The organism is Cognatishimia sp. WU-CL00825, assembly GCF_040364665.1.
GTDB lineage: Bacteria > Pseudomonadota > Alphaproteobacteria > Rhodobacterales > Rhodobacteraceae > Cognatishimia.
The window spans coordinates 1-41,979 of sequence record NZ_BAABWX010000011.1 but is presented as its reverse complement, the minus strand read 5'-3'; the positions used below and the strand labels follow the sequence as shown (position 1 = coordinate 41,979).

Sequence of the window (41,979 nt, the reverse complement as noted above, 5' to 3'; positions counted from 1 at the left end):
GGGCACGCATAATTCCAATGACAGGATTGGCGAATCGGTTGAACGTCTGATGCGGGCGATCGTGAAAGTGTCGGTGTTGCAGGATGGTGAACCTGCCATAGAACGGGTTCAGTTGCTGGGCAGTAATATTGAACTCGAGCAACCAGATGGGCTGCTGTATTATGAAATTCCGCGCGCGCTGCGCAAGATCATCAAGAATTCGACGGTGTTTGCCCGATTGCAAAAAGAAGTGATGTTTGCGCTGTCGTCCAAATACGCGCTGACCCTGTATGAAATGGTGCAAAAACGCGGCAACCTGAAGTTCAAATCGACAGAGAAGTTCAAACTCGAGGAATTGCGTGGGATTTTGGGCGTGCCCAAGGGCAAGTTGACAACTTGGTCGAATCTGCAGCTGCGCGCCTTGGCGCCTGCGGTGGAAGAGGTGAATGCGCTGTCCGATTACAACGTGCGCATGACGCCTTATAAGGAGGGGCGTCGGGTTGCTGGTGTGGTGCTGGAGTGGACGCGCAAATCTGCCGAAGGCCAGTCTGCGGCAGATCGCGAGCTTGAGTTTTCAAAGGTTGGTCGCAAGGCGCGATTGGGAGGTCGGGTCGAAGCTGTGGTCGAGCCGGTTCAGATCAAACCCAGACCAGCCTGGCTGGATAGGGCAGGGGAGGCGTTGAGGGTGGAAACCTATGAAACCGCCAAGCTGCGCTATCCGGGCTATGATATTTATCATGTGGAGTCAGAATGGCGGTCTTGGGCGGCGGGCAAAGATGCGCCGCGTGACCCTGATATGGCGTTCCTTGCGTTTTTTCGCAAGTTTGCTGAACGCAATCCAATCTAAGCCGTGATCAGTCTCCCAAAGTTGCCGCCACATCTTTCATGCTGAGGTAAACGCGATCTGGGTTTTCCGGGTCGCGCATTGGGCGAAACCCAAGCGCTTGATAAAATTCGGCACGCCGCACGAAATTTGCGTCGCGCAGCACATCCAAAACAATCGCCATCGTGCCAATTTGTCCTGATATTTCAAGCGCCTTGCGCAACGCATGCACCATCAATGCAGTGCCAATACCTTTGGCTTGCCAATCCTTGTGCACGGCCACAACTTTGATGTAGGTCGCGGGAATCGAGGGGGGAGGCCTGGGTCGTTTGGGCGGTGTGATGTGGTCTGGGCTGACGGCAAAAGCGCTGAGCGTATAAAATCCGATCACATCGTTTTGCCCGTCTCGGGCAGCCATATAGGCCGTGAGATATCCGCTTTTGAGATGGTCGCTCAGTGCCTCTTTGAGAAATTTGTCGATTGGATCAAAGCCACATGAAAAAGCGCTGCGATCATGCAGCGCCTTGTCAAATTGTGAAATCGTCAGCGTGGCAAGCCCGGCCTGCGCCTTAGCCATCTTTTAGAATGCCCTGTGAGCGTGCTGCTGCGTCTGCCAAACCTGGAAGGACCCGGCCCGGTGCGGACACCGCCTGTTTAAAGGCCTGAAACACATCTTCTGGCAAAACCGACATTGACGTGCGCCGTTCAACTTCATTGACCTGATGCAGCGCGGCTTGGCGAATGAAATCCGCTTCGTTCAGGCCAACAGCTGCGGCGGCTGCCTTTATGCGCTGTTCGTCGCTGGGACGCATGCGCACTTCTTTGCGGGCGGTCATGCGCTCGCCGGTAGCAGAGGTATCAATCATCGCAAACATTGGCGCAGTCCTTTGTACGTTGAAGCTATATGTACGGCTTCTCGCCGTACAAGTCAAGGTTGCTGGTCGCGCCGGTTTTCCGGTGGCTCTTGGTAAGCAATGTAAAGTTCCAGCGCCGTTATTGCGACTGCAACTGGCTCTCCAGCAACGCGCCGGCGGCCAGAACAAAGCGATCTGACCCTGGCAGCGCCTCGATCATGATACCAACGGGCAAGCCATGCGCGTCGGTGCCCGCAGGCAGTGACAGCGAAGGCGAGCCGACCAGACTGGCCAAGGAGGTATTTTTGACGATGGTAGGGAAGGTCGGCTGGTCGCCACGGTCTGTGGGCATCATTTCTTCGTCGCCAATATGGGGCGGCGGCACGGACACCGTTGGCATGGCGATCAGGTCAAGGCGATTGTCGGCAAAAACGGCGGCATAGGTTTGGCGCAGCCGCGCCAATTGGGCGTGGATTTCTGCCGGGTAGGCCGCTGAACTTGCGGCCAGTCGGCTGGGCAAAGCCGTAAAGATCTGTTGCACGGTCGGGGTGCCCAGGGCTTGGGCAAACTCGGCATAGGATATGCCAAGGGTCTCATCGCAAAATCGGGTCCAAAACGCATGGGCTTCGTGGCCAACGATGGCCTGACCCATACGTGGTTCAAGTTCATCAAATTCTGAGGTTGTGATTGGGACGCATTCGATCAGGCCCGCCATTTCTAACCCGTTGATGGCTTGGGTGAAATGTTGGTCTAATGCAGCAGACAGACCCGCATTTTGATAAATCAGGCCAACGCGTAGGGGCCGGTGAATTGCGGGCGTCGCACCGTCGTGGGGGGCTATGATCGCGTCGATTTCCAGCAAGTCCGCAACGCAGTAGGCCATTGGGCCAATGGTGTCACGCGTCGGACTAAGTGACAGCACACCGGCGGCGGGATATCTGCCTGTTGTTGGGCGAAACCCCGCGATGCCACAGAAGGCCGCAGGGATGCGCGTCGAACCACCCGTGTCGGACCCCAATGCAAAGGGAACAAGGCCCTGTGCCACCGCAGCTGCACTGCCACCGGACGAGCCACCAGCAACCCGGCGCGCATCAAAGGGAGTGGAGACGGCCCCGAAAAACCCGTTGTTATTGGTGACGCCAAACGCCAGTTCATGCAGGTTGAGTTTGCCAATTGGATTTGCCCCGGCGGTTTTTAGCAGGGCCACCACGGATGCGTCTTTGGTCGGTTTGTTGTCACGCAGCGCTGGCGATCCGCCAGTTGTCGCAAAGGGCAGGCAATCGATGTTGTCTTTGATGCCAAAAGGGATGCCAGCTAGTGGCCCGTCCAGAGTTGGGGCAGGGCTGTCGCTGTGGGCGATCACCACATGGTTTTTGTCTGTTTTCAGGCGCATTAGGCTCAAGTCCTGCAGCGCTTGTGCGCCTTGGGTGTCGCGTATTTGGCGCGCTTGGGCGAGCGTCATCGGACGAAAGTTGGGGGCAGGGCGATCATCAGAGGTTGGCATGGCAGTCCTTTGTGAACAAATGCCGGTGCGTTTAGCGATAAAACGCAGCTGAATTTTGGGCATTATGTGGAGGGATAAGCTTTGACCCGTGGGGTCAGACATCATCCAGTTGGGTGGATTCACCTTGCAAGAGGGCATTCAGAGCCGCATCCAGTGCGGCCAATTCCTGTGGCGAGATTTTGGACGCAAAATGCGTTTGGTTTTCTTCGACCACGGGGCGGCAGATTTCTAGAGTTTCATAGCCCTGTTTTGTCAATGTCAGGCGGCGCGACCGTCCGTCGCTTTGATCAAAGCTTTGTTCGATCCAGCCGTCTTTGCGCATTTGTAACAGCAACCGCGAGATCGCCTGGCGTGTGATACCGATGTGATCGGCTAGGCCACTTGGGGTTGTGATGTCTTGCAATCCGATGCCCGAAAGGGCGCACCAGGACAGTCGAGACAGTCCGTGCGCCTCTAATCTTTTATCAAGACGCGCTTTCATCAGGTTGGAAATGCGACTCAGGCGAAAGCCCAGCCGGCTGTGAAGATCATATTCTTCCTGGATGTCGGTATGTGTCATGGCTGTGTTCCACGCTCTGCAAGGCTTTCATTTCAATCAAAATTTCCTTGGCCCAAAGGTGATTTTGGGGCCACGGGTTTGATTTTAAACGAGTTTAGACTGATTTAGTTTCATTTGTAAATAATTTCTTGACGCAACTAATAATAAAAGTGATAGTTGCGTTTGTTAACTAAATGAGCCGAGAAAACCCGGTCACTCTCCCCAAGACACCAACAGTTGGAGTATGCAGATGAAAAATTTAGTGAAATACGCAGCCATTGCCGCTGCCGTCGTTACAGCGCCAATTGCGCAGGCTGAAACCCTGTCACTGGCCTATTTCATGGGCCCAAATCACCCGATGAACAAAGCCTTTCTGACGCCCTTGGGCGAAATGATAGAGGCGGAAACCGGGGGCGAGGTTAAGGTACAGCATTTTCCGGGTGGCGCGCTGAATGCCAGCCCTCCGAACCAATATTCTATCATGCTGGATGGCGTGGCTGATATTGTCTTTATGCTGCCCAGCTTTTCGCATCGCTTGTTCCCAAAAACCTCGGTGATTGGGCTGCCAAACCTTTGCGAGACAGCGGTTGATTGCACCGAAGCATTGCGGTCAGCTCGGAGCGAGCTGGAGGCGGAGTTTCGTGGAAAAGTCGTGGGGTTTTGGACCAACTCTCCGCCGGTTTTGATCACCAAGGGCAAGCCGGTGCGCAGTATGGATGACGTGAAAGGTATGAAAATTCGCGTGTCTGATCCGACCGCCATTCCATTTCTAGAGGCCCTAGGGGCCTCGACTGTGGCCATTCCAGTTACCGAGATTAACCAAAGCCTGGCAAATGGCATTGTCGATGGGGTGATGATTGACCCATCGGGCATTCTGTCGTTCAAGCTTGATGAGCCTGGTGAATATGTCACCACATGGTTCCCCGGCGGCCCAGCGACGTTTGCGGTTGTGATGAACCAAGATGTTTATGACGGGCTGAACGATGCGGGACGGGCGGCGATTGATCGCGTGGCCGAGTCTGGCTTGTCGGAACAGGCAGCAAAAACCTATGCAGCGATTGGTGGCAAGGCGCTTGCCCACGCCAAAGCACAGGGCCTAGAAGTCATCACCCTGTCTGACGCGGAACGCAGCCGAATTGATACTGTGGTTGATCAGGTCATGGCCGACATTGCGTCAGACAAATCCGGCGACTCCACGGTTGGCGATGTTATCTCGCTTTTGACTGGGAACTGATCCGATGGCAGGCCACACATTGGAAAAGCTGCCGCTGTCAGCGTTGATGCGCACCCTTGGGACAATCGCATGTGTCATCGGCAGCCTGGGCATCTTCTTTATGATGATCCTGACCGTTGTCAGCGTGTTCTGGCGCTATGTGCTGAATGATGCGCTGTTTGGCGTCGAGGATTTGCAAGTTCTTGCTGCTGCGGTGGTTGTGGCCTGCGCCATTTTCTATGGGGGGCTTTACGGAGCCCACGTCACCATCGAATTGATCGAACGCCATCTGCCTCAGCGTTTTTTGCGCGCCACCGATGTTGTCGTGCACGCCCTCTGTGCGGGCATCTTGGCACTGGCGGTGCGCGCGTTGATCAAAAAGGGCGGTTGTGGATTTGACTGCGGTGCCATCACGGTGAACCTAGGGATCGTGCACACCCCATTTTATTACATTCTTGCTGTGGCCTGCGGGTTGATGGCGATTTTTTATGTCCTTCGGCTGATCGAAGGATTGCAGACCAAGGGGACGGGCTAATGGACCTTACGACGCTGGCGATCATTGGGTTCGCATCGCTTTTGATCTTGCTGTATCTGCGCATGCCTGTGGGTCTGGCCATGATGCTGGTGGGCACTGTGGGCATCTATTTGATCCGTGCAAATGCTGCCTTGCCAAAATTGGCCGGAGAGATTTTTTCCGAGGCAACGTCTTATCCGCTGACGATCATTCCGCTTTTTGTGCTGATGGGCAATCTGGCTGGGGTGTCGGGTATGAGCCGCGAAATCTATGGCGCCGCCTATGCCTGGCTTGGGCGGTTTCGCGGCGGTCTTGCCTCTGCTGCGGTCGTGGGCTGTGCAGGCTTTTCCGCCTTATCAGGGTCTTCTTTGGCCTCTGCCATGACCATGGGCCGCGTGTCCTTGCCAGAAATGAAACGCTTTCAATACCACGACGGTTTGGCAACCGGGGCCATCGCGGCGGGCGGCACTTTGGGTATTTTGATCCCGCCATCTGCTGGCTTTGTGGTCTATGCGATTTTGACCGAAGAAAGCATTGGCCGCCTGTTTTTGGCAGGTGTTTTGCCGGGGCTTTTGCTGACCTTGCTGTTTATCGCTGCAATCTGGATCACGGTGACATTGGATCGTTCAAAGGCGCCGATGGCCGGCGCGGAGGTGTCATTGGCTGAAAAATGGAAAGCGCTGTGGAAATCCAGCACCATTTTGGGCATCATTTTTCTGACCATTGGCGGTATTTATGCCGGTGTTTTTTCGGCCACCGAGGCAGCTGGATTTGGGGCGTTTCTGGCATTTCTTGTGACTCTATACCGCCGGAAAATGACCCGCGCGAACATTGCGAATGTTTTTGGTCAAACGCTGCGGGCCACGGGCACGGTCTATTTGATCCTGTTCGGAGCCTTTGTGTTTAAAACCTTTGTGGGCTTTACCGGCGTGACCTATGCGCTGTCCTCCTGGGTCGCTGAATTGGGTTTAAACGGCACCCAAGTGGTGATCGCATTTCTTTTGCTGTTCATCGTTTTGGGCATGTTTCTGGATGGGTTTGCCATGCTGGTGCTGACCATTCCCTTGGTGCAGCCGATCCTGGAACCCTTGGGGGTGGATATGGTCTTGTTTGGGGTTCTTGCAGTGATAGCGTTGGAAATGGGATTGATCTCGCCGCCGGTGGGCATGAATGTTTTCATTGTCAAAGGTATTGCCCCAGAAGTGCCCATCAACACGATCTTTCGTGGGATTTGGCCGTTCTGGATTGCCATGTTCCTGACTTTGATCATACTGCTGATCTTCCCGTCAGTGGCGCTCTATCTGCCAAACTCGATGTTTGGAAATTAAAGGAAAGACCTATGGGTATTGCATTACGATCTGCCAAGAACCGGCCTGTGCATTTGGGGCGTTTGAAACTTGAAACTTTAAAGCGCACCAGCAAGATCGATTTTGCCGAAGTGCCAGCGTTTGAGCCGCTGACATTCAGTCGACCCAATCAACCAGAATCGATTGTGAACGCCATGGGTGATCATCAGGCGATGTTGGATGCCATACGCGACGGGTTGATCAACAATGCTGTGGCGGATGCGCCAGCCGACCTGACGGAAAGGGCAGAGCACCTAAAGGCCTTTGGCTATTTTGCAGATGCCACGATCGTTGGTGCCTGTCAGCTGCCTGAACCTGCGGTGCTGGCGCGACCTGTGCGCAATCCGGATATCGACCGGCTGGCGGAAAGTCTGCGCACCAAACAAACCAAGACCTTTGCGTCGGGCATTGATTTGATCATGGCTGATTTGAAGGAATCGATGGAAGCCACGCCGACCTCGATCAACGGGCACACCCATGCTTTGGTGTTCCTCTATGCACATCCACGCGCGCCTAAGACCAACGAGGCAGGGACGGCATGGATCAAAGATGCCGATGCGCATCGGTCAGCGATTTTGGCGGCAGAAACTGCGGTTGTGATTGCCAATTATCTGCGCTTGCTGGGGCATGAGGCCCGGGCACATACCATGTCATCAACCGATGTGGATCTGGGTCGTTTGGCGGTGGCTTCTGGCGTGGCCAAGGTGCAAGGTGGCCAACTTGTGGCGCCTTTTGTTGGCGACGGGTTCAGCCTGGCAGTGGTGACCACAAATTTCGCCTGCGCGACTGACCTGCCGCTTGCCGAGATTGCGGCACGGCAAGATCCGGTGTTTGCAAAACGCGATTTCAAAGATGGGGCACATCCGTTTGAGAATTTGAAGCGGGTAAATAATCCCACCACCTATATCGACGAAGCGCGCGTGCCTCGGGTGCCAAAGCGCACGGACATGTTCAGCCGCGCCCTGTTTGGTGACATGGGCAAACATGTGCAAGACGGGGCAAAGGGCGGGCATTATGTGCGCAAATCGGCCCCATCAATGGCGCAGCGTCGAGCGCTTGGTGCGTTTACGCTTTTGCAAGACGGCGATCCCGCGCAGGACCCGCGCAAGCTTGACCCGCAAGAGGCGCATGATCTGGTCAAAGCCACCAGCTATTATCTTGGGATTGATGCGGTGGGCATATCCCGTTGTCCGGATTGGACTTGGTATTCCCATGACGCCGCAGGCCAACCAATTGAGCCGCCACATGATCAGGCCATCAGCATGATTGTTGATCAGGGCTATGACACGATGGAAGGCTCGTCGGGGGATGACTGGATTGCAGTCGCCATGTCGATGCGGGCCTATTTGCGGTTTTCATTGTTGGGCGGTGTGATTGCCCGCCAGCTGCGCAATTTGGGGTATAAAGCCAAGGCGCACACGGTGATGGACGGCGAAGTCTTGCAACCGCCGCTGTTGTTGCTGTCGGGATTGGGAGAGGTCAGCCGGATCGGGGAGGTCATATTGAACCCCTATTTGGGGCCGCGATTGAAATCGGGCGTTGTGACCACTGACTTGCCGATGACCCATGACAAGCCGATTGACTTTGGTTTGCAAAAGTTCTGCGAGGCTTGCAAGAAATGTGCGCGGGAATGTCCGTCTGGGGCAATCACTGCGGGCCCCAAGCTGATGTTCAATGGCTATGAGATTTGGAAATCTGACAGCCAGAAATGCACCACCTATCGCATCACTACGCCGGGTGGGGCGATGTGTGGGCGCTGTATGAAAACCTGTCCGTGGAATCTCGAGGGTATTTTGGCTGACAGCGCGTTTCGTTGGGCCGCCATGAAACTGCCGGCCGCGGCACCGGCCTTGGCAAAACTCGATGACATGCTGGATCGCGGTTCGCTGAACACCACCAAAAAATGGTGGTGGGATTTAGAGATTCAGGAAGACGGCGGCTATCGCCCCACGGAACATCCGGTCAATGCGCGCACATTGCAAAAAGATCTGGATTTGCAATACGAGGATCAGACCCTGGCGGTCTATCCGGCCAATTTGGCCCCGCATCCCTATGCATACCCTCATCCGATGGATCGGGAAGCGGGGATCGAAGCCTATCAGGCCATGATCACTGCGGGTGAATATAAACAACGCCTCGCCAATGGCGACGACAGTGGGGCGCATAAACGGCCTGACTTTACGGACAGCCCAGTGCTGCAGGTCAAAATCACCAAAGCCGAAAAAATGGCCGATGGTGTCACTAAATATGTGATGCAAAGTCAGGATGGGGCTGCGTTGCCGGAATGGACCGCTGGCGCGCATTTGGACATTGTTGTGGCCCCGGAATTTTTGCGGCAATATTCGATGTGCGGCGATCCGGCAGACCGGACCCGATATGAAATTGGCGTGTTGCGCGAAGAAGCAGGCAGGGGGGGATCAGCCCTGTTGCACCGGATCTTTAGCGAGGGGCGCAAGATTTTTGTGTCCAAACCCATCAACCATTTTCCTTTGCATGAAGACGGGTCCAAATCCTATCTGATGGGCGGCGGTATTGGCATCACCCCGATGATTGCGATGGCGCATCGGTTGCACGCCATCGGCGGTGACTTTGAGCTGCACTATTCGGGCCGTGCCCGCGCCACGATGGGGTTCTTGGAGGATCTGGCAAGCGTTGCTTGGGCTGATAAAGTTAAACTGCATATTTCGTCGGAAGGCACGCGGGCTGATCTGGCGGATATTCTGAAATATTCAGACGGCGCGCATGTCTACACCTGCGGTGCAGAGCCTTATATGCAAGCCATCATGGACACGGCAGAGCAGGGCGGTTTTCCCGAAGACAACCGCCACCTAGAGTATTTTTCAGTGCCGGAAGCCCCAGACTATGAAAACCATGCCTTTCAAATCAAACTGGTGAGATCTGGCAAGGTGCTGGATGTTCCTGCGGATAAATCGGCGGCGGACATTTTGGTGGAAAACGGCGTGCCGGTTGATATCAAATGTTCAGACGGTATTTGCGGTGTCTGCAAATGCGGTTTGCTGTCCGGAGATGTCGAGCACCGCGACTATGTGCTGTCAAAAAGCCAGCAGGAAACGGCAATTATCACCTGCCAATCCAGAGCGGCTGACGCGAACGGGATGATCGAGTTGGATCTCTGACACCGAGCGGCTGACATTAGGCCCAAAGCAGCAGCTATGGGTCGCTAGTTTTGCGCGCGAAAGGCCGTGGGTGTCACGCCAAACCGTGCTTTAAAGCACCGGGTGAAATGTGGGAAATTATCCATGCCCCATTTCACAGCAATTTCGCTGATCGACAGGTTGACGCAAAGCGGGCTGCGCAAATCTTCTGCGGCCCGGTCAAGTCGTGCGTCGCGAATATAGGTGCTTAGGCTGGTGCCACTTTCGGCAAACAGACGCCGCAGACTGCGACGCGATACGCCGGTGGCAGTTGCCACGCGCGTCGGGTCCAGATCGTAGTCCCCCAAGTTGGTACGAATGAATTGTTTGGCGCGCATCAAAGACATGGCTTGTGGGCGGCTTAATTCATGCTGGGCAGGGTGGATGGTTGCCAGCGAGGCGGCAATAAGATCAAGCACCGTATCTTGCAACAGGTGCTGCACTTGGGTGGTTTGGCCTTCAAGCACGGCAGCATATTGGCGCAGATGCGCATAGGCCATGCGGTTCAAGGGATTCTGACCATCCACACGGCGGGCCGTCAGGGCTTCGGCATTTGGAAGGCGCGCCAAAAGATCATCATAGGGCAATTGGAAAACCAATTGATTGACGCCCTCGGGGCAATCAAGCTGATAAGGCTCTGTGGTGGAATAAATCGCGAAATCACCGGGTGACAACAAGGCTTCACGGCCTTGCTGGCTAAGTTTGCAGGAAAGTCCAATTGGCACGCTGACCATGAAAAACGGATCTGCGTTGCGCGCAATTAAAGAGCGGTCGCGGGACACGGTTTGCTGACTGGCATTGATGACAGATAAATTCAGACGGCTTAGGCGCGTCAGGGCAATGCGCCCGTGAAATGCGGTTCCGGCCTTGGATTTGCAGGCGATTGGCAAATAGGCATCACAGGCTGCGTCTTGCCAATAAGCAAGGCGTTCAGAATGCGCCACCTGCGCTGTGTCAAACTTGGTCTGCATGACGGTCTCCTTGGGTTGGTGGCTACGTTTGTCCGCGAAGCGCAAGATTTCTGTCCGGCAAGGACAAGCAATACCTAGGAATGCCCAGTATAATTACAAATGAAACTAAATCCAATAAGGGAATTTGTAAATGCATATGGAACCAGAACTGGTCAAAGTGGCGGTGGTACAAGCCGCGCCGGTGTGGATTGACCTTCAAGGTGGGGTTGAGAAAACCGTCAAATTGATCGACGAAGCAGGCGCCCAAGGCGTGCAGTTGATCAACTTTCCCGAAACTTGGCTACCGGGCTATCCTTGGCAAATCTGGATGGGCCCGCCGGCTTTTGCGATCAAGTATTTTGGCCGCTATGTGAAAAACTCTATTGTGGCCGGCAGCGATGAAGAAAAGGCGCTTTGCGCGGCGGCGCGGCGCAACAATATTCATGTTGTTGTCGGTGTGTCCGAACGGGTTGGCGGCAGCCTTTATATGGCGCAATGGCATATTGGGCCTGATGGCAAAATGCTTTCGCGCCGTAAAAAGCTGAAGCCAACACATGTTGAACGTTCCGTCTTTGGCGAAGGGGACGGCAGCGATATGATCGTGAACGACACAGAGATCGGCAAGATTGGGGCGCTCTGCTGTTGGGAACATTTCCAACCGTTGAGCAAATACAGCCTGTTTGCCCAGGGCGAGCAGATCCATTGCGCGGCTTGGCCAGCCTTTAGTCTATACGACAAGTTGACCCACGGTTTCTCGGCCGAGGTGAACACCAATGCCAACCAGACTTATGCGATGGAAGGGCAATGCTTTGTGCTGCAATCCTGCGCGATGATCTCGCAAGAGATCTATGATGAGCTGGTCACCAGCGAGCAATTGCAGATGTTTATGGATGTTGGCGGTGGGTATTCGCGTATCTTTGGTCCAGACGGCGCGACAAATGGCGAAAACCTTGCCCCGACCGAGGAAGGTTTGGTCATCGCTGATATCGACATGAATAAAATTATCATGGCGAAAGTAGCCGCGGATCCCGCAGGGCACTATTCGCGCCCAGACGTTTTTGCGCTGGTTCATAATAAGATCAAGCAAAAGCGCGTTTTGACCCCTGGAGAGGCGGACGAGCAAATGCTGGCGGCGGAAGTGGCTGAAGCAGAAGCGGAAGATATTGCTGCACAATAGCATTTTCTGGGCCGGCAAATGTCGGCCCTTTTTGTGTCTGATGAAAGGAGTTCAACATGGAAATGTTTGGCGAAGGCAGCCGCAAACTGCAGGATCGATACAAGGCCCGTAAAGTGGCTGATCTGATCAACAAAGCCACAAAAGTCACCAACTTTGACGATGACCAATTTGGCTATCGCGACTTTATTGCGGATTCGAGTTATTTCTTTCTTGCGACCTCGGCGGGCGAAAACACGGACTGTTCCTTTAAGGGGGGGCCAAAAGGATTTGTGAAAATCACCGGGTCTAATACCATTGCCTTTCCGGATTTGGATGGCAATCGCATGTATAAATCCCTGGGCAATATCGAAGATAATCCAAACGTCGGCCTGTTGTTCATGCGGTTTGAGTCCGAGGTCGGCAAACGATATTTGCGCGTGCGCATCAACGGGACTGCAAAGGTTTTTGATGACCATCCCATGATGTCTGACTTTCCGGGTGCCAAACGGCTTGTCGAGGTGACAACCCATCACATTTATCTCAATTGTCCGCGCTATATTCCAGAAATGACGCTGGTAGAGCAATCTGCTCACATCCCGCAAGAGGGCAAAGAGCAACCGGTGCCCGCTTGGAAAAACAAGCCAGGCATCAAGGAAGCACTGGAAGGCTCTTCCTAATTAGCGCCCCCCCCCTTACTTCAAATACATAATGAAAGACCCCTATGTCCTTTGACTTTCAAATGATCGTTGACGGTAAATCTGTGCCTTCGGGTTCAGAGTTTGTCGTGCATAATCCCGCAACAGGCCAAGTCGTTGGCCATGCCCCAGAGGCAAGCCTGCAAAACCTGAATGATGCGGTGGCTGCGGCCAACAAGGCTTTTTTGACCTGGCGCGCCTTGCCAGATGTTGACCGCCAAGGCGCGCTTGTGGCCATTGCTGACAAGCTGGATGCGCATGCCGAAGAACTGGCACAGCTTTTGACGCAAGAACAAGGCAAACCCCTGGGGGGTATGGGCTCGCGCTGGGAGGTCGAGAAAATGGCCACCTGGGCGCGCTTTACCGCTAAAATGTCTCTGCCAGTCGAGGTTATCCAAGATAATGAGGCCGGGCGCGTAGAACTGCATCGCAAGCCTTTGGGGGTTGTTGGGTCTATCACGCCTTGGAATTTCCCGCTGCTGATCAGCATGTGGCACGTGGCCCCGGCCCTTTTGTCGGGCAATACAGTTGTGATCAAACCCTCACCTTATACGCCCTTGGCCACTTTGCGGGCAGTCGAACTGATGAATGAAGTTCTGCCGGCAGGTGTGCTAAATGTGGTGACCGGTTCAGATGCCGGGGCGGTGAATGTCGGGGCCGCGATGTCATCGCATGCGGATATTCGCAAAATGATGTTCACAGGCTCTTGTGCCACCGGTGAAAAGGTCATGCAGGCAGCGGCCTCAACAATGAAGCGGCTGACCTTGGAAATGGGTGGCAACGATGCGGCGATTGTGCTGCCAGATGTTGACGCCAAAGCGATTGCACCGGCTCTGTTCTGGGGGGCGTTCATCAACAATGGCCAGACCTGTGGCTGCATGAAACGGCTGTATATCCATGCGGATGTCTGTGACGACGTGATTGCTGCGCTGGTGGAATTTGCGGCAAAAGTGCCGGTTGGTGATGGGCTGCTCGAGGGCAGTCAATTGGGCCCTATTCAGAACCAAATGCAATTTGACAAGGTTGCGCGTTTGGTTGCGCAGGCCAAAGAGTCGGGAAAAGTAGAGCTTGGCGGCGTGCCGGGTGAGGGGTTGTTTTTCCCGCCAACGATCATTTCGGGCCTGAGCAATGCAAACCCATTGGTGTCCGAAGAACAATTTGGCCCGGCGCTGCCGATCATCAAATACAGCAGCATTGAACAGGCCATTGCCATGGCAAATGACAGCGACAACGGGCTGTGCGGTTCTGTGTGGTCAAGTGACGTCGCGACAGCACGCAACGTTGCAGGTCAGCTGGAATGCGGCACGGTTTGGGTCAACAAACACGGCGCGCTGCAGCCCAATGCGCCGTTTGGCGGCATGAAAAAATCGGGGCTTGGGGTTGAGTTCGGCGAAGAAGGCTTAAAGGCCTATACCGATATTCAAGTGATCATGAGTTGATCTTGGACCACCCTGCACGCATGGTGCCACCCTATGTCTGTGGGGTGGCCTATTCGCCAGATCTATAAGATTTCGGTGACTGGCCCCGAGTGGTGCGAAACAGCGTCGAAAAATGCTGCAGGTTAGAAAACCCATTGCGCATTGCAATTTCGCTGATCGTCAAATGCCCATAGCGGTCATCGCGCAACTCGATGGCCACGCGTTTGATCCGTTCTGACCGAATATACTCGGCGATCGAATAGCCTTCTTTGGCAAAAACCGCATTCAGTCGACGCACAGACATGCCAATTTCATCAGCGACTAGATTGCGGTCCAATTCGGGGTGGCCAAGGCTCGCGCGGATAAAGTTTTTGGCCCGCATCAGCACATGTTGTTCCGGCGATGACAGTTCTGCCTTTTGGCCGATCTCATTGGCAAGCCCTGTGGCAATCAGGTCAATCAGGGTGGCCTGAACCATGCTTTGCAAGGTCGGATTGTCGTCCCCGGCAAATTTCGCGAACTCCTGGATATTCTCTCTGACCAACTTGCCGATGCCCGTCTGGCCGCCGATGCGATGCGCCATAAGCATCTGCGCATTTGGCAGTCGAGCCAGAAGTTTCTCGCGCGGGAGTTGCACAACTGTTTTCTCGAAATTATCGCTGAGATCCAACTTATAGGGGTCGGAACTGGAATAAAGCGCCATGTCACCCGGCTGTAAAACGGCGGTCTTGCCAAATTGGGTGATTCGAGAGGTTGCGCGACGTTGCAGGCTTAGAAGGTAAAACTCATCCGTGGCTGCATTGATGTCTTGTTTGCGCCGCTCTGCGGTATGGGCCATGGCCGAGACTTCGGAAATCGACAGGACCGAGTGGCGCTTGATCGTGATCGACCCCTTGAATTCGCTCACATTTTTTGCATCGCAGCCCAATTGAACGTAGCTGTTGCAGATGGCTTCGCTCCAATATGAAAAGCGATTGGCCTGAGCAATTTGCGATGTGTCGTATTGGCTGAGCGCCGTCATTCTAATCTAGTCCTATTTTCAACTATTTTGATCAAAATGCACAAAAACGCAAGTTTTACGGCTCATCCGCAAAAGCAGACCCCCTGTGAATGATGCAGAATTTTCTCATCCAACTGGGAGAAAAAGAATGTCTCAACAATTCAAAGTTGCTGCTGTGCAGGCGGCTCCGGTCTTTTTAGACCTGCAAGCTAGTGTCACCAAAGCGATCAGCTATATTGAAGAAGCCGCGGCCAATGGTGCGAAACTCGTGGCCTTTAGTGAAACCTGGCTGCCGGGCTATCCAAACCATATTTGGCTGGGGCCCGTGGCTTGGCAGATGCAATTTGTCGGCCGCTATTTTGATAATTCCATCCAAGCAGGCTCGCCGGAAGAAGCCCGCCTTTCCGAAGCCTGCCGCAAAAACAATATTCAATTGTCCATCGGTGTGTCCGAGCGCGACGGTGGCTCGCTGTATATTGGTCAGTGGCATTTTGATGAAAATGGCGAAGTCATCAACCGCCGTCGTAAGCTCAAGCCAACGCATGTTGAGCGCACGGTCTATGGCGAAGGCGATGGCTCTGATCTGAATGTGGTCGATACGTCAATTGGCCGAGTCGGTCAGCTGGCGTGCTGGGAGCACCTGCAACCGCTGTCCAAATACGCGATGTATTCCCAAAACGAACAGGTGCACGTGGCGGCCTGGCCAAACCTGGCCCTCTACGAGGGCACGGCGCACGCGCTGGGTCATCAGGTGAACAATGGGGCCAGCATGATTTATGCGGTTGAAGGCAGCTGTTTTGTTGTTGCGCCCTGTTCATTGGTCACCAAAGAAAACCAGGATCTTGTTTGCCAAGGCGACCCAGAAAAAGAAAAGCTCTGCCCGGTTGGCGGTGGCTATACCCGGATTTACGGGCCAGATGGATCAGACATCGGATCAAACCTTGCCCATGACGAAGAAGGCATTGTTTACGCCGATATCGATTTGCATATGATTGGTTATGCAAAAGCCGCCGCTGATCCGGCAGGCCATTATTCCAAAGCAGACAGCACGCGCCTGTTGCTGAATCGCAAAAAACAACGTGCGGTGATGTATTTCGAAGAGACTAATGGTTTGGAAATCAGTGCGGAGTCTAACGCCGATGTCGGCGAGACGGAACTTGTCACCGAATAGTCGGGCCAATTTATGGGTCTGGTCCCAGATCGTAAGGTTTGGGGCCGGCCCGCTCTGTTCATCAGATACCGGAGGAACAAATGCCAACACCAGAGGACTTTTATACCGACGCACAACGGGCGCTTCAGGTCGACGGGAAACAAGACAAACTGGCGCAGGTTGTGGTGCATGCCATCGTGCGCGACGAACTAGAAGAGATTCACACCGATTACATCGCCAGCCGGGATTACTTTTTCCTGTCCAGCGTCAATGCAAAAGGCGAGCCAACCGTTTCCTATAAAGGTGGCGACGTGGGCTTTGTGAAAGTGCTGTCAAATAATCGACTGATCTTTCCGAATTATGATGGCAATGGCATGTGGTATTCGCTGGGCAACATCGACGAGACCGCGAAGGTTGGCATGTTGTTTATGGACATGGAAACCCCATGGCGCATTCGGGTGCAGGGCACTGCAAAACTGAACCGCGATGCCGATTTGATTGGGCAATTCCCTGGGGCCAATATGGTTGTGGATGTTCAGGTTGATACCGTTTTTCAGAACTGTGCCCGCTATATTCACAAACACACTCGCGTGGAAAAATCACCCTATGTTCCAGATGCCAATGGCAAAGCGCCCTTTCCGGCCTGGAAGCGCATCGATCCTTTGCAGCCTTTCTTGCACCCGGATGATCAGGGGCGTGCGGAACACGAAGGCGGGACGCTTTCGGAAGAGGAATATCTGGAAAAAGTTTGGAAGGGCACGTCCTAAACTCACTTTAATGACCCGGCAAAAATAACAGGGTCACCACTCTCAACAGGAGATAAACATGAAACTTCAAATCACCCTGGTGACAGGGATGGCAGCGCTTTGCCTGTCTGTCCTGTCCTCCACCGCGGCCCAGGCCGACGACGGTGCCCCCATCTGCGGCCTTAACACGGGTCAAGCCGCCTCTGGCACGCCGATCAAAGTCGGCGGCATCAATGGCAATGCGCCTCCTGGCGATTTCTCTGGCGGCACCGACGGGGCTGCGGCGTATTTTGACTGTGTGAATGCCAATGGCGGCATCCACGGCCGCCCGATTGAATACATTGTTGAAAATGACCAATGGAACCCGGAACTCGCCGGACAAGTCGCCACCAAACTGGTGAAAGACGAAAATGTTGTTGCGTTGGTTGGCAACGGCTCTGTGGTCGAGATGGCGGTTAATGCATCGCTCTATGCGTCCGAAGATGTCATGGTCATGGCCTCTGGTTGTGCGATTTCAGAATGCTATGAAAGCAGCCATATCGTTTCCACCAACCAAGGTCCTTTGCCGTCTGGCATTGGCGCGCTCAAATTTGCGATCGAAGAATTGGGCACCACCCATGCGGCTTGCATCGGTTTCAACATTCCAAACAATGGCGGTTGGGCTTGCGACTGGATGAACGAATATATGGCCAGCAAGGGCCTGCAAGGCACGTCGATCTTGATGGACCCTACGGCGGTTGATCTGAATTCAGTCTATTTGCAAGCCTTGGCAGAGCGCGTTGACACCATCTTGTTGATGTTGCCAGCCGGCCCGGCGATTGGCTTGCTGAAAGTTGCCGAAGAGCAGGGCGGGCGCGAGCTGTTCAAATGGGTGTCCCCGACACCATTGTATGAACCCGGCGTTGGCGAAGTCTTGGGCGATTACTGGTCTGACAATCTGTATATCAACATCGAGCTGAACGAGTTTAGCAGCGATGGGGCCGACAATCAGAACTGGATCAAGGTTATGGACCGCTTTGGCAAAGACGGCGACCGCCGCGATACCTTTAGCCAATCTGGCTATGTCTCGGCCAAGTTCTTTGTGGATGCGCTGTTGAAGCTGGATGCGGAAAACATTGACCGTCCGCAGGTCACCCAAGCGATCCAAAACATTGTTGGTGTTGAATCTGACCTGCTGTGTGACCCGTATTATGTCGGCGAAGCGGATCGTCACATGCCCAACCACGCGGGTCGTATGGTTGTGTTTAAGAACGGCGACTTTGAGCTGGTGCGCGATTGCTATGACATCGACACCAATTACCTCGAGCCCATTCTGGCCCAAGAAACGGCCCTGGGCCTCAACTAACCTCCCCTGAGGGGCGGCGCGGTGTTCAACCAGCCGCCCCAAAATTCGAAAGGCCCGAAAGGAACGTCTTATGTTGAAGGTCTATGGTCTCTTTCTTGTTTCAGGCCTTGCGGTTGGATCGCTTTATGCACTGGCCGGCATTGGCTTGGTGATCCTGCGGCGGTCCACTGGGTTTCTGAATTTCGCATATGGCGCCTTGGCGGCGGCGGCGGCAATGGTGGCTTGGCAAGTGGCGGATTGGGGCGCATGGCCACCCATTTCTTGGCTGTCGGCCTTGGCCACCGGAATTGTTCTGAGCGTCGCTTATGGGCGCATCCTTGCCCCTGCTTTGGCGTGGCGTGAACCGGCTGTAAAAGCTGTGGCCACACTGGGTTATATGTTGGTTCTGCTGGGCCTTATGGGGCTGCTGTGGGATGACGCGCTGCGCAAGCTCAGCCTTCCACCCGACAAGATTGCTGTGACATTGCTGGGGGTCCGAGTGACGGTCACCCGCATGATTGCGCTCGGCGTGGCAATAGCGGCAGTTATTGCAATGATCCTTTATCTTGACCGCTCGCGCATGGGACTGAACATGCGCGCTTTGGCTGACGATCGCGACCATGCCGCGCTGCTTGGCATCCCAATTGTGCGGGTGGAAACGCTGGCCTGGGGCATCTCTGGCGCGTTGGCTGGCGGCACCGGTTTGTTGTTTGGGTCGCTGGTGCGGCTGGAACCCACGGTGATCACCTTTATGGTCATTCCAGCCACCGCAGCTGCGATTGTTGGACGGCTGACTTCGCTGCCGATGACCTTGCTGGGCGGGCTGTTGATCGGTGTCATCGAAGCCATGCTGACGCTTTACAAACCCTTGGCACCGCTGCGTGCCATGACCCCCTTTGTGATTGCCGGGCTGATGATTTTATGGATGCAGCGCGGCACCAGCCTGACCTTTGCGAGCAAGGATTGATCTGATGAAAACCATACTGACCCCTTCGACCTATCTGGGCATCATCCTGCTGCTCTTCACCGCCCTTTTGTTGCCAATGTTGGTCGGCGCGCTTTGGATCAAGGTTTTGACCTCGGCGGCCATCTTTGCGCTGGCGGCCTCTGGCGTGTCGCTGGTCTATGCCCAGCTTGGTCTGATCAACCTGGCGCAAATCGCCCTGATCGGTGTGGGTGGTTGGATCGCGTTGCGGCTGAATTATGCAACGGATCTGCCGATCACGGTTTTGGTGGTGATTGCCGGGGCTTTGACCGGGGTGATTGGGGCCTTTTTTGCGTTGCCTGCATTACGCATGCGCGGATTGTATCTGGCGCTGGTCACTTTGATGGTGGCGGCCTTGTTTCAGATTTTCTTTAATGCCTTTCAGTTTCCCAATGGGGGGGACGGCTTTTGGGGCGTGGCGCAGAAATCAGCAGGTGCTGTGCGCCGGCCGGGCATCGCGGAAAGCGATATCGGTTATTTCCGCTATGTTTTGGTCGCGCTTGCTGCGTCATTTGTTTTGATCGGACTGCACAAGACCAGCGCCCCCGGACGGGCCTGGGCGATGACCCGCCAATCCGAGGCCAATGCCATGGCCGCAGGCATCAATGTGACGTTTTACAAGCTGTGGGCCTTTGCTTTGTCGGGCTTCTTGGCGGGCGTTTCCGGCGCTTTGCTGTCTGGTGCCTTGGGTCAATTGGATGCGCGCAGTTTTCTTGCGGGTGAAGGCATCCTGTTGTTTGCCCTTGCGGTGGTGGGCGGTGTGTTCAGCTGGCTTGGGGCCATTCTGGCGGGCCTGCTTTATAAATTACTGCCCGCGGTGTTCAACGATCTGGGCCTAAGTGCCGACATTGCGATGATCATATTTGGCGCAGCCCTGATGCACGCCATCATGACCGCCCCTCAGGGTATCGCAGGGCAGATTTTGGACGCATTCAAAAAAGGAGGCTCTGATGATTGAGATCTCGGATGTTACCGTCAAATATGGGGGCGTCGTGGCATTGGATCACGTGTCCCTGAAAATAACAGATGATGTTGTTGGCTTGATCGGCCCAAATGGTGCCGGCAAAACAACCCTGACAAATGCCTTTTCCGGCTTTGCCCCGGTTACCAGTGGCGCGATTGTTGTCAATGACACAAACTTGTTTGACCTGCCAGCACATGAACGCGCCCGCTGGGGTCTGGCGCGCAGCTTTCAAAAGGTGCAGATTGTGCCGGACCTGACCGTGCAAGACCATTTGAAAGCAGTCATGGACAGCAAGGGCATCAGCAAATCGCAGCGCCCTGACGTGATTTCCAAAGTGTTGGACTTTGTTGGCATCAGCGACATTCGTCTGAAATTGGGCGCAGAATTGAACCCCTATCAGCGGCGCATGACCGAAATCGCGAAATGCTTGATCGGCAGCCCGCGGATTGTTTTGCTGGATGAGCCGGGCGGGGGCTTGTCAGAGGCCGAAATGCAGCATCTGCGGAAAGTCATTCGGGGCATACATCCGGAATTTGGCGCGCAAATCTTGATGGTGGATCACGATGTGGATCTGATCCGCGATGTCTGTGCATCAACAGCGGTTTTGGATTTCGGCAAATTGATTGCCTTTGGTCCAACCGAAGACGTCTTGGCTGATGAAATTGTAAAAACCGCTTATCTGGGCCGGTGAGGAGAGAACATGCTGGAAATCAAGGATGTCACTGTGCAAGGCAGCACCCGTCGCGTGGTCGACGGCGTGTCGCTGAATGTTGCAGAGGGCGAGATCGTCGCGCTTCTGGGGCCAAACGGGGCCGGAAAATCAGAGCTGGTTCTGGGCATTGCCGGGGTGATGCCTCTGACGGGCAACGTGCTGATTGATGGCACCGAAGTCGCCACAAGTAGCCCACAGAATGTCCGGGCGCATGGCATTGCCGCAATTCCCGAAGGGCACCATACGTTGGGTGGGCTGTCGGTGCTGGATAATCTACGCGCCGCTGGCCCGACATTAGCGGATGACGCGCTGGAACACTCTGTGCAGGCGGCCTTTGAGATCTTTCCGGAATTGCGTGAAAAAGCCCATCTGGCCGCTGGTTCGTTATCAGGCGGGCAACAACAAATGGTGGCGATTGCCCAGGCTCTGGTATCGCGCCCAAAGGTGATGCTGCTAGATGAAATGTCTTTGGGTCTGGCACCGGTCATTATCGAAAGACTGGTGGGCGTCGTGCGCAGCCTGCGCGACAAAGGCATGGGGATTTTACTGATCGAGCAATTCACCCATCTGGCTCTGGATGTAGCGGATCGAGCGCATGTGATCACGCAGGGCAAGCTGACCTATTCGGGCACGCCCACGGACCTAAAGCAGGATCGCGGCATTCTGGAAAGGGCCTATCTGGGCTAAGGCCAAATGCCAAACCCAAGTCCGGCCCCAGATTCTATGGCCGGACCTGTCTGACGTTGCGGGTCAGTGCGGTGTCTGATCGGGATGAGCCTTGGCAAAGGCGGGGAGGCTTTCGAGCCGCGCCGCAATCGCGCTCATTTTTGGCATTTGGCTCAGATCAACGTCCCATCGCTTGGCGTTATACATCTGGGGCATCAAGCAAACATCAGCCAGGCTCACGCAGTCGCCATATGAATAAACCCCATCAGACAGCATGTTTTCATAGGCCATAAGCCCCTTGGTGATGAAATGCTGCATCCACTGCTTGTTTTCGATGGCCTGTTGCGACTGTTGCACGGCGTATTTGGCGACGCTCAGATTGCAGATCGGGTGGATTTCCATCGCGATGGCAAAAGCCAGCGCCCGCACCTGTGCCCTTGCTTTTGGATCCTCTGGCAACAATCCCAAGTTCCGGGTTTCATCCAGATATTCGATGATCGCAACAGATTGCGTCAGCAGGATGCCATCAATTTCCAGGGCAGGTACCAGACCCTGTGGATTACGTTTCATATGGGCCGCGCCTTGGTGTTCCGCCGCCAAAAGATCCACGATCTGTGTCTGCCATTCCATATCTGCAAGCCCCAGCGCAATTCTGACGCGGTAGCTCGCTGAGGACCGCCAGTAGTCATATAAAATCGTCATTTTGGTGTGTCCTTTTGCAGAATGGTCAAAGCAAAATTGGCGCGCGCAGTTTCAAATTTCGGGCGCCAATCAGGTTTTGCAGCCGCATTGCAGAGGAATGGGCCGCGTGGAGTTGGTAATTCAATATTTTGCCGCAAATACGGTTTCATCTGCAACAAATAACTTGACTAAGTTTCATTTGCAACTAATTTCAGAGGCAAGATAATGGCCGAGTCGTTTGGACAACGCCTGCGATGGTACAAGAGGAAAATCATGACTGACACTGGATTGACCAGCTCTGAGAACACCATGGGTATTACCCCAGGATATATGCCGGGTTTTGGCAATGACTTTGAAACCGAGGCTCTGCCGGGGGCACTGCCCAAGGGCATGAACAGCCCGCAAAAATGTGCCTATGGTCTGTATGGTGAACAGCTCACAGGCACCGCGTTTACAGCGCCAAGCCATCAAAATGAGCGCACCTGGTGCTATCGCATTCGTCCTTCAGTGAAACATGTCGGGCGCTTTAACAAGATTGAAAATCCATATTGGAAATCTGCGCCGCATGTGCTGGAAGATGTGGTGTCACTGGGCCAATATCGCTGGGATCCCATTCCCCATAGCGGTGAAAAACTGACCTGGATCACCGGGATGAAAACGGTGACTACCGCAGGTGATGTCTACACACAGGTTGGTATGGCAACGCATGTCTATCTTGTGACCGAAAACATGCAGGATGAATATTTCTTTTCCGCAGATTCCGAGCTGCTGGTGGTGCCGCAAGAAGGCCATCTGCGCTTTTGTACCGAATTGGGTGTGATTGACATTGCCCCCAAAGAGATAGCCATTCTTCCCCGTGGATTGGTGTATCGGGTTGAACTGCCAGACGGCAAACCAGCGCGCGGTTTTGTGTGTGAAAACTATGGTCAGAAGCTAGAGCTTCCAGGGCGCGGACCCATCGGGGCCAATTGCATGGCCAACCGCCGGGATTTTAAAACCCCAGTGGCCGCTTTTGAAGACCGTGACGCGCACTCGCGCGTGGTGATCAAATGGCAGGGTCAGTTCCATGAGACCTTCATTGACCATTCGCCTCTGGATGTTGTCGCCTGGCATGGCAATTATGCGCCCTGCAAATACGACCTGAGCGATTATTGCCCAGTTGGCGCGATCCTGTTTGACCACCCTGATCCCTCGATCTTTACTGTGCTGACCGCCCCATCTGGTGTGCCGGGCACCGCGAATATTGACTTTGTGCTGTTCCGCGAACGCTGGATGACCATGGAAGACACCTTCCGTCCGCCTTGGTACCACAAAAACGTCATGTCCGAACTGATGGGCAATATTTATGGTGAATATGATGCAAAGCCAGATGGGTTTGCCCCAGGTGGGATCAGCTTGCACAATATGATGCTGCCGCATGGGCCGGATCAGCAAGCCTTTGACAAGGCCACCCACAGCAACCTCGGCCCAGAAAAGCTGGATAAGACGATGTCCTTTATGTTTGAGACGCGTTTCCCGCAGCATCTGACCGAATTCGCCGCCAAAGAGGCCCCGCTGCAAGATGACTACATCGCTTGCTGGGACAGCCTTGAAAAGAATTTTGATGGAACGCCTGAAGGCAATTGGAAAAGATAAGGAACTGAGATGACACTGCTCAAAAGCTGGGTCCAGAGCGCGAACACCTCCGAGACCGACTTCCCTTTGAACAATCTGCCATATGGCGTGTTCTCTACCGATGGCACCGCCCGTTGCGGTGTTGCTATCGGCGACCAAATTCTGGATGTGACGGCGTTGGAAACCGCGGGCCTATTGCAGCTGGACGGCGGTCCGTTGCTGCAAAACGGTGTCTGGAATGACGTGATGGCCGCAGGGCCCGACGTTTGGAAGACGCTGCGCGCTGATCTGCAGGCCGCGTTGACCGAAGGCGCGGACCAACAAGCCGCATTGGCCGCGCATTTGGTGGCACAGGCGGATGCAACCCTGCATATGCCAATCACCGTTGCGGAATATACCGACTTTTATGCCGGCAAAAACCACGCAATCAACGTAGGATCGATGTTCCGCGACCCGGCAAATGCATTGCCGCCAAATTGGCTTTCAATTCCAATTGGCTACAATGGCCGCGCCTCTTCGGTTGTGGTGTCTGGCACAGATGTGGTGCGCCCCAATGGCCAGCTCAAAGGCCCGAACGACGAACATCCACGCTTTGCGCCCTGTGCCCGGTTTGACCTCGAACTGGAAATGGGGGCGATTGTTGGGCAGCCCTCTGAGGGCATGGTTTCGGTGCAGCAAGCAGACGACATGATCTTTGGCTATGTGTTGCTGAACGACTGGTCTGCACGCGACATCCAAGCGTGGGAATATCAACCTCTAGGCCCGTTTCAGGCGAAAGCCACTGCAACTTCGATCAGCCCATGGATCGTGACAAAAGCGGCGCTTGAGCCTTTTCGTACCGCGACACCAGAGCGCGAGCGCCCACAGCTGGCATACCTCAGCGAACCAGGGCCGATGCTTTATAATATCGATCTCGAAGTTGGCCTGTCCCCCGAAGGTCAGAACGAAAGCGTTATCGCACGCACCAACTACAACGAGATGTATTATTCGGCAGCGCAACAATTGTGCCACCACACCACATCTGGCTGCACCATGCGGGTCGGAGATTTGTTGGGGTCTGGCACAATTTCAGGACCACAAAAAGAAAATCGCGGATCGATGCTGGAACTCAGTTGGGGGGGCAAAGAACCCATGACACTTGCAACCGGCGAAACCCGCTCGTTTCTCGAAGATGGCGATACGCTGACGTTGCGCGGTGCAGCCAAAGGAGACGGGTATCGCGTCGGCTTTGGCGCTTGCAAGGGTACAATCCTGCCCGCGCCCGCAGTGCCTGACTGGGCAAAATAACCAAAGCCCGCCCCGGGCGTTAACCGGGGCAACAACCTGAATCACATGTAACTTGGAACGCGCAGTCCAAGAAGGAGAGAGTTATGTCTAAGGCCTTTGCCTCTGCTGGCGATATGGAAGATAAAAAAATCAGCTTCACCAAAGTTGGCGAGGGGCTTTATGCCTTCACCGCTGAAGGCGATCCAAATACCGGTGTGATCATCGGCGACGACAGCGTGATGATTGTCGAAGCCCAAGCCACCCCGCGGTTGGCCCGCAAGGTCATCGAATGTGTCCGCTCTGTCACCGACAAACCGATCAGCCATGTGGTGCTGACGCATTATCATGCGGTGCGGGTTTTGGGGGCCTCGGCCTATGGCGCACGTGAAATCATTATGTCTGACACCGCCCGGTCCATGGTGGCTGAACGAGGCCAGGAAGATTGGGACTCTGAATTTGACCGTTTCCCGCGCCTGTTTCAGGGCCACGAAGAAATTCCCGGTCTGACCTATCCGACAACCACATTCAGCGATGCAATGACGGTTTATCTTGGCAATCGCCGCGTGGACATCATGCATCTGGGCCGTGCGCATACAGCCGGGGATGCGGTCGTCTGGGTGCCGGACCAAGAGGTGATGTTCACCGGTGACATCGTGGAATACCACTCGGCCTGCTATTGTGGCGATGGCCACTTTGGCGATTGGGCAGACACATTGGCCAATATCGCAGCCTTTGAACCCAAATCTATAGCACCCGGTCGCGGCGATGCGCTGGTGGGCGAAGAGATGGTGGCCAAGGCTTTGGCCGCAACCGAAGACTTTGTGTCCTCGACCTACAAACCCGTGGCACGTGTGGTCGCGCGCGGCGGCAGCTTAAAAGAAGCCTGGGACGCAGTGCGCGCCTCATGTGACGACAAGTTCAAAGACTATGCGATCTACGAACATTGCCTGCCGTTCAATGTGGCACGCGCCTATGACGAAGCCCGTGGCATCGATACCCCGCGTGTTTGGACCGCCGCGCGCGACAAAGACATGTGGAATGCTCTGCAAAACTAATCGTAACTGACAAGGGAGGATTTGCCATGTTTCAGGATCGCTATCCGCTTGCGTTCAAGCTGTACCCCTATGAACGGTCAGCTGACCAAGATCAATCGATCCCCGTTCGCCACCCCGTTGTCGTTATGGGAGGTGGTCCCATCGGGCTGGGCATTGCTCTAGACCTTGGCCGTCAGGGCGTGCCGGTGGTTGTGCTGGATGACCACGAAGGCATCGGCATGGGCAGCCGGGCGATTTGTTTTGCCAAACGCACGCTTGAAATCGCAGATCGCTTTGGCTGTGGCGACGCGATGGTCGACAAAGGCGTTGTCTGGAACATCGGCAAAGTCTTTCACGATGATCGCCAGGTTTTTGAGTTCAACCTCTTGCCCGAGGAAGGCCACAAGAACCCGGCGTTTATTAACCTGCAACAGCCCTATTTCGAACGGTTTCTGTTTGAACAGATCCAAGCCGAAATCGCAAAAGGCGCGCCCATCGAAATTCGCGGCAAAAACCGCGTCGAATCTGTGGACCCGCTGGACGATCATGTCGGTCTGACGGTCTTAACCCCAGAAGGTGAATATCAGCTAGAGGCCGATTGGTTGATTGGCTGTGACGGGGCCAGTTCGCCTCTGCGCAGCATGATGGGCCTAGAATTTGATGGCCGGGTGTTCCAGGATAGTTTCCTGATCGCCGACATTCGCATGAAGGCCGAATATCCAACAGAACGCTGGTTCTGGTTTGAACCGCATTTCAAATCAGGCGCGTCAGCATTGCTGCACAAACAGCCCGATGATGTCTGGCGTATCGATTTTCAAATCGGCTGGGACGCGGACCGCAAGGAGGAAATGAAAGAAGCGAACATACGCAAACGTTTGGATGCGATGTTAGGCGATGATGTCGAATATGACATGGTCTGGTCTTCGATCTATACCTTCCAATGCAAACGCATGGAGAGCTTCCGCCACGGTCGGGTGATCTTTGCCGGTGACAGCGCGCATCAGGTCTCTCCCTTTGGGGCAAGGGGGGCCAACTCCGGCATGCAGGACGTGGACAACCTCGGTTGGAAACTTGGCATGGTGGTCAACGGAACCGCGCCAGAAACCCTGATCGACAGCTATTCGGAAGAACGCGTGTACGGCGCCGAGGAAAACATCCGCAACTCCACGCGCTCTACGGATTTCATTTCGCCAAAATCCAAGGTCAGCTATCAATTCCGCAACGCCATCCTTGACCTCTCCAGCGATTATGAATTTGCAAGACCACTGGTGAATTCGGGCCGACTGTCGATGCCCTGTACCTATGATGGCCTGTCTTTGAACGCTGCCGATGACTTGGCCGGCCCAGACAGAACCCGCGTTGGCAGCCCCTGCCCAGATGCGCCGGTCGGCTCTGGCTTTCTGCTGGACCATTTGGGCGACCAATTTGTTCTGTTGGGTCTGAACCAAGATGTGCCCGACATGCAGGAAGTTGATGGTATCGCGATAAAGGGGGTCTCCTTGGACCTGTCCAACGCGGCGCACGAATTGCTGCGCGCGCGCTATCTGGGCACCGAAGAGAGCGCGGTTTATCTGATCCGTCCGGACCAACATGTTGCCGCACGCTGGCCTGCTTTTGACGCAGACAGCGTTGCCCAGGCCCTGAAAACAGCTTGCGGAAAGGAATAAGTCATGGGTGAATTGAACACCAAAGCCAACATTGCGGATGCAGATCAATTCTATGAAGATCTGATCAACGCCCATGCGGGCCTGTCAGAGGATGAGAGTCAGGCGCTGAATTCGCGATTGATCCTGCTCTTGGCCAATCATGTGGGCGACATGAATGTCTTGAGCCAAGCACTCGCAGCTGCACGGGCAGAGCCTTAGAACACAGTGCAAACTGCACTTGCACCGGGGCAGCAATCACACCGCTTCGCAAAAGAAACATAATACATCTTATGCGAACTGTTCTCGTATTAGGGTGCGCGCTACTTCCAAGTGCGACTCCTATTAGAAACCAATGGGCTATCTAATAGGAGATCATGGCATGGCATCAAAGGGCCATCGCCTGATCTGCGCAGGCACATTCCTAGTCATCGCGGAGGAGCCGCCGTTGACCAAACCAAATTGCGTCACTGCTGCCTGGTCCGGATGTCGCGCATTGCGACACCCATTTCAGACCGAAAGGACCGCGCCAGAGAAGCCCCCGAAGAGAACCCACAGCGCAGGGCGATTTGCTCCTGGCTCAGTTGGGTCTCTTCCACAAGGTAGCGGGCTTTTTGCAGCCGAAACATTCTGAAATACTTGCCGGGAGACATGCCCAGCTCGCGCAGAAACAACCGACAAAGGGTGCGCTCTGCCAGTGACACCCGTTTGGCCAGCTCAAATGTCGTCAGGGGGGTTTCTATATTCTCGGCCATTACATCTATGGCCGCAAGCAGCTTTGGAGACCCGGTTTCGCGCAATTTTTGCGCCCCGCGACCCAATTGGTTTTGCCGCGTTGGATCATAGACAAACATACTAAAGGCATCAAAGGCCGCTGCCGGGCCAAACTGGCGTTTGATCAGATCCAAAAGCATGTCCAGAACCGCGCTGGCGCCGCCGCAGCTCAGATAACGCCCCGAACGCACAAACCGCGCTGTGGAAACAGATACATTTGAAAACGCCTCTTGAAAGGCGTCGATTTCCTGCCAGTGAATTGTCGCGCTATGCCCATCCAAGACCCCTGCCTCTGCCAACAGCCAAGACGCGGTATCAACCGCAATGATCAAAGGGGCATTTCGCGCAGCCAATCGCAAGGTGCTGGTCAGCTGTTTGCTGATCTGATCGCGCATATGATAGCCGGCAACAAGCACCAAGGTTGCATCGGTTTGGCCCGGATTAAATGTGCCATCTGGCCTGATGCGCAACCCGCTCGAGCTAGTGACCTCTGCACCAGTCAACGTGGTGATGCGCCAACTCAGCTGCGCCCCTAACGAGCGCAGCTGCACATCGCGCAAAGGCTCCAGGGCGCTCGCGAGCACCATGTTTGAAAATCCATCAAACAGCAAAAACTCAAATTTGGCAGGCATATTTGACGACATTTGTAACAAATATGGCGAGAAATGAGTGTAGCGCAAGGTATTATGTTGCCTAGCTTCTTGCCATGGGACGTCACCGCCCCACGCGTTTGTCACTTAGAAATGTGCTGCCAGTTTTCGACAGTAGCTGTCTCAAAAACCTCTGCGCTGTTTTGCACAGGCAAGAAAGCAACGGCCAAGGCAATGGCAAACGGTATCTCGGGTGCGCAAGACACCCCAAATTTCACGACCTACGGGGATCAACTTTATGCCTCTGACTATGAACCGAGATGTTTTTATCACCTGCGCTGTTACCGGATCTGGCAGCACACAAGATCGCAGCCCACATGTGCCTCGTTCGCCCAAGCAAATCGCAGAGTCGGCGATTGATGCTGCCAAGGCTGGCGCCGCTGTGGTGCATTGCCATGTGCGCGACCCTGAAACCGGGACCCCAAGCCGTGATTTGGCCCTGTATCGGGAGTTGACCGACCGGGTGCGCGACGCCGAGGTCGATGTTGTTTTGAACCTGACCGCAGGTATGGGCGGCGACATTGTGTTTGGCTCTGCAGAGGCCCCCTTCCCCGTCAATGCATCCGCCACCGACATGATCGGTGCCACCGAACGCTTGGCCCATATTGCCGAATGCCTGCCAGAAATCTGCACACTGGATTGCGGCACAATGAATTTCGCCGAAGCAGACTATGTGATGACAAACACCCCGGGCATGTTGCGCGCCATGGGGCAAATGATGACTGACCTTGGGGTAAAACCAGAAATCGAAGCCTTTGACACTGGCCATCTTTGGTTTGCGACCCAACTTGTGAAAGAGGGAATTCTAACGTCACCCGCCTTGGTTCAGCTTTGCATGGGCGTGCCCTGGGGCGCTCCAAATGACCTCAATACTTTTATGGCCATGGTCAACAATGTGCCCTCTGACTGGACATGGTCCGCCTTTAGCCTTGGCCGCGATCAAATGCCTTATGCGGCGCAATCAGTGCTGGCCGGCGGCAATGTGCGTGTTGGTTTGGAAGACAATCTCTGGCTTGGCAAAGGTGTTCTTGCCACCAATGCGCAACTGGTTGAACGCGCTGTTGGTGTCATCGAAGGCATGGGCGCAAAGGTCATTGGCCCCGCAGAGGTGCGCAGCAAACTTGGCCTGACCAAACGCGCGCGGGTGGCCGCATGAACAACACAGCTAAAACCGCAACAATCATCGGCGGCGGCGTCATTGGCGGCGGCTGGGTGGCCCGCTTTCTTCTGAACGGCTGGAACGTCAATGTCTTTGACCCGGATCCTGAGGCAGAGCGTAAGATCACCGAAGTTCTGACCAACGCCCGACGCGCCCTGCCCGCTCTCTATGACAAATTGCTGCCCACCGAAGGCACGCTTTGTTTTCACAGTGACCTAAAACAGGCTCTAAACAACACCCATTGGGTGCAAGAAAGCATTCCTGAACGTCTAGAGCTCAAGCATAAAATCCATGCGCAGATACAGGAATTTGCCCCAAAGGCCGCGGTCATCGGCTCGTCCACCTCTGGGTTTAAACCATCAGAGCTAAACCAAGGCACAGGTCGCATCATCGTCGCGCATCCTTTCAATCCGGTCTATTTGCTGCCTTTGGTGGAACTGGTCGGAGACAGCGAGATTTGCGCAACCGCCGCTGATCTGCTGCGCTCAATCGGAATGTACCCGCTGACCGTGCGCAAAGAAATCGACGCCCATATCGCAGATCGACTGCTGGAGGCTGTCTGGCGCGAGGGCCTGTGGCTGATCAAAGATGGCATCTGTTCAACAGAAGAATTGGACGAAGCTGTGCGCATGGGTTTTGGCCTGCGTTGGGCGCAAATGGGCCTGTTTGAAACCTACCGCATCGCCGGCGGCGAAGCAGGCATGAAACATTTCATGACCCAATTTGGCCCGGCTCTACAATGGCCCTGGACCAAACTCATGGACGTGCCGGACTTCACAGAAGACCTGGTGAATATGATTGCGGATCAGTCCGACGCCCAATCCGGTCACATGTCGATCCGCGCGCTTGAGCGCCTGCGCGACGACAATCTAGTGGGCATGATGCGCGCGCTCAAACTGTCAGGCAGTGGCGCTGGTGGCGTGCTGAACACCCACGAAGCCACCCTGCCCGAAATCGCCTCTGTCGATCTGCCCATCACGGTCAACCGGGTGATTCCGCAAAGCTGGACTGACTATAACGGCCATATGAACGAGGCCCATTATCTCGAAGTCTCAGCCCAGGCCACCGACCGCTTTATGGAGATAATCGGTGCGGACGCCGCCTATGTGACCGCCGGTCAAAGCTACTTCACCGTGGAAAACCACATGCAATTTCTGGCCGAACTACATGCCGGCGACGCAATTCACGTTACCACCCACGTTCTCAAGGGCGACGGCAAGAAAATGCAACTGTTCCACACCCTCACCAAAGCCGACGGCACCGCCGCTGCAACCGTCGAAACACTGTTGATCCACATGGATCTTAAGGCGCGCAAAACATCGCTCCCTGCAGCACATGTTGCTGACAATCTGGCCAACTACGCGCGGGCGCACATGAATTTGCCCGCGCCCAACCGCACCAAAAGAAATGTAGCCAGCGGCAATTAACAACCTGCCTTCCAGATTCTTTCCCCCAGACGGTGGGCACATCCGGCGGATCAGCCAGCATTGACTGATCCACCTTCAAAACGCGGGAACCAACAAAACACAATAAAACCAAACAGGGAGACAGTGCATGTCTGAACACACACCCAATTCAGACCTTGTTGCAAAACAAGGCTTCTTTACCGGGCTTCATCCCGGCATGAGTATCGCCGCAAAGGGCATGATTGCTGCCTTTGTGATCTTCACCGTCATGAACGTCGAATTTGCCGGTGGACTGTATAAATCCATCCGTAGCTGGATCGAAAATGGCCTAAGCTTTTACTACATCACTTTATTTTCGGTCGGTTTGTTCGTCTGCCTTTGGCTGATGTTCTCCCGCCACGGAAAAATTCGCTTGGGCGATGATGACTCGCGCCCCGAATTCAGCAACTTCAGCTGGTTTGCGATGCTCTTCTCAGCCGGCATCGGAATTGGTATTCTCTTCTTTGGCGTTGCCGAGCCAATTTTCTACTTCGATAACACCGAAGTATGGGGTTACCCGAACAATCCGCATGCCGATCAGCAGGGCCACACCGAAATGAACATGCAGCGCGCGATCGACGCGATGCGCGTAACGTTCTTTCACTGGGGTTTTCATGGTTGGGCATTCTACGTTCTTGTTGGCCTTAGCCTTGCCTATTTTGGCTTCCGCAAGAAACTGCCGCTGACGCTACGTTCAGCGCTTTACCCACTGCTTGGCGATCGGATTTATGGTCCCTGGGGTCACGCCGTAGACTTGCTTGCTGTGTTTGGCACTGTATTTGGTGTCGCAACATCGCTTGGCTTGGGCGTCAGTCAAATGGCCGCCGGTCTAAACCATCTCTTTGGCATAGATTCAGGGCTAAATACCAAACTGATCTTGATCGCCGTTGTTTCAGTGATCGCCACTGCCTCTGCGGTTTCTGGCGTTGGCAAAGGCATTCGTATCCTGTCAGAATGGAACATCTGGCTTTCCATCATCCTGCTCACTGCATTTGTCGTCCTAGGGCCATTCCAATGGCTGATGGGCTTCTTTGTAACCAGCATTGGTGACTACCTCTGGAACTTCGTTCCCATGGGCTTCTGGACGGCGACCGAAAGCGAAGAGATCGCTTGGCAAGGTGGCTGGACAATCTTCTATTGGGGTTGGTGGATTTCATGGTCACCATTTGTCGGTGTCTTTATCGCACGGATTTCTCGTGGTCGTACAATCCGTGAATTCATGATCGGCGTTATGTTTGTGCCAACAACCATTACGTTCTTCTGGCTATGTATGTTCGGCGGAAATGCAATCTGGCAAGAGCTTCACATGGCCGGCGGCCCGGCAGTCGATGGCGGTGCAGGGATCATTCAGATTGTGCGTGATTGGAACTTGCCAAGCGCATTGTTTAGCACCATCGACAACATCGGATCAACAAGCGGTGTTGAATGGATCAGCTGGCCTTTGTCCTTGCTGACAACATTCCTGTTGTTCTCATGGTTCATCACATCTTCGGATTCCGGGACTTTGGTAATCACAACTATGCTGTCCATGGGGGATGAAAATCCGCCCAAGAAATTCCGTATCATCTGGGGTTTGGGTCAGGGCGTTGTCGCTGCGTCTTTGCTGCTTGCCGGAGGATTGGGAGCTTTGCAGACAGCCTCTATTGCTGCCGCCTTCCCGATATCCTTTGTTTTGATATTGATGATCTGGGGGCTGCTGAAATCTTTGAGCGAAGATTCCTCAGCGACACCAATCTCGAGCAATACTTTTGCCCCAGATGGAACCCGCATCACGCAAGAGCTTAAAGCATAACACGCGCGCCAGCCCTGCGGGGCTGGCGCAATTTCTGCCCTGAATGCATCGATCTTACCGAATTTGACGCAGGGCCCGCGGCGTCTGTCCAAACAGCGCCTTGAACGCCCGTGTCATGGCACTTGCATTTTCATACCCACAGCGATTTGAAATCTCGGTCACAGATTGATCTGTTTCCGTCACCAATTTGCGCGCATAGGTCAGCCGCAAGCGTCGATACACGGCCATAGGCGTCTCCTGCAATTCGTCGCGCATCCGCAATTCCAAAGCGCGTTGACTTGCCCCAACTTTGCGCGCCAGCTCTGAAATCGAAAGTGTTTGTTCCAGGTTTTCCTGCATCAGATGCAAGGCCCGATCCACCATCCGCCCGCTTGATTTGCGCGCCAGTGAATACGAGCGTGCGGCCTCGTTTGTCATGAACAACCGCGCAACATCAACCGTCAGCAAAGCCCCGTGATCTCGGCCAATCAAATGCATGACAACGTCAAATGCGGCCATCGCCCCAGTGCAGGTGATGCGCGCGCCATCGATCACATAACGTTCACGCAGGGCCTCACAATTTGGAAAGGTCTCTTCAAAGCTGGCCAACTCGTCCCAATGGATCGTCGCTTGATAGCCCTCCAGCAAACCCGCCCGTGCCAAAAGCCAGCTGCCCGTGTCAAAGCCCGCAATGGTGCCGTACCGTTGGGCCGCTAGGCGAATTTGCATCACCGTGTCGCGCCCATCTAAGGCCCGAACCCCATAAGACGGCATCACGATCAACAGATCCCCAGAACCAGCACTCAGCGCATCGTGCGGCGCAATCTGCAACCCGCTAGAGCTCTGCACGCTTTGGCCGTCCAACGTCAAAAACCGCCAGGCATACAGATGGGTCCGCGACAGACTGTTGGCTGCGCGCAGCGGCTCCACGATGTTTGCTAAACAGTGGTTTGAAAAATCATCAAACAACAAAAGATCGATTTGCTGGGTTGGATTCGGCGATTCTTTCGCTTTCTGCATGAAGAACACCAAATACTGCACAGTATTCAATTGCAACCACGGTTTTACTGGCGACAGCAAAAAGGAGTCGCCCCATGCATTTTGGCCTCAGCGAAGAACAAGAGATGATTGTCTCGACGGTGCGCAGCTTCGTCGAAAATGAAATTTATCCACACGAAGCCGAAGTCGAGCGCGCCGGGCAAGTGCCGCATGCACTTGGCGAAAAGATCAAACAAAAATGCATCGACCTTGGGTTTTACGCCTGCAATTTCCCAGAGGACGTCGGCGGCGCGGGTCTAAGCCATATGGATTTCACCCTGGTTGAACGCGAACTTGGGCGCGGCTCTATGGCCCTGACGCATTTCTTTGGTCGCCCCCAGAACATTCTTATGGCCTGTAACCCAGAGCAAAAAGACCGCTATCTATTGCCCGCCGTTCGGGGCGAGAAAATGGACGCCTTGGCGATGACTGAACCTGATGCGGGATCAGATGTGCGCGGCATGAAATGCCAGGCGCTGCGCGATGGTGGCGACTGGGTGGTCAACGGATCCAAACATTTCATCTCCGGGGCTGAACACGCTGATTTCTTTATTGTGTTCATTGCCACCGGCGTAGACGAAACCCCACGCGGCCCCAAAAAACGCATCACAACCTTTCTCGTAGATCGTGACACCCCGGGGTTTGAAGTGCGTGACGGATATAATTCCGTTTCCCATAAAGGCTATAAAAACTACGTTCTGTATTTTGACAATTGCCGCTTGCCAGACACGCAGGTTTTGGGCCAAGTCGATGGCGGATTTGCCGTGATGAACGATTGGCTTTATGCCACCCGCTTGACCGTAGCCGCCTTTAGCGTTGGCCGGGCGCGTCGTTGCTTTGACTATGCGCTTAACTATTCAGTTGATCGAAAACAATTCGGACAAAGCATCGGTAAATTTCAGGGTATTAGCTTTCAGCTTGCTGATATGATTACCGAAATCGACGCCGCTGATTGGATGACTTTGGCGGCGGCATGGCGGCTTGACCAAAAACTGCCGTCCAATCGCGAAATCGCATCCGCCAAACTTTATGCCTCTGAAATGCTGGGGCGGGTCACCGACACCACCTTACAAATCTTTGGCGGCATGGGGTTGATGGATGATTTCCCAATAGAGCGCTTTTGGCGCGATGCCCGCGTCGAGCGCATTTGGGACGGCACATCTGAAATTCAGCGCCACATCATTTCCAGAGATCTTCTGCGTCCACTTGGGGCCTAAGATCTTGCTTTGGCGGCGAAAGAAACGGTTTTGTCTGCTCTCTCAGCACCGTTTCATTCGCCGTCCGGGGCCAATTTAGAAACTTGGATCCTTCTATGACACGCGACCTAGACCGCCTCTTCAATCCAAAAACCATCGCAGTGATTGGCGGGGGTGCTTGGTGCGAGCAAGTTATTCGGCAATCACAGGCCATGCATTTCGCAGGTCAGATTTGGCCGGTAAATCCCAATCGCACTGACATCTGCGGCCTGCCCGCCTTTGCCTCACCAGGTGACCTCCCCTCAGGCCCAGATGCGGCCTTTGTAGGGGTGAACCGGCATCTTACCCTTGATGTTGTCGCCCAGCTTTCAAAAATTGGAACCGGGGGCGCTGTGTGTTTCGCTAGCGGCTTTTCCGAAGCCTCCGCCGAAGACGGCACCGCAGTCGGATTGCAATCAGATCTGGTTATGGCCGTTGGCGACATGCCGATTTTGGGTCCCAATTGCTATGGCTTTATCAATGCATTGGATGGGGCATTGTTGTGGCCGGATCAGCACGGCTGTACCCCCGTAGACCGCGGGGTCGCGATCATCACCCAAAGCTCTAATATTGCCATCAATCTGACGATGCAAAAGCGTGGCCTGCCTATCGCCTATACCATCACTTGCGGCAACATGGCCCAGACCACGCAGGCGCAAGCAGCCCTAGCGCTGTTGAACGACCCGCGCGTCACGGCCATTGGTCTGCACGTCGAAGGTTTTGGCGACCTCCGAGAATGGGAAACCCTTGCACAGCGTGCTTATGAAAAACGCATTCCCTTGGTTGCTCTCAAAGTGGGGGCTTCAGATCAAGCGCAACAAGCCACCGTGTCCCACACCGCTTCTTTGGCGGGCAGCGATGTTGGGGCGCAGGCGCTTTTGGATCGTCTTGGCATACCTCGATTGAAATCCTTGCCAGCCTTTCTGGAAACCCTCAAACTTTTGCACGTCAACGGCCCGCTTGCGTCTGGAAATATCGCCTCCATCAGTTGCTCTGGCGGCGAGGCCAGCCTGATTGCGGATATGGCACTCGGCCGCAATGTGGCGTTTCCCAGCCTTTCGTCTGGGCAAAAAACCAACCTGCGAGCAGCGCTTGGCCCGCTTGTCTCACTAAGCAACCCGCTGGACTATCACACCTATATTTGGCGCGACGAAGCGGCAATGACCCAGGCATGGGCGGGCATGACTGGCAGCGATATCGCCTTGACGCTTTCCATTGTTGACTATCCAACAACAGATCCAACCGATTGGGGCTGCGCCACGCGCGCGGCCCAAAAAGTCCGTGCCCAAACCGAGGCCCCGTTTGCGATTGTCGCCACCCTGCCCGAGCTGCTGCCAGAGGCTGTTTCAAGCGACCTTATTTCCGGTGGAGTTGTGCCGTTTCACGGTCTGGACGAAGCGCTCGCTGCCATCGAAGCTGCTGCCCATATCAGACCTCCCTCTGCCCTGCCCCTTTGCCTGCCGCAAAACGCGCGGACCGCTGAAACCTTGACCGAAGCACAGTCCAAAACGGAACTGGCGGCCTTTGGTCTGCCGGTGCCACGTCACCAAATCACCTCGAGCACCACTGAGGTTGCGCAGGCAGTCAAAACTTTGCGCCCGCCCTTTGCAATAAAAGGCATGGGTTTGGCCCATAAGTCAGAGCATGGGGCCGTGCGTTTAGGGATCTCTGCCAAAGACGCAATAGCTGTGGCCGCAGACATTGCAACAGACGAAGTCTTAATAGAGGAAATGACCCTTGGCACAGTTGCAGAACTCTTGGTTGGTGTTGTGCGAGACCCGGCACATGGATTTGTCATGACGCTTGCGGCCGGTGGCATCCAAACCGAATTGTTACAAGACACCGCGTCATTTTTATTGCCCGCAAACCGCGATGACATCAAGGCAGCGCTGAATGCGCTTAGATGCGCGCCCTTACTGCACGGTTATCGTGGCAAACAAGGCATCAATCTGGACGCTCTGTTTGCCGCTATAGACACCCTGCAAACCTATGTAATTGATCAGGCAGATGTCTTGGAAGAAGTTGAAATTAATCCGCTCCTCTGCACCCAAGATCGGGTTGTTGCAGTCGATGCGCTTATCAGGAAAGGCTAGGATATGTCTGCTTTTAGAACACGACGCGAAGGCGCGATATTTGAACTCATTCTCGATCGCCCTAAAGCCAATGCCATTGATCTGGCCACCAGCTGTGAAATGGGCAAAGCCTTTGCCGCATTTCGCGATGACCCCAGCCTGCGGGTCGCGATTTTATCTGCGGCCGGAGACAAGTTTTTCTGCCCTGGTTGGGATCTGAAAGCCGCAGCCGAAGGCGACGCGGTTGACGGCGATTATGGTGTGGGTGGCTTTGGTGGTTTGCAGGAACTGCGAGATCTAAACAAGCCGGTCATCGCCGCCATCAATGGCATCGCTTGCGGTGGCGGGTTGGAATTGGCGCTGTCTGCCGACATGATTCTGGCCGCAGACCACGCAACCTTTGCGCTGCCAGAAATCCGCTCGGGCACCGTCGCGGATGCTGCCAGCATAAAGCTGCCAAAACGCATCCCTTATCATATTGCCATGGAATTGCTGCTGACGGGCCGCTGGTTTGATGCCCAAGAAGCTCAACGCTGGGGCTTGATAAATGACATCGTCACGGCGGATCAACTGATGGATCGCGCTTGGGAGCTTGCCCGGCTTTTGGCTTCGGGACCACCACTGGTTTACGCAGCAATCAAAGAAGTTGTGCGCAACGCAGAGGACAGCAAATTCCAAGACGCCATGAACCGTGTCACCAAACGCCAATTGCCAACGGTAGACGTTTTATACAGCAGCGAAGATCAGCTTGAAGGCGCCAAAGCCTTTGCAGAAAAGCGCGATCCAATTTGGAAGGGCCGCTAAGCTTACAGCCCCCTCAAAGCGCTCTTATTGACGGGGATATATTCTTTCTTGCTCTGAATTTCAGGTCAAAAGCTTCAGAATCCCACATTGGATTTATGAATAACTATTTGTTTTTATTGAGTTATTCAAGAAATTGCCAATTGGCAATTTCCTTACAAGTCCTCAGCACGGTCCAATAGGAACTTTTCTAGCAGTTTACGCAAGTCTGACGCTGGGGCGGACTTGTCGATCTCTAGGATAATCTGACGACCTTTGTCTTTCCGGGTGATGCTGAACCCGGTGCCTTTGGCGCTATAGACATGTTGTACCGATGGGCGCGGCTTGCGTTTGGTAAGCGTGCCCTGCCCCGCGCGCTTTAGCGCCTCTATCACTTTAGCGGCGTCATTCCATGGCAAGCCATCCGTGGTCGCGCCAGCGGCCCGCATCGACGCCAGCCATTCCGCTTTTTCGATCAACTGCTGCCGGGCCTTTGGCTGCGCTAATAGCGGCTTTAACGTCCGCGCATGCAGCTCTTTGATATCATTGGAATTGGGATAAGCTTTGACAATTTCATCCGGTAATTTCGCCAAATACAGATAGCGCGACAACCAGGCCTCGGAAACCTGTAACCGCTGCGCCATCGATTTTTGCTTGCCGCCATAATACAGTTTAACAGCACTCGCATAATCGCGCGCGCGCTCATAATCAGAGATATCCGCGCGGTCCCGGTTCTCGATATCTGCCAGGCGAAAGGCCTCTTCATCCGAGAGATCCCGCACCTCGACCAGATACTTGTATTGCGGGTAATTATTGGCCTGCAACCAAGAGATTGCGAAATGACGACGTGCGCCACAGATCACTTCAAAATCTGCATCCGGATTGTCTTCAACCCGCCGGACAATTGCCGGAAATTCCTGCCGGCCTTGTTGCTGTATGCCCTCGATCAAATCGGCACAGTTTTCCGGCGTCAACAGATCGTAATCGCGGTTATGACGTTCCCACATCTGGCAGCGCGCGGGGTCCACCCAATGCAAGGTTTTTTCGTCAACTTCGCCACCCAGTTTGTCACCGATGGCATTGCCGCGTTTCAGAAACCGGCCTGCGCCGCGTTCTTTCTTGGGGCTACGATCTTCTGATCCAATCCCGCTTAGAACCGCATCAAAAATTGCATCGTGTTTCTTGGTCATAATAACCCCTCCCGGCTTAGGGCTTCGCGTTGACTTGGCCATGTTTTGCGCATCAGAATTTCGACCTCTTTGCCAATGGCATCCAAATAAGCCCTACAACGCTTGTGGGTCTCGGTGCGCGTGCTTGCATTGGTCATCTCATAAACCGTCAATAAATTGGCGGTGGCATTGTCGATTTCAGCGGAATCTTTAAGAACAGATTGCAGCATATCACCGGCAAACACCGCATCCATCATACGCTTGATCGCCACATGGGCGGATTTCCCATCGTTCATCTTTGTGGCGAGAATCTTAACAAACTTATAACTATGGGTGCCGCCCACTTTCTCTAGCTCTGCCAAGGTGCTGGTCATCATTTTCAAGAAATGCACAGTCGAGCCAAAATCGACGTTATTGGGTGGGGTAGGCACTAATATCGCGTCCGCCGCGCGCAGGACGGACAGCGAAATCATACCAAGCGCCGGGGGGGGATCCAGCAAAATGACATCAAAGTGATCGCGGATTGTGTTGATGCCATCCCGGAGCCGATCCAGGACAAAGCCGGATTCTCTGGCCATGCGTCCTGCCAGTTCATATTCGGCATCATACAGACCCAAATTCGCCGCGATCATCGCAATTCCTGGCCAATAAGTGGCCCGCAAAGCATAGCGCAATTCCTGTGGTCCGCCGTGACGAAAGAACGGATAAAGTGTTTCTTCGTCTTCATCGATGTCGATATCGGGATTCAGGCCCAGAATGGATGTGGTCGAGGCCTGGCTGTCACAATCGATAACGCAAACCCGGTAACCTTGCAGCGCCAAATATTGCGAAAGATGCGTGACGAGGGTCGATTTTCCAACGCCGCCTTTGAAATTCTGAATCGCGAGAACAAGTGCTTCATCGTCCTCGGACCGATGGGGCAGGGTGCCAAAGAGCTGCCGCATGTTGTTGATTTCATGCAGGCCGTAGCCTTTGCGACGGCCGGTTTTTGCGTCTTTTTCCGGAGCAGGCAAACGCCCCTCATTCTCTGCATCGCGAATAAGAGTTTCAGACCGACCAACCATTTGAGCGGCTGTTCTGACATTGAACCGCACATCTAGGGTTTTTTGGGTGCCTGGCGCAAAAACCTGATCTCTGAGCCGGTCAATGACAGACGTCGCCCGGTTTGATAAAACGTTGAGGTCATCTAATGTCACTGGGGGAAGGATAGGATCAGCCATGAAGCCTCTCTACTTTTGATTTTTCTAAGCAAATAGCTAAAAAAGCAAAACTTGCGTTGTTAAATTCTTTTTTTCAAAAGTTTGTTGTCTTAGCAAGAAAGATTTGGCTTGATTCGTCGAATCATTCTGAGGATTGGCGGATTTGTTGCAAAATTTATGTGGTGACAGGCTATATTGCCAGTTCAGATTCTTTTAGTTCAATTGTTCGTCGCTTGTAACTATTTGATAAAGAAAAATAATCCTGAACTAAGCTTACTTTATGGGTGGTAAAACTTACACATTGGGATGCTTAGTCTTACAGATTGGGTGATGAAAGCTTACGCATTGGATGGGGCCTAATTAGAGCCTAATTTATCCTTTGTTTTGATTCGTTTACCAGAGCCTTTGGTTGATTTTATGTTTTGTGGGGTGGTCTTAAAAATTACTTTTTGGGTGCGAGCGGGTAAATTTCTGGCGCGTGATTGACCGAAAGAGTGTTTTCTCTTACAACGAAAAAAAATAAAGGTAAGAGTTGAGTGTAAGCAGGCGATATGGTGGACGACGCAAAAAAACCTTATAGTAGTCTGGATGCAAAGCCAAATGCCGAGTCTTTGATCAAGCCCGGCGAATTGGTTGATTTGGTTGAAGTGACACCGCTGACGCTGAACGATCGCCGCATCTATAATTTGATGCTGGAACATGCCTGGGAAGATATCGACAAACCGGTGGTGCATCATGTGTCCAAGGCCACACTGCG

The 41,979-nt window shown here is 54.2% G+C and carries 37 protein-coding genes and 1 pseudogene; 27 read left to right on the top strand and 11 right to left on the bottom strand.

Annotated elements, in window-relative coordinates; translation table 11 throughout:
- Positions 1-826, top strand: an 826-nt coding sequence (locus ABXG94_RS17650; RefSeq protein ID WP_353536311.1) for a replication initiation protein, incomplete at its 5' end; no start/stop codon positions are given.
- 7 nt (positions 827-833) lie between these two features.
- On the opposite strand, the gene ABXG94_RS17645 is transcribed toward ABXG94_RS17650, so the two are convergent.
- From ABXG94_RS17645 to ABXG94_RS17630, 4 genes are all read right to left on the bottom strand, one after another.
- Positions 834-1,379, bottom strand: coding sequence for a GNAT family N-acetyltransferase (locus ABXG94_RS17645; RefSeq protein ID WP_353536310.1), 546 nt, complete (start codon positions 1,377-1,379; stop codon positions 834-836).
- Entirely contained in the window at positions 1,372-1,677 is a 306-nt protein-coding gene (locus tag ABXG94_RS17640; RefSeq protein ID WP_353536309.1) for a plasmid mobilization protein, read from the bottom strand. Before ABXG94_RS17640 ends, ABXG94_RS17645 begins: the two co-directional genes overlap by 8 nt.
- Positions 1,678-1,795: 118 nt before the next feature.
- Positions 1,796-3,160, bottom strand: a complete 1,365-nt coding sequence (locus tag ABXG94_RS17635; RefSeq protein WP_353536308.1) for an amidase family protein — start codon at positions 3,158-3,160, stop codon at positions 1,796-1,798.
- A 94-nt stretch (positions 3,161-3,254) separates the two neighbouring features.
- Positions 3,255-3,719: a MarR family winged helix-turn-helix transcriptional regulator gene (locus tag ABXG94_RS17630; protein WP_353536307.1), complete on the bottom strand. Its 465-nt coding sequence runs from the start codon at positions 3,717-3,719 to the stop codon at positions 3,255-3,257.
- A 229-nt stretch (positions 3,720-3,948) separates the two neighbouring features.
- Between ABXG94_RS17630 and ABXG94_RS17625 the strand changes: the two genes are divergently transcribed.
- From ABXG94_RS17625 to ABXG94_RS17610, 4 genes are read left to right on the top strand one after another with little or no spacing between them, the layout of a single operon-like run.
- Positions 3,949-4,932, top strand: a complete 984-nt coding sequence (locus tag ABXG94_RS17625) for a TRAP transporter substrate-binding protein (protein ID WP_353536306.1) — start codon at positions 3,949-3,951, stop codon at positions 4,930-4,932.
- A gap of 4 nt (positions 4,933-4,936) precedes the next feature.
- Entirely contained in the window at positions 4,937-5,446 is a 510-nt protein-coding gene (locus tag ABXG94_RS17620) for a TRAP transporter small permease (RefSeq protein WP_353536305.1), read from the top strand.
- Positions 5,446-6,753 (top strand): TRAP transporter large permease, encoded by a 1,308-nt coding sequence (locus ABXG94_RS17615; protein ID WP_353536304.1) that lies wholly within the window; start codon positions 5,446-5,448, stop codon positions 6,751-6,753. The genes ABXG94_RS17620 and ABXG94_RS17615 overlap by 1 nt, the downstream gene beginning before the upstream one ends.
- A gap of 11 nt (positions 6,754-6,764) precedes the next feature.
- Positions 6,765-9,908: a reductive dehalogenase gene (locus ABXG94_RS17610; RefSeq protein WP_353536303.1), complete on the top strand. Its 3,144-nt coding sequence runs from the start codon at positions 6,765-6,767 to the stop codon at positions 9,906-9,908.
- A gap of 44 nt (positions 9,909-9,952) precedes the next feature.
- Here ABXG94_RS17610 and ABXG94_RS17605 read toward each other — a convergent pair whose 3' ends face one another.
- On the bottom strand, positions 9,953-10,897 hold the full coding sequence (locus ABXG94_RS17605; RefSeq protein ID WP_353536302.1) for an AraC-like ligand-binding domain-containing protein: 945 nt from the start codon (positions 10,895-10,897) through the stop codon (positions 9,953-9,955).
- Between the two features lie 130 nt (positions 10,898-11,027).
- Between ABXG94_RS17605 and ABXG94_RS17600 the strand changes: the two genes are divergently transcribed.
- From ABXG94_RS17600 to ABXG94_RS17590, 3 genes are read left to right on the top strand one after another with little or no spacing between them, the layout of a single operon-like run.
- Positions 11,028-12,053 (top strand): carbon-nitrogen hydrolase family protein, encoded by a 1,026-nt coding sequence (locus tag ABXG94_RS17600; RefSeq protein WP_353536301.1) that lies wholly within the window; start codon positions 11,028-11,030, stop codon positions 12,051-12,053.
- A 56-nt stretch (positions 12,054-12,109) separates the two neighbouring features.
- The gene (locus ABXG94_RS17595) at positions 12,110-12,709 is read left to right on the top strand and encodes a pyridoxamine 5'-phosphate oxidase family protein (protein WP_353536300.1); all 600 of its coding nucleotides are present in this window, start codon (positions 12,110-12,112) and stop codon (positions 12,707-12,709) included.
- Positions 12,710-12,753: 44 nt separating this feature from the next.
- Complete coding sequence (locus tag ABXG94_RS17590; protein ID WP_353536299.1) at positions 12,754-14,166, top strand: aldehyde dehydrogenase family protein; 1,413 nt, start codon at positions 12,754-12,756, stop codon at positions 14,164-14,166.
- Between the two features lie 49 nt (positions 14,167-14,215).
- Here ABXG94_RS17590 and ABXG94_RS17585 read toward each other — a convergent pair whose 3' ends face one another.
- Positions 14,216-15,166: an AraC-like ligand-binding domain-containing protein gene (locus tag ABXG94_RS17585; protein WP_353536298.1), complete on the bottom strand. Its 951-nt coding sequence runs from the start codon at positions 15,164-15,166 to the stop codon at positions 14,216-14,218.
- 127 nt (positions 15,167-15,293) lie between these two features.
- Between ABXG94_RS17585 and ABXG94_RS17580 the strand changes: the two genes are divergently transcribed.
- The 7 genes from ABXG94_RS17580 to ABXG94_RS17550 all read left to right on the top strand — a co-directional run bounded on the left by ABXG94_RS17580 (position 15,294) and on the right by ABXG94_RS17550 (position 21,713).
- Complete coding sequence (locus tag ABXG94_RS17580) at positions 15,294-16,316, top strand: carbon-nitrogen hydrolase family protein (RefSeq protein WP_353536297.1); 1,023 nt, start codon at positions 15,294-15,296, stop codon at positions 16,314-16,316.
- 80 nt (positions 16,317-16,396) lie between these two features.
- Complete coding sequence (locus tag ABXG94_RS17575) at positions 16,397-17,062, top strand: pyridoxamine 5'-phosphate oxidase family protein (protein WP_353536296.1); 666 nt, start codon at positions 16,397-16,399, stop codon at positions 17,060-17,062.
- A gap of 58 nt (positions 17,063-17,120) precedes the next feature.
- The gene (locus ABXG94_RS17570) at positions 17,121-18,386 is read left to right on the top strand and encodes an ABC transporter substrate-binding protein (protein ID WP_353536295.1); all 1,266 of its coding nucleotides are present in this window, start codon (positions 17,121-17,123) and stop codon (positions 18,384-18,386) included.
- 70 nt (positions 18,387-18,456) lie between these two features.
- The gene (locus ABXG94_RS17565; RefSeq protein ID WP_353536294.1) at positions 18,457-19,332 is read left to right on the top strand and encodes a branched-chain amino acid ABC transporter permease; all 876 of its coding nucleotides are present in this window, start codon (positions 18,457-18,459) and stop codon (positions 19,330-19,332) included.
- Positions 19,333-19,336: 4 nt separating this feature from the next.
- The gene (locus ABXG94_RS17560) at positions 19,337-20,308 is read left to right on the top strand and encodes a branched-chain amino acid ABC transporter permease (RefSeq protein ID WP_353536293.1); all 972 of its coding nucleotides are present in this window, start codon (positions 19,337-19,339) and stop codon (positions 20,306-20,308) included.
- Complete coding sequence (locus tag ABXG94_RS17555) at positions 20,301-21,005, top strand: ABC transporter ATP-binding protein (protein WP_353536292.1); 705 nt, start codon at positions 20,301-20,303, stop codon at positions 21,003-21,005. Before ABXG94_RS17560 ends, ABXG94_RS17555 begins: the two co-directional genes overlap by 8 nt.
- A 9-nt stretch (positions 21,006-21,014) precedes the next feature.
- Entirely contained in the window at positions 21,015-21,713 is a 699-nt protein-coding gene (locus ABXG94_RS17550; RefSeq protein WP_353536291.1) for an ABC transporter ATP-binding protein, read from the top strand.
- Positions 21,714-21,776: 63 nt separating this feature from the next.
- Here ABXG94_RS17550 and maiA read toward each other — a convergent pair whose 3' ends face one another.
- The gene (gene maiA / locus ABXG94_RS17545) at positions 21,777-22,394 is read right to left on the bottom strand and encodes a maleylacetoacetate isomerase (RefSeq protein WP_353536290.1); all 618 of its coding nucleotides are present in this window, start codon (positions 22,392-22,394) and stop codon (positions 21,777-21,779) included.
- Between the two features lie 252 nt (positions 22,395-22,646).
- Between maiA and hmgA the strand changes: the two genes are divergently transcribed.
- From hmgA to ABXG94_RS17520, 5 genes are all read left to right on the top strand, one after another.
- Positions 22,647-24,008: a homogentisate 1,2-dioxygenase gene (gene hmgA, locus ABXG94_RS17540; protein ID WP_353536289.1), complete on the top strand. Its 1,362-nt coding sequence runs from the start codon at positions 22,647-22,649 to the stop codon at positions 24,006-24,008.
- A 9-nt stretch (positions 24,009-24,017) separates the two neighbouring features.
- The gene (gene fahA / locus ABXG94_RS17535; RefSeq protein ID WP_353536288.1) at positions 24,018-25,274 is read left to right on the top strand and encodes a fumarylacetoacetase; all 1,257 of its coding nucleotides are present in this window, start codon (positions 24,018-24,020) and stop codon (positions 25,272-25,274) included.
- Positions 25,275-25,357: 83 nt separating this feature from the next.
- On the top strand, positions 25,358-26,308 hold the full coding sequence (locus ABXG94_RS17530; protein WP_353536287.1) for an MBL fold metallo-hydrolase: 951 nt from the start codon (positions 25,358-25,360) through the stop codon (positions 26,306-26,308).
- A gap of 26 nt (positions 26,309-26,334) precedes the next feature.
- Positions 26,335-27,954: an FAD-dependent oxidoreductase gene (locus ABXG94_RS17525; protein WP_353536286.1), complete on the top strand. Its 1,620-nt coding sequence runs from the start codon at positions 26,335-26,337 to the stop codon at positions 27,952-27,954.
- 3 nt (positions 27,955-27,957) lie between these two features.
- On the top strand, positions 27,958-28,152 hold the full coding sequence (locus ABXG94_RS17520) for a DUF2783 domain-containing protein (protein WP_353536285.1): 195 nt from the start codon (positions 27,958-27,960) through the stop codon (positions 28,150-28,152).
- 245 nt (positions 28,153-28,397) lie between these two features.
- On the opposite strand, the gene ABXG94_RS17515 is transcribed toward ABXG94_RS17520, so the two are convergent.
- On the bottom strand, positions 28,398-29,336 hold the full coding sequence (locus ABXG94_RS17515; RefSeq protein ID WP_353536284.1) for a GlxA family transcriptional regulator: 939 nt from the start codon (positions 29,334-29,336) through the stop codon (positions 28,398-28,400).
- A 256-nt stretch (positions 29,337-29,592) separates the two neighbouring features.
- On the opposite strand from ABXG94_RS17515, the gene bcoG reads away from it, so the two are divergent.
- From bcoG to ABXG94_RS17500, 3 genes are all read left to right on the top strand, one after another.
- On the top strand, positions 29,593-30,510 hold the full coding sequence (gene bcoG / locus ABXG94_RS17510) for a 3-dehydrocarnitine:acetyl-CoA trimethylamine transferase BcoG (RefSeq protein ID WP_353536283.1): 918 nt from the start codon (positions 29,593-29,595) through the stop codon (positions 30,508-30,510).
- Entirely contained in the window at positions 30,507-31,940 is a 1,434-nt protein-coding gene (locus tag ABXG94_RS17505) for a carnitine 3-dehydrogenase (protein ID WP_353536282.1), read from the top strand. Before bcoG ends, ABXG94_RS17505 begins: the two co-directional genes overlap by 4 nt.
- A gap of 127 nt (positions 31,941-32,067) precedes the next feature.
- Entirely contained in the window at positions 32,068-33,750 is a 1,683-nt protein-coding gene (locus ABXG94_RS17500) for a BCCT family transporter (protein WP_353536281.1), read from the top strand.
- Positions 33,751-33,804: 54 nt separating this feature from the next.
- On the opposite strand, the gene ABXG94_RS17495 is transcribed toward ABXG94_RS17500, so the two are convergent.
- Positions 33,805-34,749, bottom strand: a complete 945-nt coding sequence (locus tag ABXG94_RS17495) for a GlxA family transcriptional regulator (protein WP_353536280.1) — start codon at positions 34,747-34,749, stop codon at positions 33,805-33,807.
- Between the two features lie 74 nt (positions 34,750-34,823).
- On the opposite strand from ABXG94_RS17495, the gene ABXG94_RS17490 reads away from it, so the two are divergent.
- The 3 genes from ABXG94_RS17490 to ABXG94_RS17480 all read left to right on the top strand — a co-directional run bounded on the left by ABXG94_RS17490 (position 34,824) and on the right by ABXG94_RS17480 (position 38,878).
- Positions 34,824-35,984 (top strand): acyl-CoA dehydrogenase family protein, encoded by a 1,161-nt coding sequence (locus tag ABXG94_RS17490; RefSeq protein ID WP_353536279.1) that lies wholly within the window; start codon positions 34,824-34,826, stop codon positions 35,982-35,984.
- A 95-nt stretch (positions 35,985-36,079) separates the two neighbouring features.
- A complete protein-coding gene (locus ABXG94_RS17485; RefSeq protein ID WP_353536278.1) occupies positions 36,080-38,095 on the top strand; it encodes an acetate--CoA ligase family protein in 2,016 nt (671 codons plus the stop codon).
- Between the two features lie 3 nt (positions 38,096-38,098).
- Complete coding sequence (locus ABXG94_RS17480) at positions 38,099-38,878, top strand: carnitinyl-CoA dehydratase (protein WP_353536277.1); 780 nt, start codon at positions 38,099-38,101, stop codon at positions 38,876-38,878.
- 152 nt (positions 38,879-39,030) lie between these two features.
- Here the strand turns inward: ABXG94_RS17480 and ABXG94_RS17475 are convergent, their stop codons facing one another.
- Positions 39,031-40,044 carry a ParB/RepB/Spo0J family partition protein gene (locus ABXG94_RS17475; RefSeq protein WP_353536276.1) on the bottom strand — a complete coding sequence of 338 codons (1,014 nt, stop codon included), beginning with the start codon at positions 40,042-40,044 and terminating at the stop codon, positions 39,031-39,033.
- Positions 40,041-41,243: an AAA family ATPase gene (locus ABXG94_RS17470; protein WP_353536275.1), complete on the bottom strand. Its 1,203-nt coding sequence runs from the start codon at positions 41,241-41,243 to the stop codon at positions 40,041-40,043. Before ABXG94_RS17470 ends, ABXG94_RS17475 begins: the two co-directional genes overlap by 4 nt.
- Before the next feature lie 530 nt (positions 41,244-41,773).
- On the opposite strand from ABXG94_RS17470, the pseudogene ABXG94_RS17465 reads away from it, so the two are divergent.
- A pseudogene (locus tag ABXG94_RS17465) lies at positions 41,774-41,979 on the top strand (replication initiation protein); the annotation flags it as partial.

Coding starts and splice junctions, on each gene's coding strand:
- ABXG94_RS17645 (WP_353536310.1), bottom strand. CDS start 1,379: ATGGCTAAGGCGCAGGCCGGGCTTGCCACGCTGACGATTTCACAATTT.
- ABXG94_RS17640 (WP_353536309.1), bottom strand. CDS start 1,677: ATGTTTGCGATGATTGATACCTCTGCTACCGGCGAGCGCATGACCGCC.
- ABXG94_RS17635 (WP_353536308.1), bottom strand. CDS start 3,160: ATGCCAACCTCTGATGATCGCCCTGCCCCCAACTTTCGTCCGATGACG.
- ABXG94_RS17630 (WP_353536307.1), bottom strand. CDS start 3,719: ATGACACATACCGACATCCAGGAAGAATATGATCTTCACAGCCGGCTG.
- ABXG94_RS17625 (WP_353536306.1), top strand. CDS start 3,949: ATGAAAAATTTAGTGAAATACGCAGCCATTGCCGCTGCCGTCGTTACA.
- ABXG94_RS17620 (WP_353536305.1), top strand. CDS start 4,937: ATGGCAGGCCACACATTGGAAAAGCTGCCGCTGTCAGCGTTGATGCGC.
- ABXG94_RS17615 (WP_353536304.1), top strand. CDS start 5,446: ATGGACCTTACGACGCTGGCGATCATTGGGTTCGCATCGCTTTTGATC.
- ABXG94_RS17610 (WP_353536303.1), top strand. CDS start 6,765: ATGGGTATTGCATTACGATCTGCCAAGAACCGGCCTGTGCATTTGGGG.
- ABXG94_RS17605 (WP_353536302.1), bottom strand. CDS start 10,897: ATGCAGACCAAGTTTGACACAGCGCAGGTGGCGCATTCTGAACGCCTT.
- ABXG94_RS17600 (WP_353536301.1), top strand. CDS start 11,028: ATGCATATGGAACCAGAACTGGTCAAAGTGGCGGTGGTACAAGCCGCG.
- ABXG94_RS17595 (WP_353536300.1), top strand. CDS start 12,110: ATGGAAATGTTTGGCGAAGGCAGCCGCAAACTGCAGGATCGATACAAG.
- ABXG94_RS17590 (WP_353536299.1), top strand. CDS start 12,754: ATGTCCTTTGACTTTCAAATGATCGTTGACGGTAAATCTGTGCCTTCG.
- ABXG94_RS17585 (WP_353536298.1), bottom strand. CDS start 15,166: ATGACGGCGCTCAGCCAATACGACACATCGCAAATTGCTCAGGCCAAT.
- ABXG94_RS17580 (WP_353536297.1), top strand. CDS start 15,294: ATGTCTCAACAATTCAAAGTTGCTGCTGTGCAGGCGGCTCCGGTCTTT.
- ABXG94_RS17575 (WP_353536296.1), top strand. CDS start 16,397: ATGCCAACACCAGAGGACTTTTATACCGACGCACAACGGGCGCTTCAG.
- ABXG94_RS17570 (WP_353536295.1), top strand. CDS start 17,121: ATGAAACTTCAAATCACCCTGGTGACAGGGATGGCAGCGCTTTGCCTG.
- ABXG94_RS17565 (WP_353536294.1), top strand. CDS start 18,457: ATGTTGAAGGTCTATGGTCTCTTTCTTGTTTCAGGCCTTGCGGTTGGA.
- ABXG94_RS17560 (WP_353536293.1), top strand. CDS start 19,337: ATGAAAACCATACTGACCCCTTCGACCTATCTGGGCATCATCCTGCTG.
- ABXG94_RS17555 (WP_353536292.1), top strand. CDS start 20,301: ATGATTGAGATCTCGGATGTTACCGTCAAATATGGGGGCGTCGTGGCA.
- ABXG94_RS17550 (WP_353536291.1), top strand. CDS start 21,015: ATGCTGGAAATCAAGGATGTCACTGTGCAAGGCAGCACCCGTCGCGTG.
- maiA (WP_353536290.1), bottom strand. CDS start 22,394: ATGACGATTTTATATGACTACTGGCGGTCCTCAGCGAGCTACCGCGTC.
- hmgA (WP_353536289.1), top strand. CDS start 22,647: ATGACTGACACTGGATTGACCAGCTCTGAGAACACCATGGGTATTACC.
- fahA (WP_353536288.1), top strand. CDS start 24,018: ATGACACTGCTCAAAAGCTGGGTCCAGAGCGCGAACACCTCCGAGACC.
- ABXG94_RS17530 (WP_353536287.1), top strand. CDS start 25,358: ATGTCTAAGGCCTTTGCCTCTGCTGGCGATATGGAAGATAAAAAAATC.
- ABXG94_RS17525 (WP_353536286.1), top strand. CDS start 26,335: ATGTTTCAGGATCGCTATCCGCTTGCGTTCAAGCTGTACCCCTATGAA.
- ABXG94_RS17520 (WP_353536285.1), top strand. CDS start 27,958: ATGGGTGAATTGAACACCAAAGCCAACATTGCGGATGCAGATCAATTC.
- ABXG94_RS17515 (WP_353536284.1), bottom strand. CDS start 29,336: ATGCCTGCCAAATTTGAGTTTTTGCTGTTTGATGGATTTTCAAACATG.
- bcoG (WP_353536283.1), top strand. CDS start 29,593: ATGCCTCTGACTATGAACCGAGATGTTTTTATCACCTGCGCTGTTACC.
- ABXG94_RS17505 (WP_353536282.1), top strand. CDS start 30,507: ATGAACAACACAGCTAAAACCGCAACAATCATCGGCGGCGGCGTCATT.
- ABXG94_RS17500 (WP_353536281.1), top strand. CDS start 32,068: ATGTCTGAACACACACCCAATTCAGACCTTGTTGCAAAACAAGGCTTC.
- ABXG94_RS17495 (WP_353536280.1), bottom strand. CDS start 34,749: ATGCAGAAAGCGAAAGAATCGCCGAATCCAACCCAGCAAATCGATCTT.
- ABXG94_RS17490 (WP_353536279.1), top strand. CDS start 34,824: ATGCATTTTGGCCTCAGCGAAGAACAAGAGATGATTGTCTCGACGGTG.
- ABXG94_RS17485 (WP_353536278.1), top strand. CDS start 36,080: ATGACACGCGACCTAGACCGCCTCTTCAATCCAAAAACCATCGCAGTG.
- ABXG94_RS17480 (WP_353536277.1), top strand. CDS start 38,099: ATGTCTGCTTTTAGAACACGACGCGAAGGCGCGATATTTGAACTCATT.
- ABXG94_RS17475 (WP_353536276.1), bottom strand. CDS start 40,044: ATGACCAAGAAACACGATGCAATTTTTGATGCGGTTCTAAGCGGGATT.
- ABXG94_RS17470 (WP_353536275.1), bottom strand. CDS start 41,243: ATGGCTGATCCTATCCTTCCCCCAGTGACATTAGATGACCTCAACGTT.